Raw genomic sequence first — 55,948 nt, forward strand, 5'->3', positions numbered from 1 at the left:
GCCGGGGAAGCATATCCCACACAGGCTGGTCATTCGATTGGAATAATCCATCGATGAACTACCTGTATCATAGAACATTTTTGTGCCCTGTGCCGTATGTCCACAAAGTAGGAATTAGGGGTAAAAAGCGGAAATTTCCACGATTGCGGAAAGTGTGCTATAATCCAGATAAGCGGCAGCAATGCAACCGCCGGAAAGGAGCGTGCGCCCATGAAAGGAGCAACAAGCATACAGGAACGCCTTTGGGAACTCCGCAAGGACAAAGGCTTAAATCTGGAAGAATTATCAGAGTTGACGGGTATTTCCAAATCAGCTCTTGGAAGTTATGAGAAAGAGGATTATAAGGAAATCAATCCTTATCACGCTGGCAGACTTCTATAGAGTTTCCGTTGATTATCTGCTGTGCCGGACAGAGAACAGGGAGCAGATTAACACGCCACTAACAGAGCTGCATTTGAATGATGAGATGGTCGCACTTCTGAAAAGCGGTCGGATTAACAACCGTCTGCTCTGTGAGCTTGCCACACATAAAGATTTTATCAAGTTTCTTGCAGATATTGAGATTTATGTGGATGGGATTGCCACCATGCAGATTCAAAACCTCAACGCCCTTGTCGATACTGTCCAGCATGAAATCATTGAACGGTATCGCCCCGGTGAAGATGACCCCCATTTGAAAGTGCTGCAAGCCGCCCATATCAGCGATGATGAGTATTTCAGTCACATGGTTCTGGATGACCTCAACCTGATTATCCGGGATATTCGGGAAGCCCACAAAAAAGACAGTGAGAGTGCGCCCCAGACCACCGTTGCCGATGAACTGAAAGAAAATCTGGAAGCGGTCGAAAATTTCAAGGGCAGCCGGGATGAAAAGCTGGTTGTTCTTTACTGCAAGCAGCTCGGTATCAACTATAAAAATCTGTCAGACGAAGAATTTCGCTGGCTGATTCGGATTCTCAAAAAATCAAAGAAAATGGGAACACCTATCAGCCAGAGGAAAAAACGGTAACAAAAAACCGCTGTTGCATGGTTGTGTTGGCTTCCATGTAGCAGCGGTTTATGTTGTGGCTATTCAGTTGAATTTTCAGAACGACACTGGAAGTTGTTTATCCAAAATGAAATGGAATAACCATATCAAGTAAAACTGCAAGAACTATACCAATTGTTCCCATTAGCACAGAACTTTTCAATGTGTCCCTCCTCAAAACAGTAAGTCCGATGATAAAGACTATCAATTCTAAAACAGAGCGTGCCTCGAAATATCCCCATCCATATACGAAAGTCATGTTAAACAATACTGCTAAAATCAATACTGATAGCATAAATGCAGGTCTGCTTTTTCCTTTCGCATACCAACAGACAAATGCCAAGAACGGAGAAATCATGGTAAAGCCAAACCAAATCATAGCGTAGCTTCTTGGAAAAAATCCTGCGACATAGTTTGAATACAAATAGTAACTTGCAACCATGCCAGCAAAAAACGCAAAAACATTAACACTTGCTCTTGTTGCAGAATTACTATAAATAGAAATACACAGTGCAATCAATACCCAAATTGCAAAACGCCCAAGGAAATTATGAACATCTAATGCCCCATCTATTGCCATAAGCACACTTGGCAGTTCAGCTTGACGAAAATCCAAAAATTTTGAAAAAGTCCCCAAAGCTATTCCAAGGAACAATACAGCTATGGTATTTATAATTTTTCTATTACCAGATATAGGATTTTCCGCACTCCTTATATCATTCAAAAACTTGTTCATAGGCATCTCCCAATTCTAATTTAACAGTAATCATTCTATCATACCGTTATGAATAAATCATCTCATGCAAAACAATTTCTTCTGCCCGGTTGTGAATGTTATTGCAACGCTGCACCCATTCCATTTGAGAAGTGCGCTTTAATTCCTCTGTCACGCCCTCGACAGCTTTCATCTGCTCCATGATGGTGGCTAACCGTTCCTGTGCTTGTTCGTTCAGGTCTGCAAGGTATGTCCATAACTCCCCGGTCAGTGTCAATGTGTTCAATCTGGCTGGGTGGGCTTCTCTTAAATATTCCCGGTGTAGCCGTCCATACTTTCCAATGGGGCGGTGTTCCTCCGGCAGTTTCAAATCCGGGATGTAGTAATCTCCGACAAGGATATAATCAATTCCGTTTTCTGTTATTCTTGGTTTCAATTCGCTCATGTTCCTTACCTCCTGTGGAAGCAGGCTCGTCTGGTACTAACTCAATCACATCGGTAATCTCACAATTCAGCGTTTCGCAGATACGGGCTAATGTATCCATACTGATGTGCTTTCCCTCTTTGCTCATGTTGGCAATCATATTCGTTGTCATACCGGCGGCAAGCCTTAAATCTTCTTTTCTCATATCACGCTCTAACAATGTGTGCCAGAGTGGTTTATAGCTGATGTGCATATTGTTTTCCTGCCTTTCTATCCATACCACCGGGGCGTCTGCCCCGGCAGGAACTTTTCTCTTATTATAACACCAATCTTGTGTAATCACAATTTATTCTTGTAGCCTGCCGCTGATACCGTCTGGATTGGCTTTTCCTTTCTTTTTGTTCCCTTTAATTAGCCATGAACTGCTTCATGCCCTGGCTCTTGGCGCCGGGGTTGTCGTTGCCGTAACCTTCCAGCAGGTTGATAACGCCCCAGATACCGAGACCGGCACCGAGCGCGATAACGAGGGTCTGAAGAACGGTGATTGCCTGTTCAAAAAATGCCATATAGTTTGTTAGCCGGAATCTGATTAAAAAATAGGTTTGTCATGTTTCATAGGCATACAAAAGCCGGAACAATCTGCCGCCCGGTTTCCGGGGGCATGATTCCGGCTGTCCTCCTTTTTCATTATTTTTTCTCGCGATTGTCCGCTTTGTACGCCAATGGCCCATAGAGGGCAGGTGCGGCGAATAGATAAGATCACTCCCTTCTAAAGCGGAACGAAATTAAGCGCCCTTTGTGTCTACTTCATATACATCGCAGACCTCATTGGGCTTGAGTTTCAGCCTTGCAGACAAGAATGCTTCAATGTCAAAAGCGTTCTTGTCATCCGCGTCGGCAGTGTACTTGAAATTGGGGTGCTTGGTGATGTCGTACTTATCCGAAAGGAAAGGACGCACACCGCGCAGCTGGAGGATACACTTGCCGCCATCCATAACAGCAAGCTCATCCTGGCTCATCAGCTCTTTCCCCAATTTTTGATAGTTGAGTGAATGGGATGTTTCCCTCCCACGGCTCTCTCCGGTGTTGTAGGTGTCGATGGTTTCCTTACCCAGCACGGCGGCCAGCTCCTTGAGAGTGGTCGGCTCCTTACCGCCCAGAAAGATGGAAGTATCCATGTTTCCGATAATGGTATCTGCGTTATCCTTATAAATCGCCTTGAGCTGACTCTGCGCCTGCAACACCAGACAGGCGGAGATCTCACGGCTTCGGATGGTGGCCACCAGCTTTTCCAACTTGGGTATCTGGCCAATGTTGGCGCACTCGTCGATCAGACAGCGCACATGAACCGGCAGTCTGCCGTCGTACACATCGTCGGCCTTTTCGCAGAGCAGGTTAAACAGCTGGGTATAACACATGGATATAAGGAAATTAAAGCTGTCATCAGTGTCACTCATGATGAGGAACAGGGCAGTTTTCCTGTCTCCCAGAGTATCCAGCTCCAGCTCATCATAAGCCGTGACCTCACGCAACTCTGCAATGTCGAACACGGCAAGGCGAGCGCCGCAGGAAATCAAAATCGACTTGGCTGTTTTTCCAGAGACGAAAAGTCAAGGACTTTTTCATCAAATTCACAAAGAAGTCACATTTTGCGGACTTCCTCACGGAGCATACGCTTGATTTTGTCCTCCATCGTCTCCTTGGCGGTCTCGCTGAAATGGACACGGACGATATAGGTTGTCTTGCCAATCTGCTTTCTGACAGTAGGGCAAGTGGCGGTGTTGGTTGCGGTATTGTTCATTCAAAATCCTCCTGTAAATGAAAAATGCCCGGTGACTGTTCATCATCGGGCGGTGTCGGTATGAGGGAACAAGGCAAGGCGGCAACATTAAGGTATCTATAAAAACCTTGCCGTCTTTGCCACGCTTGCCGTGTTCCTGTTGTCAGTCTCGGAGATAGCAGACCCATGCTGTGCCGTCTTTCTCGGTCACAAGTCTGTCCCCGATACGGCTCTTTGCCGTTCTCATGGTGCGTGAGGAAATCCCACGCTCATTGACTGCCTTTTCCAGCTCTGCGCTCGGCATACGCTTTCCGTCCGCAAGCAGTTCCAGAATGAGCATTTGCGCTTGTGCGGTCTTGCTCTCGGTCTTGGTGTTGTCTGCCCCGGCAAGAAGCTCGTCAGCGGTAATGTCATAAGCTCCTATCCATTCAAAGCCTTTCTCGTCTCCCAGAGAAAAGGCAAGGGACTGTCCGGGCGGCGCAAGGGAGCTTTTCTCATGGATAAGCACCCTCGTTGTCGGACTGTCCTTCAGCTTGCCAATAAACAGCAGACTGCGGACTGCCGCCGTAATGTCGATAGACCCCAATCCCCGGTAGGTGCTTTGCGTTCCTGCGGCTTTGTTGAGGTGTCCGATCAGCACGATAGCGCACCCGGTAGCCTGTGCAATGTCTCCCAGACTGCGGAATATCGGGCGCACCTCGTTTGCCCGGTTCATGTCCACATCTGCGCCCAGAAACGCCTGTACCGGGTCAATGATAACCAGCCTTGCGTTGTTTTCCCGGATTGCCCTTGCGATGCGTTCATCGGCAAGGGTCAGTGGTGTGTCTCTATCGTCAATGACAAGCACTTTTTCAAGGTCTGCGTCTGCTTCCATCAGTCGGGGCTTGACCGTATCACCCAGACCGTCCTCGGCAGTCTGGTAAATGATATTGAACGGTTCAAGGGTTTCCATACCGGGCAAGGGCTTTCGGTTGGTGCAAGCCGCCGCAAGACGCATGGCAAAGTAGGTCTTGCCCTCGCCTGGGTTGCCCTGTATGATCGTCAGCTTTCCAAAGGGGATATACGGAAACCATAGCCAATCCACGCTCGTCAGCTCCACATCTGCCATACGGAGCATGGGGACAGGCTGGGCGGTGGGCAGCTCTCGCAGCGTGATTGTCTCGGCTATGAATTTGCGGCTGGGAATGTCCCCTTGCTGACGGAGAACATCGTTCCAGTCTTTCCTTGCCGGGACAAGGCGAATGACGGCGATCTCGCCGGGAATGGACTGTGCCAGTCGGGTACAGGCTTCGCTTCCTGCGGTGTCGCTGTCAAGGCAGAGGAACACTTTTCGGGTGTCCTTGCGTTCAGAAAGGAAACGGTCAAGGGCTTTGCCCGAAACACCGCCCAGCGCAAGATAGCTTCGGCTTTGCCAGTCCTGCGGATAAAGGCAGATGAACGATAACAGGTCTATCGGTGCTTCAAAGACAAAGAGCTGGTTGCCGTTTCCCTCATAGCGGAACGGATAGGACTTGTCAGACCCGGCAATGTCCTGTCTGAATGGGTCTGCCGTTCCTCGCACATGGGCGTATCTCGGCGTACCGCTTCGGTCTCTGCCGACAAACACAACATTGTGCCGCTTTGCGTCCTCGTAAATATCCCCGGAAAGAAGAAAATCCTCAACAAGCGTTTTGTTGAGACCTCGGCTTTCGCAAAGATATTGAATTGCTCTGTCTGCTGTTCTGTTGTGCAAGGGCAAGTGAAACGCTGTGGGCGGTGCTGTGCTGGCTTCGCTCTGCCCCTCGCCGCTTTCGCCGGTTAAGAGCTGGACAGCTTCGGGAAAGGATTTTCCGTAAAACTCCATGACAAAATCAATGGGATAGCCGCCCTTGCTCTGGCTGTGGCGAAACCATTTGTTTCCCCGGACGGTCAGGCTGTCATGTTCTTTCCAGCGGTATTCCCGTCCGCTTTTGATAAGTGTCTCTCCCTGTGTGCGGAGAAAATCTTCCAGACTGACGGCGTTCGCCCGGTCAATCTGTGCTTGGGTGTAATTCATCGGGATAGTTCCTCCTTTTTCTGTCGTGTTTGGGGTCGATTTTGGTGCATTTGTTCCTCTGTACGCTCGTTAAATCGGGCGGCAGTATCTACACATGACTTGACCTTCCAAAGACGGTGTAAATCGTCTCTGACGGTCTTAAACTCGCCATAGGTGGTGTTGTGCGCCTGTTCCAGCTCGTCATACTCTTCGGTCAGCTTTTTCATATCCACCTTGCCATCCGGGAACTCCCCGGTCAGCTTGCGTCTGGCGGCGTAGAACTGTTTCAGTTCCGCTTCATGCTCTGCCTTGTACTTGGCTCTGGGCTTCTCAAACTTGATTTTCTGCAAGCCGTCATAGACAGGCTTCAAGCTCTGGAAAGCATCAGAGCTGTCATAGAGCTGCTTAATTGCTTTCATTCGGGCGGTCTGTTCGTCCAGCGTTTTCTTCAAGCTCTCTGTGGCAGCACTGTGTTCGCTGACACGGCTTTCCAAATCTTCAAGGGAGTAAATGCCGTTTGCCCGGAGATAATTGAAAGTCTCGTTCATCTCCTTTAGATTGCTGACCTTGCCTTTCTGCGAATACGCCCCGGCTCTGCGCTGGGTGTAATAGGCGTTCAGCAGAGAAACAAGGTCGGGTGCCTGCGGCTTGGCAATCTCCGCTTTTGCTTCGGCAATCCAATCAAACAGGAGAGCGATTTTCTTCTTAATGTCCCGGATAACGGCATTGGTTGCCTTGATCCAGCGGTTGAACTCGCCCTTTTCGGTGCGTATGCCCTTCTTCTCCATTGCCCGGACGGTTGCGCCCTCATGGACGGTGGGAAGAAGCTCCACGCCCTGACGCTCATAGCTTCGGTGGTCGATACGAACATCAATACCTTTTTCCGCAAACTTGGCATTGCATAGCTCCGCCCATGCTTCACGCCAATGTTCCAGCGTTTCGGGACTGCCCCAGTCGGTAGTGGGAACGGCGTTGAACACAAACTTTCCGTCTGCGTCTCGGATGCGGTTGCCGTCCTCGTCCAGCTCATACACCCGGCGTTGCTTTAGTCCCCATTTGCCGTTCTGCTCGATGGGGCGGATAGGGCAAAGCACATGAAAATGCGGGTTTGGTATGCCGCCGTCCTCCCGGTCTGGCTGGTGTACGGCGAAGTCAACCACCATGCCACGGCCCACAAAGTTCTCCAACAAAAATTGCCTTGCAAGAGCGATGTTTTCCTCAAGGGAAAATTCATTCTGCAAGGCAATGTCAAAACTGTATGCAAGCTGGGCGTTCTTTCCACGCTCGGCTTTTTCCACGGCGTTCCATAGCGTCTGGCGGTCTGCGTATTCGGGCGGTGCATGGGACGGCAGGAGAATGTCGGAGCAGATCACGCCGCCCTTTCTGGTGTAGTCGCTGTACTCGCCGTAATACTCGCTATACAATCGCTCCCCGGCTCGGTAGGCGGCAGAAGCGATAGCGGACTGTCCTGCGCTTCGCTTAGTCTGCGTGACGCTCAGATGAAATAGTGCCATCGGCTTTCCACTCCTTTTCTCTGTTTGCTTGGCTGATATGGGTAATCGCCATGTGACGGACGGCTCGCTGGACTTCGGACAGGGAAAAGATGTGTTCCATCAGCTCTGTCATTTCGGTGCGTGTGAGATCTTTGACCTCCGGGGCAAGGCTCTCAATCGTGCCGCCCAGATTGCAAAGGCGGTGGGTGCGCTTGGTGCGTTCGCCTTTCTCCAGATACTTCTTTCTGTTCTCAAGACGGTTGAGCTTGTGCTTCTCCTGTGCAAGCTGCGTCTCAGCTCGTTCCTTTTCGGTTCGGAGCTGTTCAAGAGTTTTCGGTTTTGTCATTGTGATTGACCTCCTTTTTTTGATTTTGGGGATAAAAAAAGACCGTCAACTTTTCGCACATTGCGACCAGTCAACGGTCAGTTTTTCGGTATTCAGTTTTTTCAAACTTGCTGGCGGCGAACAGCATTTCATGCTGTTTGCGGACGGCAAGTCCACAAGGGATAGACGCACAAGCGTCGCAAGGGAGTGTAGCTCCCTTGACGGAACGAAGTGACGAAACATTCTCGGTCGTGCAGTTTTCTTCTGCTGACCGGGAATGAAGCTCCGCAGGACGCACATACTCCCGATAGGAGAGTATAGAAGTGCGCCCTTTAGTTCCTAAAGGGATTTGCTCCGGCTTAACTTCTCGACAAACTTGAAGTTATTTTACTTGCGTTCCATAAATCCTATGATTGAAAAAATCAATCCTACAATCCCAATTCCGATAACGAGCAGCCCCATTCCTGATGAGCAAAGAGAAATTATAATGGCAAAGAGTAGTATTGCAATACCTAATCCAATTTTCTTCATTGTAAATCCTCCTTTACAAATTCCGATTTGTTTCTCAATTTCGTATTCAAATTATACCATAAAACTTGTGAACAATTCTACCGTCATTTTGGAATATATGAGAAAAGTCCGAACAGTTTTCTGCCCGGACTTTCTCGCTCAATCATAAATCAATTCCGCTTTCACAATCTCCTCTGCCTGTGCCTTGCAAGCGTTCATCTGCCGCACCCATTCCATTTGGTTTTCGGCTTTCAGTTGCTCGGTCACGCCGTTTTGCTCTACCAGTGACCGCACGATCAGCTCTATGCGGTTTCGTGCCGCTTCGTCAATCTCGGCGCAATGCTCAAAGAGCTTGTCGGATAGTACCAGTTCATTGAACAGTATCGGACGGTGCATTTTCAGATACGCCTTGCGAAGTCTGCCGTAGTGTCCGAGGGGCTTGGTCTTGCGGATAACGATGTTCGGGATAAGATAATCTCCGTTCTGTGTGTAAGTGATATTCATGCTGTTTGTACTCCTTTCATCGGCTCTCTCTGCGGTAAACTGCTGACAGGGACGAACACGCCCTTTGCAATGTCCTCCGCACGAATGGCGGCTTTCTTAGCTTCAATTTCTGCCTTTTTCCGCTTCTTGATTTTGTCCTCGTATCGCTTCTGCGCTCCGCTGGCTTTCCGCTTCAAGTAGTTCTGATGAAGCCTGTCCTTGCGTTCCTCACGCTTGCGGATTTCCTCTAATTCCTCCGGGGTAAGCTCCGCTTCTCCAAACGCCGGGGGAACGAATCGCCCAACAAAATTGAAGTAAATCTCGACCTCCTGTGTGGTCTGTATACTGCCTTTACGGTCACGCTCATGCACAAGGATTTTCTCGATAAACTCGTTGAGCATAGCAATGGTCAGCTTGTCGAAGTTCTCATACTTGTCAATTAGAGCGATAAAACGATCAGCGTCCTTTTCGTGCTTCTCATAGCTCTTGACAGCCTTTTCCAGAACAGAGATTTCAGCGGTAAGCTCGGACTGTTCCTTTTCGTATTGAGCGTCCAGAGTGGCGTATCTGCTGTCGGACAGCTTGCCTAAAATGTTGTCCTCATAGATTTTACAGAGCAGGACTTCCAGCTCGGAAACTCTCTGCTTTGCGGTGGCAAGGCGTGTCCGCTGTTTCCTGACCTCTGCCGTCTGCTGGCTGGACTGCGCTTCCTGCACCACACGGACAAACTCGGCTCTGTCATGCTTGGCATACTCTGCAATGGCTTTCAGCATTTCGGAAACAAGTGACAGTACCACATCTTCATTGATACGGTGCTGTGTCGTGCAGAGCTTTCCAACTGGGACTTTGCTGTATTGGGAACAGGTATATTGAGAAATACGCTTGCCGTTGTTGGTACGGTGGACATACATCTTGCCGCCGCAATCGGCGCAATAGAGCAAACCCGTGAGGGGAGCTGCTTCGCCCCAGCCGTCCGGGTAGCGTCTGACATTCCCACGGATTTTCTGCACAAGGTCAAAGGTCTGCTGGTCAATAATGGCTTCGTGCGTATTCTCAAAAATCGTCCATTCGTCCTCCGGGACATAATGGCTTTTCTTGTCCTTGAAGTGCTTTCGGGTCTTGAAATTGATGGTGTGTCCCAGATATTCACGCTTTTCAAGAAGGTTGCAGATGGTGGAAGAACCCCAGCCGTACACATCTTTGAAAGTCTTATTCTTGTTCACGCCCTCGCCGTGCTGGGCAAGGTAAGCGGACGGAATGAGGATTTTTTCTTCTTTCAGCTTGCTGGCGATCTGATACGGACCGTAGCCCTCAATCGTCATGGCAAAGATACGCTTGACCACCTCTGCGGCTTCGGGGTCAACCAACCATTGGTCTCTGGCTTCGTTCCAGAGATAGCCGTAAATGACTGTGCCTGTGAGGTGCTTGCCGGACTTGCCTTTGGACTGGAAAGTGGAACGGATTTTACGGCTGGTGTCTCTGGCGTAATACTCGTTCATAATGTTGCGGAAAGGGGTAAAATCATCGTCACCTCTGGCGCTGTCCACGCCGTCATTGATGGCGATAAGGCGAACGCCACGCTGACGCAGAATTTCCATAATCTGACCGACTTTCAGATAGTCACGACCCATGCGGCTCATGTCCTTGATACACAGGTACTCCACATTCCCGGCTTCCACTTCTTTCATCATTGCCAAAAATCCGGGACGGTCAAAGCAAGTACCACTAATGCCATCGTCCGTGAAATGGACAATGTTCGTAAACCCCTGCCGTGCGGCGAACTCCTCCAACATAGCTTTTTGATTGGAAATGGAATTGCTCTCACGCTGTTGGTCATCATCTTTGCCGAAGTCATCACGGCTCAGTCGTTCGTACAGAGCTGTGATTTTCTCGTTTTTTCTCATAACTTGTGCTCCTTTCTTCGGTTTTAGGTTGTGTGTTCTAAGAGACTTCCCAACCGCTTGATTAAGAAGTCTTTTAGAGCATACAACACCGGCGGCCAGCTTATATTTCTTATACTGGCGCACCGCAAAGTGGTTTGGCTTCTCGGCTTCCAGTGCATCAAACATCAGGTCTACGGGGTTTTTGAACTCCTCGTCATCCTCACGGACTTCCATGGCGTTGATGAACTCAATGAGGGTGGAGAAGTTTTGTTCCTCCACCGGAGCCTCATAATGGATATAGCCAATAAGCGCGCAGTACAACAAGGTTTCTGCTTTTACCCAGAAATCGTCTCCGGCCTTGCCTTCGCCTTTGGTATTGGCGATCAGCGTTGTTACCAGCTTCAAGATGTCCTTTTCGCTATGGATATAGGCGAAAGGGTTATAGTGCATGGACTTCTTGAAGTTAATGGTATTTAGGACCTTGATTCGGTACGGCTCATAAATGACCTTGCCGTGCTTATCCTTCATAGGCTTTCCGTCTTTCCCCAGCTTGGGTGCGCCCCTTTGGAGCATTTTTCCGCACTCCACCAAAATGGTTCCCTTCGGGTCTGTGACCACATAGGAACTGTGCATCTGCATCAGATTCGGTTTGAGCCAGAAGCGGGTCTTACCGGAACCGGAGCCGCCAATCACCAGCACATTTTTGTTTCTGGCGGTCTTTGGGTCCTTGGGGCGGCTGTTCATTGTCAGGCTCTCCGTTTTCGTCAGAATCACATTGTTCTGGAATACCGGGTCGATGTAGGGTGTAATGTCCTCATGGGTTCCCCATGAAGCGTTTTGTCAAGTGCTTTTTTGAGTTATTGACGCAAATTATCGTGAAAGTGCGAAAGTGCAAAGTGCAAAGGGTCTGCGTTTTGCACTTTCAGCTTGCGGGTTCGGGTGGCTGCTTCTTCTTGATGAAGTTGTACCATTGACCGCCGACACGCCTTGCGCCTAAAATGCCGCCCATGTTGCGCTTGGCGGTCTGTACCGTCCTCTCGGATATTCCGGCTTCGGCTGCGGCTTTTACAATCTCCTCACTGGCAAGCTCTTTCCCGTCTGCAAGCAGGTCAAGTATCAGCCTTTCGGCTTGCTCGGTTTTGGTGGCGTTGTTGCCGCCCGCGCCGGACAGCAGTTCGTCGGCGGTGATGTCGTATTCGCCTATCCACGAAAAGCCCGTTTCCGGGTCAAGGCAAAAGGCTACGGGCTTTCCCTCCGGCGCAAGGGAAGATTTGTCGTGAATGATAACGCGCACATTCGGCTCACGCTTTACGCGCCCAATAAGAAGCACGCTCCGGGCGGCTGCGCGGAAGTCAATAGAACCTAAACCCCGGTATGCGCTCTGTCCTCCGGCGGCTTTGTTCAGGTGTCCGATAAGGATAACGGCGCACCCGGTACGCTCCGCAACTTCGGCAAGGCGGCGAAAAATGGGGCGTACCTCGTTTGCCTTGTTCATATCGGCTTTGTCGCCCATATACGCCTGTATGGGGTCAAGGATAATCAGACGCGCCCCGTTCTGTACGATTGCTTTCTCTATGCGCTCGTCGGACAGGGTAAGCTCCCGCTTGGCTTCATCAATCACAAGTACACGGTCAAGGTCGGCTTCTGCTTCCATCAAGCGGGGCTTGACGGTATCGCCCAGCCCGTCCTCGGCGGTCTGGTAAATCACTTGGAATGGCGGCAAGGGCTTCATTCCCGGCAGCGTTCCCCCTGTGGTGCAGGCGGCGGCAAGGCGTAGGGCAAAGGTGGTCTTGCCCTCGCCGGGATTGCCTTGCACAATGGTTACTTTCCCAAAGGGGATATACGGCTCCCATAGCCATTCAACGGTCTGTGTGTCCACCTCGCTCATACGGATAATCTCAACGGTTTCTTCCTGCGGCGGCTCTTTCAAGCCGTAAATCGCTTCCCGGATATACTTCCCGTCCGCGATTTCTCCCCGGCGCGTCTGCACCTCGTTCCAATCTTTGAAAAGGGGAATAAGACGGTGGACGGTCAAGCCCTCCGGCATAAGCTCCACAAGGCGGCTGCAAGCGTCGTTTCCGGCTTGGTCGCTGTCAAGGCAGAGGTAAACGGTCTTGATGTTCGGACGGTCAGAGAGGAAACGCAGCAGGGCTTTTTCTCCCACGCCGCCCAGTGCAAGGTAGCTTTGTTTCTGCCATTCCTTTTTGAACAGGCAGAGGAAAGATAAAAGGTCAATCGGTGCTTCAAAGACAAACAGCCTTTCGCCCTCGCCCCGGTAGCAGAAGTTAAAGGCTTTGTCGCTGCCTTTCACATCAAGCCGGAAGCTCCCGGCTGTGCCGCGCTGGTGGGCGTATCTCGGTATGCCGCTTTCATCTCTGCCGACGAATACGGCGTTGTGATGGGCGGCTTCCTCGTAAATATCGCCGCTGGAAATGAAAAAGCCCGTCACATCTTCATCAATGCGGCGGGCTTCGGTAAGATACCTTTTCACTTGTTCGGCGGTGGGGCTGCGGGGCGGCAATCGGAAGTCGGAGAGGGGCGCGGGGCTGTCCGGCGGTGGGGCTGCGCCTTTCTCTCCTGTGAGAAGTTCAACGGCTTCGGTAAAGCTCTTTCCGAAAAACTCCATGAGGAAGTCAACGGGGCCGCCGCCCTTGCTCTGGCTGTGCCTGTACCATTTGTTTCCCCGGACGGTCAAGCTGTCGTGCCGTTTCCAGCGGTACTCGTTCCCGGCGCGGGTAAGCTGCTCGCCCTGTGATTGCAGGAAAGAAACAAGGTCGGCTTGGTTGGCGTGGCCTATCTGTTCTTGGGTGTAATACATGGCTGATACCTCTCTTTCTGTGGTTGAATTGTTCATAGTTTTGATGTAGAATGAAACCGAAAAATCGGAAGTTAGTGAGGTGCTGGATTGTGAATGAAAGAGAAAAAAATATTCACTTATGGTTTGAAATGTGGCTTACAAAACAGGATTTAGGTATTGATAATATTTTTGCAGAAGATGTAATTTATACTGAAAGTTGGGGTCCAAAATATAATAACCGTCAAATCGTAAAACACTGGTTTCAGGAATGGAATACTCGTGGCAAAGTCGTTGCTTGGGAAATCAAACAATTTTTCCACAAAGGAAATCAGACGATTGTGGAGTGGTATTTCAAAAATGAAATGAACAATGGGAGCATAGAGGAATTTGATGGAATTTCCCTGGTTGAATGGACAAAGGATAATAAAATAAAATCATTGAAAGAGTTTGGCTGCAATTTGAATAATTATAATCCTTATGAGCATAGTGACCTGCCCGAATTTAGGGACGAAAGAGCAAGTTGGTTTTAATATTAGGAATCAATAGCGTCCATTTTATCGGAAAACATTTAGGACGGACAGGCAAAACCGCTTGCCCGTCCTTTCCTTTATCGCTCCTGTTCATGCCGCTTGGCGCGGTTCTGTGTCTGTTCCGGCTGGTCGGCGCGGAGTGCAATATCCACGCATTTGCGGATTTTTTGAAGCTCGGTAACTTCGGCGCGGGCAGCTTTCAGTTTGGTGTAGTCGGTATCTCTCTGCCCTTTGAGGTCGGCGTATTCCTGTTTCCATTTGGAGATAGGCAGCGTCTTTGTATCTGTCAGATTTGCATGGAGATAGCGGCTTGCTGCGTTCCATAAGGTCAGCTCGGCGCGGTGGGCTTCCTCATACTTATCCCGTTTGTTCGTCCAGCCGTTTTTCAGCTTTTTCAGTTCGGCATGAATGGGCTTGTACTGCAAATAATTCTCTCCGTTCTCTATCAGCTTTTGCAGCTCTTTCATGCGCTGCTCGGCGGCTTTCATTCCCTCCCGGATAGAAAAGGCTTCATCACTGACAGAGGAAAGGGAAGCGTCCAGCTCGTCAAGATTAGAGATGCCATGCTCGGAGAGATAGTTGACCGCTGCCGCTATGGTTTTCAGTTCATCGGCTGTGTGCTGTTGTTGCCAACGCTGCGAATACTTCCGGCTCTTTTCTCTCTGAACGCTCAAATACTTCATCAACAGATTTGCAAGGTTGGGAGATTGCGGCGGCTGCTTCGGGGCGGTTTCCCACACTTTGAACAGGTCGGCAATCCATTCTTTGAGCTTGCTAACCTGCGCCCGGATTTCCCGGATAAGGCGGTTTGTCTTTTGAATACTGCGGTTCAGTGCGCCTTTCTCGGTGGCGATACCTTTCTTCTCCATCTGGCAAGCCGCCACGCCCATGTGGACGGTGGGTATTTCGTCTATGCCGCGCTCGGCGTTGCTGCGGTGGTCGATACGCTCCGGGCTTCCGTTTCTCTCCAAAAAGTCGTTGGTAAAGTCAGCCCACGCCTTGCGCCACAAGAGGGTGTTGTCCTTGTCGTTCCAGCCTGTAAGGTCAATTTTGTGCGTCTTGTATCTGCCGCTTGGCAAGCGGATACGCTCACCGTTTTCATCAAGGTCATATTCCTTTTTGGATTTCGCCGCCCATGCTCCGCGCTCGTCAAGTGGTCGCATAGTCAGCATGATATGACAATGGGGGTTGCCGCTGTTGGTGTCGTGAATGGCAAAATCCACACACATTCCTCTGGAAACAAATTGAGAGGAACAGTATTCCCGGACAAGCCGGATCTGTTCCTCTCTGGATAATTCTATGGGGAGCGCTGCGTCAATCTCACGCGCAAGCTGGGCGTTCCCGGCTTTCTCGTAAAGTTCCACGCTGTTCCACAAGGTTGAACGGTCAGAGAAAGAGGGCGGTGCGTGGGGCGGCAGCATGATTTCTGTATGGACAACGCCGCCTTTACGGGTGTAGTCATGGGTCATTCCGTCCCATTCGTTTGTCAGCTTTTCACCGCTTCGGTAGGCGGCTGCGGCAACGGCTGATTTGCCTTTTCCTCGGCTCACAATGCCGATGTTCCAATGGTAAATGGCTATGGGTATCACCTCCCGGATAGGATAATAAAACCCGCAAAAATGGTACAGACGCCAACGGCGGGTGTACTGTTTTTGTGGGTGTGCAGGGATAGCCGCGAAGCGGCGCAAGGGGTGCAGCCCCTTGTTGCGGCAAAGCCGCCATATCGGAGCGCGGGGAAAGCTCCCTGTGCGGAGATAAGCCCTCGGCAGAGCGCACACGCCCGCAAGGGTGTATAAGTGCGCCCTTAGTTCCTAAGGGATTTTCAGCTTGTCGCTCCCTCGGCTCGTTTTTTCAGATATTCCCGCGCTGGCTCACTCGTCAAGGCAAGCCGGAGAAGTGCTGTGGCTTCCTCGTCGGTCATGTTCTTTGCTTCCGGCACAACGCTTTCAAAGACCGCGCCCCGGACAATAAGGCGGTGGCTGCGCGTTCTGCGTTCCTCTTTGGATAGCTTCTGACGCAACATTTTTTCCCGGTTCTCAAACTGCTGGATTTTCTTCTTTCCGTCCTCAATCTCGGCTTGCAACTCCTCGCGGGTTTTCTCTCTTGGCTTTGTCATGGTTGGGCGCTCCTTTCTGCTCATGGGCAAAAGAAAAGAGCAGCCGTTTTCTTGTGGAAAAATAGCTGCTCTCGGTTGATGTATTCTATTATTGAGTGGGCGTTATCTGCCCGATAAACTGGAAGTTGGATTATAAAGGTCTTTGCAAATACACCATATCTACCAACTGTATTCCACTTTCATAGATTGGGTGGTCGTAATTATCTGTAAAAAAATTGGGTATGCTGTGTGAGCGAACAAAACCACACTTTTCATAAAACGGGATTGAAAGCGGACTATCTCCTGTTCCCACTTGCAGAATTGAGTACTTTCCCCTGTAATTATTAATAACAAACTCAATTAAGGCTCTTGCATAGCCTTTGCCTTGATATTCTGGAACTGTAGCAATATTCTTGATTTCAAGTATGCCATTTCCTTCATCGGTTATGACACACTCGCACTTTGCCCCAATGTCATCAAGTACATACATCTTGCCTTTATCAAGATAACGGTCAACCATATCTTCCTGCTCATCTGCTAATAGGAGCAAATCCAGATATTGTTTTTTATTCTCTTTAACTTCAACAATTTTCATTAATCACACCTTCAACTTCCGATTTGTCGCTCCATTGCTTGGCTAAAGTATAGCACAAACCTGTGAACAAATCTACATCATTTTAACCTATCGACAGCATTGTTCTCTCTGGCATATCTCCGCGCAGCTTCCCGCCGTTCCTCGCTGTATGGGGCGGTCAGACGGAAAGAGAAACGCCCCTTTGCAATATCAAACTCCATGCAGCCCGTTTCGAGGTCTGCGTCGGTCTGGCGGCACTGGTCGGGGTGCTGTCCGGCGTAGGCGGCAAGCCGCTTCTTTAAGTCGGTGTTGTGGGTGCGGATATGGATAAGGGGGTCTTTCTCGTCAAACCAAATATCGGTGGTCTTTTCCTGCTTCGTAAGCCCTGTTCTCATAAACTCTCCTTTCTGCGCCCCTGTTACGCAATAGGGGCATTTTTCGGGTGTTTTTCCCGGCTCTTGACTTGGGGAAAATGAGGATTTTCAAATAGAAACCGCCCGGACAGGGAATGGTTCGTCGGGGCGGCTGTTATCGCAAGATTTCTGTTTTTTCCGGCTCTTGACCGTCAGACGCGGATAAACGCGAGCTGTCGGCAAGCACCAGTTTGAGCAGCTTGTCGCGGAATGTTTCTGTGCTGCTGTGATTGAAAAATAACTCCGCAACAATGGTCTGCCCGTTCCTCTGGGTCGTGATGATACTGTCGGGGGTCTGTTCTGCCATAGGCGGCTCCTTTCTTTGGGCGCAAAAGAGGGATTTCCCGTAGTTCGGAAAATCCCTCTTGGTTGATGGTTATTCTGTTTTACTGTGTGGGCTGTGCGGCGGCTGCCTGCGCCTTTCTCCTTGCCCGGTATTCCCGCGCCTTGATACGGTCATACTCCCGCTGCTTTTCAAGGTTTCTCGCCCGGTACTCCCTTGAATACTGCCGGTGGTAGGCGCGGCTCTTTTCCTTTTTGGCTTCTTCGATTTCCTCCCGCATTTGCCGGATTTCCTGCTCGGTCGGCTCCGCAAGCTGTGTCACTTCATTCTCAAACTTGCCGATATAATTGAAATATATGCTGATGTGCTGGATTGCGTATCTCGCCCTTTTCTGGTCGCGCTCATACACTTCAATCCTGCTGATAAACTCGTTGAGAATGGCGGGTGTAAGGTCGGTAAAGGCAGCATGGCGTTCCGTCAGCTTCAAAAACTTCTGCGCCCGTCCTCCCGCGTTCTCATAAGCGGATAGCTGCTCTTGGAGCGTGGCAAGCTCCGCTTTCAGCGCATAGTATTCTTCCGAATACTTCTGCGACATCTGCTCATAACGGTCTTGCGGGATCGTGCCGAGGGCGTTGTCCTCATAGAGCTTATTCAGCACCTTGTCAATCTGTTCAAGGCGCGTCGTGATTTGCGGAATACGCTTCTGCTGCTTCTTGGTCTGGTCGGTCTGCTGCATGGCAAGGTTCTTTTTCACTAAGGCTTCAAACTCCGCCCGGTTGCTGATAGAATAGTCCTCGATTTTCTTCAGCACTTCCGCGATGGTCTGCATGAGCAAGTCCGCGTCCATGATGTGCGGGGAATTGCATTTCGGATTTCTGGATTTTCCCTTGTGGTACTCGCTGCAAAAAGCAACGTGCCGCTTGCCGCCGTTCCGGTAATCTATACGAATGTGCATTTTTGCGCCGCAGTCCTTACAGAAAAGTAAGCCGGACAGAGGGTGGATTTCCCCGTCCCCGTTGGGGCGTCTGACGGGTGCGTTTTCCAAAATCCGCTGTACGGTTTCAAAATCGCTGCGGCTGATAATCGGCTCATGCACATTTTCTGTGATGTGCCACTGGCTCCGGTCTACATAGTGGTTATGTTTATCCCGGAAATGCTTTGTAGTCTTGAAGTTGACTACATCTCCGCAATACTCCTGCCGTGTGAGGATATTGGTCAAGGTGACTTTGTTCCACTTGCAGCGGTTATCCTCGTTGAGCGTCTTATTTTTACAGGTTCCCCGCCCTCGGTCTTTCATATAGAAAGTGGGGGTAGGGATTTGCTCGTTTTTCAGATGCACGGCGATTTGGTTGCGGTTTTTCCCGCCGATAAACAGACGGAAAATCAAACGGACAACCTCGGCGGCTTCTTCGTCGATTATCCAAAAATCCTTGTTGTCCGGGTCTTTGATATAGCCGTAAGGGGCTTCGGTGACAATCGGCTTTCCACTCATGCCTTTGGTCTTAATGCCCGTTTTCACTTTCTTGCTGATGTCCTTTGCATACCACTCCGACATGATATTGATAAAGGGCGCAAACTCCAATGTGTCGGGCTTCTCGCTGTCAATGCCGTTGTTGACCGCGATAAAGCGCACATTGTTCCGTCTGAATATCTCCATCGCGTTGCCGACTTGGAGATAGTCACGCCCCCAGCGGGTAAGGTCTTTCATAATGCAGACACCGATTTTCCCGTTTTCCACATCGTCCATCATGCGGGAGTAGGCGGAACGGTCAAAAAACCTGCCGCTTTCGTCATCGTCGATGTAGTGCCGGATATTGGTCAGGTGCTGCCCTCTGGCATAGTTCTCCAAAAATATTTTTTGGTTCTGTATGCTGTTGCTCTCGCCGCCGTCCCTGTCCTCGTCGCCCACGGAAAGGCGGGAGTAAAGGGCTGTAATTTTGCTATAATCAGTCATGTGCATAACCTCCTGTGCGTCCATGTATGTGTCATTTACACTTAAAATTATGCACTCCACCGGGCGGAACCGTATTCCATGCCGTGCCTGTACTTCTTGGCGTTCTTGCTTTTCAGGTACACAGCCAGCCGCAGGCCGCCGCAGCAGCACAGGCCCACCAGCAGGTCCAGCGGGTGCAGGCTGGGCCACCAGCTGGCCAGCGCCACCGGCAGCGTGGAGAAGAACGAGAGCATTTTTGCCGAAGCGTCCGCACCCACGGCCATCCGCCACGCTTCACCGAAGTTGGTGGAGAAAAGCCCCATCAGGATATACGGCAGATTCAGCAAAATGAGCTTTTTGATGTTCAGCTGCTTTTTCATCGTTCCAGCTCCTTCCGCTTGTTCCGGTCCACGACGGCGTGTTTTACCAGTTCTTTGAACTGGCTCAGCTTTGCCAGCACGGACGGGCGCTCGGATTTCTCCGCCTTTCTGACCTTTTTCCCGGTGTACTCGGTAAAAGCAGCGGTCAGGGCATCCGCGTCCCGACCCTTGAAAAAGATCAGGTACTTGGGTGGGGAGCTGCTGCGGTCCTTCTTCACCGCATAGTCCACGCCGTATTTCCGGGCGATCTTCTCAAACTCCTTGATGGAGGGGTCGGTGATCTCGATGTTGGAAACCCCTTGGTTTTGACCAATCAGCTGTTTCACCGTCTGCTTGCCCTGGGGCTTCACAGGCGCGTCACGGCTTCTCTGCTTTTGCAGCTTCTTTTCCTTGCGGTGGGCAAGGTACTTGCTGATGGCGGCTTTGAGCAGCCTGCCGGTGAACTTTGTTCCGCTGACAACCAGCGTTAAAGTCCTGTTTTCCACTTCTTCCTGCATTTTCATCGCCTCCTTTCCACAAAATGTGCAGGGGTGGTGCATTTATTTCTAAGGCGGGACCACCAGCCGCCGGAGAAGGTATTTCTTCATCGAACCGCCCTCAACGAATTTGCTCAGAACGGTCATAGAGCAAATCTCCATTTCTGACCTTTGCATGACTGAGAATCTTGATCTGTCCCTTTGCCTGACTGTCCAGAGCTTTTTCATAGCCCTTATCTGACAAAAACAGGCGGGTTCGTTCACCTTTCCAGCCTACCGGGGAGTCATGCGTCAGCACATCAAAAATAATCATGTGCCGGGTGTTCTCAGCAAATCGCTGGAGATCCATGTAGTCATGGCCGTGATAGTTCTGCGCTCCAGCTTTCTGGCGCATTTCTTCCATCAGCTGACCGATTGTTTTGCCTTCTGGCATAAAACTCACTTCCTTTCCCACTCTCATACAACCATCAAAATCATGTCTCTCAGCTGAGCAAAGTAGAGTTTGCCTTGCGGGGTTATCAGCGTATAGGAGCCGATATGCCCGTGATTGCAGTAGTCTTTGACACAAAACAGTCCTTCATTGGCTGGCTTTGCATAGGGCAGTACATTACCGGATGCGGTGCGGTACACAAAACGCTTTTCCAGAAGGAAACGGACAAACCGACGCTCCGGGACAAGCAACTCTTTGGCGGTGGTGCGGAGGTTGGTACTGTGATTGAGGTCGATGAACAAATCATAAAAGGCTGCCTTACTCTCCAGCAGGGCATTTTCCTCTCGTAGCGACGCATTTTCTTCCCGCTCAGCAAGCAGCTCGGAGCAGAGCTTTATCAGAGCTTCCGGAGAAGTGGCTATCTCCCACAACTTCTCTTTTGTGAGATAGGCTCCGTGCTTGCGAATGGCAGGTAGAACTTCATCAAACACCCATTGTTCAAACCGTTCCGCTGACGGCAGTTTACTATGGGCGATCAGACGATATAGATCACCTTCGGGGATAAAGAGCATTTCGACCATTTGTACCGCGGGGCTTCCATCTGCCTTTTTCCCAGTCTGGACCCCTATGGAACATTTCGTTCCACCCCTGGTATGGTCGCGGACGGCTTTGCGTGGATTGGTATATCCCAGCGCTGTTGCCACATCTGTACCGCAAAATAATACTTTGCCATTCTGTTCCAAAGTGCGAATGCTTCCGAACTCTGGACTATTGAAAATTTCAATCTGATTCATGCTGTGCCTCCTTTGGTGTAATACAAAAGCGGCTGATTACCAGCCGCCTGCGTGCATATCGTGATTTACCAGTGAAGTGTAGTGGTTATTCATGGTGGTAGGAGCGTTGAACAGCACTGCAAGCAGGTACTGCTTGATGTTGTGTACCTGGGTGGTGTTCTTTTGCAGACAGTCCATGACAAACTCGATGTGAGAGCTGTCCAGCTTCAAAAAGCGGGAGCGTACAATTTCATGAGGAAAGTCCGCACCAGAGATCCGGGTGGTCTTTCGTTTGGCACAGACCGTTTCTACCAACAGCTCTACGATCTCATTCAGGTCATCCAGGTAGAGAGGATAACGCTGCTTCAGACAATCATACTCGATATTCTCCAAAATCAATTCCCGATAATTTTCTATCTCTGTGACAGACATCGCATCCCTTCCTTTCCGTTCCGGCGGTATTACCGCCGCTGTTTCCCGGAAGGGAATGGAATCGGTATTTGATCCATGAGTATTTTGTTTTTGGGTATTTGATTTCTTAGTATTTAATTGTGTTGGATTTTCCGGTAACGGATTTACCGCTGACGGGTTTACCGTTATCGGGTTTTCCGACAACGGCTTATCCAACATCGGTTCTCCCTCGATGGGACGCTCAAAAATGGTATACTCATTGGCTGCGAATTTACCAGAAGCATCAGTTGTCTGTCTGCGCCGAATGTATCCGGCTGTTTCAAGCTCATTGACAGCAGAGCGGATTGCATCTTTGCTTTCTCGATTGATATAGCTGAGTCCTGACAGCGTATAATCCCAGTCATCAGGCAGAGATAACATTTGCGACAAGAGACCCTTTGCCTTCAAAGAAAGTCGTTTGTCTTTTAGATGAAAATTGCTCATAACCGTGTAATCGCCAGTGCGTTCTACACGAAAAACAGCCATTTACTTCACTCCTTTCATTTCTCAGGTATGAAAAAAGCCGCAATTCATAAAAGAATTGTGGCAGCGGTTAGGGTCTGTCTGTATCTTTTTTCTTGCGTCGGTAGGGGCGTTTTGGCATTGGTGGTTTATCAAACAGATCCCTTTCCTGAGAAAATGGTAAGGTTTGAAAAACACGGTCAATCTCGGTGGATTCCATATCACGCTGTGAGCGGCAATCTTCTTGAATAGCTTCTCGGATTTCTCTTACAGTACACATATTCATTCCTTTCCTTTCGTTGTATCGGTTATGAACGACGGTGTTTTTTAGGCTTGAAGTCGAGGATATGCCCCTCAATAACATGGGCATATCTCTTAATTTTGATTTCTCGACGCTGCTGGCTTTGCAGAGCTGACTGATACCCGTCCTCTGTGAGAAAAAGCCTCATTTCGTCACCAGGTTCTCCATAAGCAGTAGGGCGCAAGACAGTAAACTCAATCATCCAGAAAGTGCTGTCCCAAAATCGCTCCACTGCAAGAATGTTGTGGCCTTTCAGTTCCCTTGCTGCAATATCTTTCATAGGCTCTCCCTTCATCGTTCCTGATCTCGTTGGCGTTTTTTCTGCCATTGTTCCAGCAGTTTAATAATGGTTTCCTGCATTTTGGCCGGTGTATAGCTTTTGGGGAAATACTTTCGCAAGGTATCGCTGCTCAAGGTCACTTTATCCAGATCACCCTTTTTTTCCTCTGACATGATGGCAAGCATCACATCTTCTGACAATTTCCCTTCCTGGCTGAACTTTTTCATTCGCTGAGCCTGAGAGAGAGAAGGGGTAGCCTGCTCATAGTCCATTGTTTCCACCAGCATTTGCTGTTCGTCCGGTTTCAAAAAAGAGAGTTCATAGGCTGGGTTAAATGCGATTTTCTTTTCATCCACCATATCCAAAAGCTCTGGAATCAGTTCAGTCAAACGAACATATCGCATTACCTGGATACCGCTTCGTTCACCGGCTTCTTTTGCCACCTGGTCTCTGGCGCTCAACTTCTGTTCAACTTGAACAGAAGTCAGGTCTGTTCTTGCTCCTTGATGTTTAATGGCTTCCAGCTTCATTTTGTAGGCAAAAGCCCTTTCACTGGGGAGCAGATTTTCTCGCTGCAAATTGCTGTCAACCATAATAATTGTGGCAGCATCGTCATCCAAGTCGCGCACAATGACAGGCATGGTTTCTTTTCCGGCCAATTCGCTGGCTCTGCGGCGTCTGTGACCGGCTACCAGCTCATAACCGCCATCAGGCAGTGGTCTGGCAATCGCAGGAACCAACACACCATACTTTTTGATGCTGTCTGCGGTTTCTATCATTGCATCATCATCCTTGACCTTGAAGGGGTGATCCTTGAACGGATGCAGTTCAGATAGGGGAATTTCCTGAATTTTTTCCAGTTGCTCGTCTTGCCGACTTTCTTCTGTAGAAAACAGGTCATCTACTGAGGCCAGCTCTATTTTTTTCGCGCTGCTTTTCAAGTTTCAATACCTCCTTCGTCAGATTTTTGTAGCCCTCAGCCACTTTGCCATTAGGATCATGGGCATAAATGCTTTTTCCTTCAGCACTGATTTCTTTAGCCCTGACAGAATGAGGAATTTCTGATGTAAACACCTTGATCTTACTGCCATAGGTTTCGCGCAGAAGAGCGGAGATTTCTTTGGCAAAATTGGTTCGGCTGTCTACCATCGTCAGCAGAATCCCATCAATTTGCAGCTTGGGATTGATTTGTCTGCGAACCTTATTGATAGTTTGCAAAAGCTGCTCCAAACCTTTAGCTGGAAGATACTCTGCCTGGACGGGGATTATAACCCTATTAGCGGCAGCCAGTGCATTGACCGTAAGCATACCCAGGGAGGGCTGGCAATCAATAAGGATATGGGAGTATTGCCCCTTCAGCGTGTCCAGATATTGTCGCAGAATGGTTTCTCGGCTCATAGCGTTTACCAGAGATACCTCCATACCAGATAGCTGGATGTCCGCAGGCATCAGGTCTACGCCCTCAGGGTGGTGCAGGATACCCTCGCCGGGACGAATTGGTTCATCCATCAAAATACGGCCCATAGCGTCTGACAGTGTAAAGGGCAGCTTATCAGGCTGAGGATTGCCCAAGCTGATGGTCAGGCTTCCCTGTGGGTCTCCGTCAATCAGAAGGACTTTCTTCCCGGACTGCGCCAGACCAATTCCAAGATTGGCACAAGTGGTTGTTTTGCCGACACCACCTTTTTGGTTGGCTATGGCAATAATCTGTGTATTCATGATTTCACCTCATTTCTTTCTAAGTTTAGATATGAAAAAAAGTGCCTGCTTTACCTTTCCTGAGAAAGATAAAACAGGCACTTTCACTGGCTCAATACCTCTTGTAATGAACCTCTATGTATGGTAAACTATGTCCACGATACCATGAATATAATTAAGTCTCGACGGGAATTGAACTTTTGGCTAACGCCAAATTTCGCGCCTTTGCAAACAGAGTGCAAACAATAGGGGGCTAAAATCCTTTGTTTTTGCTTGATTTTACTTGTACGAGGTTTACAGTGAATGTGGAGAAATGCCTTGATATAACTGCATTTTCTTTATCTCCGTTGATAGGGAATATATGCACTGGGTCCATCTCCTAAGCGTGGGGTCGGAGGTTCAAATCCTCTTATGGACGCCAGTGAACAACGCCGAAAGCCTTTGTTTTCAAGGGTTTTCGGCTTTTCTTATATGAAAAGGCACGAAAAAGCTCTTTCACTGTATGAGATAAAATTCTACTCCAAAATTTGATTTTTGACAAGCACTCCAGAATCGAACGGTTGTTATAAGACAAAATCGCCAGCTAATTTTTAGCAGAAAACGGGCTGTTCTTGCTAATGAAAATGCCCTTCCTGCTAATCAGCCCCAAAATCGTGCCAAAAATCCAGCTAATCAAAAAAGGCGGATGTTTTGAGTACCATGCTGTTATAGCAGATAAAATTGAATATCGTTATATACATAGAGCGTCTATTTGCCCCGCATCGGGGATGGATGATCTCTACATCAGAATTATCTCAGGAACTAAGTGTTCCATCCAGTTATATTCCAAAAATAACAAAAAAATTAAAACAAGCAGGAATCATAAAAGCCTGTGAAGGGATAAAGGGTGGATATCAGATTGCAAAACAGCCAGAGAATATATCTTTAAGGGATGTGATATCGTGTACAGAATCCACCATGGCAATTAGCAGGTGCCTGGAAAAAGAGGGAGGTTGCTCCAAAAATTATATAGCCTGGGAAACCCGGAGATGGCGGCGTTGCTGACGAGTCTGGCGAAGAGCTTGAAAGCTGAATAAAAATATAATAATGGAAATAGAACAGAGTCTACTGGCATTAGGAGAAATCCAGATGTGGGTGGACTTTTTGTAATGGAAAATAATGTACATAAGATATATTTAAAGTTATAATTAAGGTAAATACCTTTTGTATGTAGTGTTAGGTCAATTTTATATTAAAAATGCTGGAATATACCCAGAAAATAATGTAGTCCTTGAAAGTATGATTATATGTGAATTTGAAACAAAACAATAGAATTGTGTTATACTATTGTTCAACAAAAAACTTATTGATATAGTTTATATTATTTAGGAGGATAAACAATCATGTGTACAGCAGCAACCTATAAGACAAAAGATTTTTACTTTGGACGAACCCTCGATTATGAATTCTCTTACGGTGATCAGATAGTAATTACACCACGTAACTATTCATTTCATTTCCGTCATGTTGGCGATATGAAAAATCATTATGCAATTATTGGAATGGCTCATGTTGCGGAGGATTATCCTTTATATTATGATGCGATGAATGAAAAAGGAGTGGCAATGGCAGGTCTGAATTTTGTCGGAAATGCTGTTTATTCCGAGGTTCAACCAGATGTGGAAAATATTGCACAGTTTGAATTTATTCCATGGATTTTAAGTCAGTGTGCTTCTTTAGCAGAAGTTCGTAAGCTTCTTAATCGAATTAATATTGTTAATACTCCTTTCAGCGAGCAATTGCCATTAGCACAATTACATTGGATTATCGCTGATGAAAATGAATCAATTACTGTAGAGTCTATGTCAGATGGTCTACATATTTACGATAATCCTGTAGGAGTGCTTACGAATAATCCGCCATTTCCACAGCAGATGTTTCAATTAAATAATTATATGTATTTATCCCCAAAGCAACCAAAAAACACTTTTGGAGGAAATTTGGCTCTTGATGCATATAGTAGAGGTATGGGAGGTTTAGGTATTCCGGGAGATCTTTCATCTTCTTCTCGTTTTGTGCGTGTGGCTTTTACAAAGGTAAATGCAATTTCAGGTGAATCTGAGGAAGAAAGTGTTAGTCAGTTCTTTCACATTCTTGGATCTGTGGATCAGCAACGTGGATGTTGCGAAGTGACTGATGGAAAATATGAAATCACATTGTATACATCTTGTTGTAATGTTATTAAAGGTATCTATTATTATAATACTTATGAAAATCATCAGATCAGTGCGGTAGATATGCATGCAGAGGATCTGGAGAGTAATAAATTGATTTGTTATCCAGTAATTCAAGGGGAACGAATCAATTATCAAAATAAATAGTATTTTGAATATAGAGCTGACGTAGAAAGAAGAGGTGGAATACATATGAAGCAAGATACCTTAGAAGGAAAAGCAAAAACAAAAAATGGAATAAAACGATTGTGCTTTTCCATAATCTGCATTCTTTTGGAAGTGATTTTTATTATTACTATCGTAACACGCTTGAATGAATATGCAGAAATCATAAATTTATTTACCAGAATTTTAAGTGGAATCTTAGTTTTGAGATTGTATGCGTCAGATAAGACATCTTCTATGAAAATGCCTTGGGTCATTTTAATTCTGATTTTCCCAATTATGGGTGTAGGCCTGTATTTATTGATTGGCTTGAATGGTGGCACGCATAAAATGCGTGAGCGATATGCAGAAATTGATAGCAAATTGTTACCAATGCTTCCAGACAATCAGGAGTGTTTAAGCAGAATAAAAGAAAAGATTCCGAAAGCAGGAAATATTGCAAGTTACATACAAAGAAATTCGCGGTATCCAATCTATCAGAATACGGATATCAAGTATTTTGATGAAGCAGTGAAGGGATTAGAGGCACAGCTTGAAGAACTTGCGAAAGCACAAGAGTTTATCTTCATGGAATATCATGCGATAGAAGATGCTGAAGCTTGGCATAAGATTCAAGATGTTCTGGAAGAGAGAGTAAAAGCCGGTGTGGAAGTCAGGGTATTCTATGATGATATGGGGTCTATAGGTTTTATTAACACAGATTTTGTAAAAAAGATGGAGAGTATAGGAATTCATTGTCGTGTATTCAATCCATTTGTGCCAGGCTTAAATCTATTTTTGAACAATCGTGATCACAGAAAAATAACAGTAATTGATGGAAAAGTTGGATTTACAGGTGGATATAATCTTGCAAATGAATACTTTAATTATACGCATCCGTATGGGCAGTGGAAAGATACCGGTATTCGTTTAGAAGGAGATGCTGTTCAGTCACTTACAGTGACATTTTTAGAAATGTGGAATGCTGTTAGTGAAAAAGCTACGAATGATACTGATTTTAGTAAATACATTATTCATTACGATTATAAAGCACAGCAAACAGGTTTTGTTCAGCCTTATGCAGACAGTCCTATGGATAATGAGCAGGTCGGAGAAGAAGTTTATATCAGTATGATAAATAAGGCCGAAAATTACTGTTGGTTTATGACACCATATCTAATTATAACAGACGAAATGACACATGCGTTATGTCTGGCTGCTAAGCGAGGGGTAGACGTAAGAATTATCACACCAGGAATTCCTGATAAAAAATTCATTTATAATATAACTCGCTCTTTTTATCATGGATTGGTTAAACATGGAGTGCGAGTTTATGAATGGACACCAGGATTTTGCCATGCGAAAATGAGTATAGTGGATAACTGTATGGCAACCTGTGGAACAATCAATCTGGATTATAGAAGCTTATATCATCATTTTGAAAACGGCTGTTTCATGGCAGATTGTCAGGCAGTTGTGGAAATTAAAAATGATCTGATAAGAACGATGGGAGAATGTCGTGATGTAACAGATCAATATTGTACTGGGCGCAGTGCATATTTGCGACTGGGACAATTATTTATGAGATTATTTGCTGGATTGTTATAAGAATTTAGTGAAACGACCTTTCAAAAAATAGTTGATTTTGAGAGGTCGTTTTTGTTATGTCTGATTGCCGGTACAGGAAATTTACATGGATAAAATTAATTCTGTTGAGGTAAAATTGAGGTTGACTTTGTATTGTATAGACATAAGATGAAAAAAAGTCAGGTGATGTGCGATGGGAAAACGTAAGATATGTAAAATTGTTTTTGTTATACTGTCAATTTTTTTATGTGTGGCTTTTTATGAATTATTTGGAATCTGTATTGCATATAAAAAACAGCCGGAAGTGTCTAATACCATTAAAAAAGAAACACAAAATGATTCGTGGAACGAACGCAGCGAGAATATGGAACGAGCAGTGATCATAGAAAAAAATCCAGAAGCACTTTTACAAAGAGTGCGTTTGATCCGAAATGCAAAAGAAGACATTATTCTTTCTACTTTTGCATTTCAATCAGATGAAAGTGGAAAATTGATCTTAGGAGCACTGCATGATGCGGCAGACAGAGGTGTGCATGTTCGTCTGTTAGTAGATGGAATGGAGAGCTGGGTTGATATGGAAGGCAATCCGTATTTCTATGGATTATCTTCCCATGAGAATGTTGAAATTAAACTGTATAATAAGGCCAATCCGTTGAAACCATGGAAGATGATGGGGAGAATGCATGATAAATATTTGATTGCAGATGGTAAGACATATATTCTTGGTGGAAGAAATACATACAATTATTTCCTGGGTGATTTTCTGGGACATAAGAACTATGACAGAGATGTGTTAGTGGTTTGCGATGAACCTGAGAAAGAAAATTCAGTTAACCAGTTGTTAGAGTATTTTGAAACGATATGGGAACAAGAAGACAGTGGTTATTTTCATGACAATAAAAAACTGGCAAATAGAAAATCTGTAAAGAACGCAGTTTTAGAGCTGCAGAACGGCTATCAGAAATATTTTGAAGAGAATAAGGAAAGAATCTGCGATACCGATTACACGGACGAAACTTTTGAGACAGAAAAGATTGCATTAGTGTCAAATCCTATCCACACAGGTCCCAAGGAACCAGTAGTCTGGTATCAACTGGGAGAACTAATGAAAAATGCAAAAGAGCGCGTGAAAATTCATACACCATATATTATCTGCAATGATATGATGTATAATACATGGAAAGAGATTGCGGAGAGAGTTCCCGATTTTTCTATCATGACCAATTCGGTTGCCAACAATGGAAATCCGTTTGGTTCTGCTGATTATGCGAGAAACAGAAACAGAATTTTAAATACAGGAATTGATATCTGGGAGTATGAAGGCGGCTATTCTTACCACGGAAAAAGCATCCTGATTGATGATGATCTATCCGTAATCGGTTCCTTTAACATGGATATGAGAAGCACGTATCTGGATACGGAACTGATGCTTGTAATACGTAGCAAAGAGATTAATAAACAGTTGGAAGAAGGCATGATGGAATATGAAAGAGTGTCCCGACAGGTATTGGAAGATGGAACCTATCGTGATCCGTATCATGTAGAGCCAATTGAATTGACAAAGAAGCGTCAGAGAAACGTACTTTTGGTACAGCATCTGCTTGGATGGGCAAGATATCTGTTCTGATAAAGGAGGAAGAAGATCGTGTTTCAAATATTAATTGTAGAAGATGATAAAGAATTAAGCCAGCTATTCCAAAAAGTGCTTGAGAAGAATGGATATCAGGTCAAAAGTGCATCGGATGGAGCACTGGCATTAGAAATATTGGATAAAGAGTATATTGATCTGATCATTTCCGATATTATGATGCCGGTTATGGATGGTTATGAACTGGTGTCGGAACTCCGTTCAGCAGGATATCAGATACCGGTACTTATGATCACTGCGAAAGGTTCCTTTGATGATATGCGCCAGGGATTTCTTTCGGGAAGTGACGATTATATGGTAAAACCGGTAAATGTGAATGAAATGGTTTTAAGAGTCGGAGCACTGCTTCGCCGTGCACAGATACTGAATGAACACAAAATTGTGATCGGTTCAACAGAGTTTGATTATGATGCAATGACGGTTACAACTGATAAGGAAAGTCTTGTTTTGCCTAAAAAAGAATTCCTGCTTTTATATAAGCTTGCAGCTTCGCCAGGCAGAACATTTACAAAACAACAGTTGATGGATGAAGTATGGGGATACGAGACGGAGGCAGACCCACATACGATAGAGGTACATATAGGAAGAATCAGGGAACGTTTGAAAGATAACCCTGATTTTGAAATCGTAACAATGCGTGGAATTGGATACAAGGTGGTGAAAAAATAATGGAACAAAAGAAAGAAAAAGGATTGCGGATCCGATCCTGTCTGACTGGTGCAATCTGGCTGGCACTTGTATTTTCAACAGTCATATCTGCGTTATTATTTGCTTTTTTGAATCATTTTTTTAATCTGCCTGGTAGCATACCTGTGCTTGGCTGGCTTTTGATTTTTAATACATTGATTGCAGGGCTGATTACTTCCTTTATCAATGCAAGGTTGCTGGAACCAATTACCAGACTCAGTAAAGCAATGAAGGAAGTTTCGCAGGGAGATTTTGAACAGCACTTGGAAACGAACAGCCGTATCGCAGAAGTTGGAGAATCTTACCAGAGTTTTAATGTGATGACAAAAGAGCTTCGTGCAACAGAAGTACTGCAGATGGATTTTGTCTCCAATGTTTCTCATGAGTTTAAGACCCCGATCAATGCCATTGAAGGGTATACAATGCTTCTTCAGGGAGAAGAACTGTCTCAGGAGCAAGAGGAATATGTAGAAAAAATCCTGTTTAATACCCAAAGGCTTTCCGGATTGGTTGGAAATATTTTGCTGTTATCCAAGTTAGAGAATCAGAACATACCAATGAAAAAAACAGAATATCGTTTGGATGAACAGATCCGTCAGGCATTTCTTTCCCTGGAGACAAAATGGACAGAAAAAGAAATTGGTTTCCAGGTAGAGCTGGAGGAAGTTAAATATACTGGGAATGAAGGACTTTTTATGCATATATGGATGAATCTTTTAGATAATGCGATTAAGTTCAGTCCTGCAAAGGGGACAATTATGATGTTTCTGAAGCAGGAAAAGGATTCTGTAATGTTTATTCTGGAAGATGAAGGACCGGGAATAGAGGATGATGTGAAAACCAGAATATTTGATAAATTTTATCAGGCAGACGGTTCTCACAAAGCAGAAGGAAATGGTCTCGGCCTTGCACTTGTGAAACGGATCGTAGATAGTGCTGGCGGGACAATCAAGGCAGAAAACCGGGAATATGGTGGATGCAGATTTGTTGTAGAGCTTCCAATACAGAAAGATGAGGCCATAGAAGTTTAAGAAAAACAGATAGAGGAGGAATTACATGACATTTTATCAGGAATTGCAGTTAAATCAGGCAGGTTCTAAAAATCTGTTGAAAAAGAGTGAAACAGTGAAAGAAAAATCATATCATATACTGGTATATTTGGTAAAGATAGCTGTTACAATGGCATTTTGTTTTTTATTTGTTACTATTTTCAGTATCTTATTTGGAAATGAGAATAGTATTGTGGGTGTAGTAGTTTTATTATGCCTTATGGTATTTCGGAATGCGGATCTGGGGATCCACACCGGACAATCTACGATGCTTTTGGCTTTGTTCTTTGTAATTATGACTGTATGTCCGCATTTAGCAAACCAGCTTTCACCGGTACTTGGAATGCTGTTAAACATTGCTGCACTGGCAGTGCTGATTCTGTTCGGATGTCATAACCCATTCATGTTTAACCAATCCACATTGGTTCTTGGTTATCTGTTATTGTATGGATATGATGTAACAGGAAAAAGTTATCAGATGCGATTAACCGGAATGGCATTAGGTGCAGCACTTACCTGCTTCGTATTTTATCGAAATCATAAAAACAGAACGTATAAAAGAAATTTGAATGATTTGGTACAGGAATTTGATATATCTTCTTCCAGAACAAAGTGGCAGTTATGTCAGATCATATGCGTACCGGCAGTACTCTGCATTGCGGAACTCTGCAATATGCCACGAGCAATGTGGGCTGGAATTGCGGCAATGTCAGCAATCTTACCATTTATGGAGGATATGCAATACAGAGTCCGCAAAAGGATTGTCGGAAATATTGCAGGTGTAATATGCTTTACAGTACTATATTTTCTGCTTCCGTCATCCATCTATACATACATAGGAATCCTTGGCGGAATTGGTGTAGGACTTTCTGCAAAATATGGCTGGCAGGCAGTATTTAACACATTTGGTGCTTTGGCCATTGCTACAGAGAGTTATGGACTAAAAGGAGCAGTTGGTCTTAGAGTGATTCAGAATGTTTTTGGCGTTGTATTTGCATTAATATTTTGTTCTATGTTTTATTGGCTTATGTCGAAAAAAAAGGAAACAGTGGTAACCGTGGCTGCAAAATAACGTGGGTTAGAAAGAAAAAAGGTTAATCCGGAGATGGCAGCTTTGCTGACGAGTCTGGCAAAGAGTATAAAGATGTAAGGGAAAATGTAAGATCTGTTGGCTTTGGGAAGAATCCTAAGGGTGACAGATCTTTTTTAGGTTTTATTCTGCTTTGGATATACTAACCATAGTGCTAAAATTACATTGCCAGATCGTGAAAACAGGATATAGAATATAATTAACAAAAATAACCATATAGGTTATAAATATTTAGGAGAAAGGAATGAGGTTTATGTTATATGAATTTTTGAAAGACAATTATAAGGAAGCAGAGCCTATATTCTTTTCTGATATAGTGATTGAATATTAAGTAAAAACATAATCTAAGACAGGCGGCCATCCGCCTGCTCTTGACATGCCTAGCAGTAACTGTTATATATAAAACAAGGGTGAAAAGCCTGATTTGTAAGCTTCTCACCCTTCATTATCATAGAAGAATCTAATTTACAGAGATTTTCTCATAGTCTCGCATTTTCTGCTTAGTCTTCTACAGGAACAAAAACATCTTTTCCTAATCCACAGATCGGGCATACCCAGTCATCTGGAATATCCTCAAATGCAGTTCCTGGAGCGATACCTCCGTCTGGATCGCCTACTGCCGGATCATAAATATAGCCACATGGTTCACATTCATATTTTTTCATAGTTATTTTCTCCGTTTCATTGTTGATTCATTTTGTTAATAGATTTCTACTGAATTTTTCAGTATTTTGTTGCTTTTTTATGTATGTCTGTATTATACATGATACTTTCTATTTTGTCAATAACAGTAATTATTATTATTTTTATTTTGCGTATTTTAAATTCAGTAATATCTGACTAAAATGTTACGAAAAAGACTGGTTCTACACTATTTCTGAAAATCTGGCAGTGCATTGCTCTTTCTCATTCGCAAAGAAATATGGAGTGGATTTTGCAGTTGTCAGAGACAGAGAGAAAAGTCCTCCGGTCTATACGGTTTTCTTTAAGGCAAAAGATACAGACGCGGTTACAAGAATTTTACAGGATTATTCAGCAAAGCAGATCAAGAAGCCATCGTTAGAAGCAAAACGTCGTATGATGGATTTGGATAATCTGATAAAAGGTCTGTATGAGAATTTCACACTGGGGCGATTGCCGGAGAGACAGTTTAACCGCCTTATGACGGAATATGACACCGAACAAAGCAACCTAGAGCAGAGAAATTCAGAACTTGAAACTGCTACAGAACGTATATCCACTAAGGCAGTGCAGATTGATAAATTTGTGCGACTGGTTAAGAAATACCGAGATTTTGAGGAACTGACAACACCTATGCTTAATGATTTTATTGAAAAGGTTGTAATTTATGAAGCTGAGGGTGGCAGAACAAAAGACCGTACTCAGCAAGTGGATATTTATTTCAATTTCATTGGAAATTTTGTTCTTCCACTCAGTGAGGATGAAGTGGAAGCCTTGCAGTCAGAGGAAGCACGCAGAGCGGAAGAGATTGCTGAAAGAAAGAGAAAATCTTCTAAGAAATCTACGCAGAAAAGAAATCATAAGCGTGCAGAGATCAAGGCAAAAGCAGAAGCTGGAGATTCTGAAGCTATGGCAGAATATAAAGCAATCCTTGAAAAAGGCAGACAGAACAACCGTAAGAGAGCTGAAAAAATGCGAGAATTGAGAATGTCTGACCCTGAATATCGGGCGAAGATGGAAGAGAAAGAACGCTTGGCATTGGAAAGGGAAAAGAAACGTCAGGAGCGTGCTACAAAGAAGAAAAAGATTGCTTTGGCAGAATGAAAGGAGCAGGCAGAAAAAGGTAATCAGGAAGCCATCAGAGAGCTTGAGGAGCGTAGAGCCATTGCAAGGGAGCGTTCAAGGAAATCAGCAGAAAAGCGTAAACAGAGAGCAGAAAATGACCCTGAATATGCGAAATATTTGGAAGAAAGAAATACAGAATATAACAGACGGCATACCGCAAGGAGAAAGGAGCAGATGGAAGCCTTGAGAGCCAGGGCAGAAGCCGGAGATCAGAAAGCACAGAGTCATCAGCTTGCAGAGCGTAAACAGTATCAGGTTAGAGCCACAGTGAAGAGCTACAGAAAAATGCGTGAAGATGCATTGAATGGAGACCCTATTGCAAAAGAGAGATATGAAAAAACACTGGCTATGAGACGTGAAGCGTATCATGCAAAGAAAAGAGAACAGACAGCCTGACAATATGCATATGATCAAGATACATTAGTTGCAGAATTGATGAGAATAAGCGGGAGCGATGCAATTATTGTATTAGCTAAAGAGCTATGGTATTGTATAGATAGTTTAACAAATCGGAATTTTATAAGGAGTGAAAAGAAAAGTGTGTGAGGAATGTTACTCTGATGAAAATAGAATAACGCCTTTACTAAATCCGCTGGACTGTTTGGAAAACCACACTCAATATATTTGTGGAACTTGTGGACGGTGCATTTGTATCGAGCATGACCCAAATAGAGGATTGCAACGATGGAATTTTCCTTTTAAGTCATTGGAAATTGCAAAACTATATTTGCGAACAGCGGACTATACAACGAAAAGTGCGTGTGGTATTTATGAGATAGAGAACAATAAAGGAAGATTATCTTATAAAATATTTCCAGGGAATGATGAGTTAAATCTATTTTTGAAAAAGAATAAAGACAAGAAATGCAGGCAAATGATGCCTGTGTTTAGTGCTGGAAAGTATAAAGAATATCCACACACAGAAGTACGAAAATTGACGCCTGATGAAATAAAACAATATATGAGTGAACGCTAAATTCATATTTATCGGGGAGTAAATAGAACAAAAATCGGAATTTGGAGGAACTTATGATGAAAAAAATGATAATGGCATTATGTATATTTATTTGTGTGTTTACTTTAGTTGCGTGTTCTGGACAACAAACAAACGAACCACTTACTTTAGGTGTCAATGCGATAATAACAGAAATTGATAAAGAAAATAAAATCATAACCACAAAAGATAGCGGAGAAGAAGGTGTTTTAGGAGATGATTGTCTTATTGATTGTTCCCAAATTCCTATGATCTATTGTAATTATGATACACAAGATGTTGTAGGTATAACACTTGATGATTTACAGGTGGGGGACGAAATCATTTTGACTATTCGGAGCTCGGAAATAGAAAATCTTCAAAAGGAAGATGACAATAAAGCAAAAATAGCAGTTGAACAATTACAATTAGGTACACAGAGAATTAAATAATTTCCAGTTTTTGAAACTGAGAAATCGGAAGTTATGGAGGGAATAGAAATGAAAATAAATTTTCGACTGCAAATAATTGTTACTCTGATTTTAGTCATTGCGGGATTTATAAGTTCTTTATGGTTCAATAAGGATATATACTATAATCTTGCGTGGGCTTTTACGGGTCTTGCTTTTTTCATTAACCCAGTATATCCCCAAAATGCAATTCATTTAGAAGAAGAAAAAGCGAAAAAAGGAATACGAATAGCAGGAATGATTTTAGTTTTTATCGGACTAACAAATGGATTTGGTGTATAAATTCTAATTGATATAAAAAAGGAGGACACATAGATGAAAACAGTGGTTCTTTATAATATTATTTCTTTTATCATCATCGTTGCTTTGATTTTTGTCTTAAGGATTGTTAGTAAGAGTAATTTAAGACAAAATCAACAACTTGTTATTAAAGTCATTGCAACTATTTTAATTGTTTGTGTGATAGCGTTCGTGCTTTTTATTGATGTAATAGCATTTGGCATTATAGGACCAGTTCCAAATTAACAATTTCAGTTTGATGAAAAAAATTATTGGAGAAAAATATGGTTGGAAGAATTTATCACGTTGGATTAACCGTTTCTGATTTGGATCGTTCGATTGCTTTCTACAGAGATATTCTTAGGCTTGAATTTCAGGGCGAAATCTTTATGGAAGGCGAAGAAACAGATAAAATGTTCCGTAAGGAAAATTGTAAAGCAAGGGTTGCATATTTGAATGGTTCAAAGGCTCTTGAAGCACCACCGGTTGAATTGATTCAGTTTGTAGACAGCAAAATCCATAAAGAACAATCAGACTTGTTTACGACATCTATCTCAGAAGTATGCTTTTACACGGATGACATTGATTCTGTCTACAAAACTCTTATCGAAAATCATGTGGAGTGCTTGTCTGAACCGCAGTATTTCGATTTCAGGGCAGATGGATTTGGGGAAAGCAGAGCGTTTTATTTCAGAGACCCGGATGGAATCATTCTTGAGATGATGCAACCGTTATAAAAGGACACCAAATCGGAATTTTGTGGAGGCACATCAATGGAAACGATTTACGAAAAGTATATGGCACTTCCCATAGATAAGGGACTTTTATGTTTAGAATATGGAGATATTGCAGAGCCGTATTTTTGCTATCCCGTCAACGCAAAGCCAATCGGATTTGAAGGATGTATTCTGTATTGCTTTTTGCCGGAATATGGAGAAATGGTATTTGCCTGCAATCCAGAAAGTTGTGTAGACCAAAATGTATATCCATTAGCGGCAAATTTTGAAGATTTTATCCGTTTAATCTTGGCTTGTGGTACTGCTAACCCATTGGAGCAAATCGTTTGGATGGATAAAAATAAATTTGAAGAACACATGGCAAACGAAGAAAAAATACTGACCGATGAGCAGAGGACAGCGGCACAACAGCTACAGCGGGCATTAAGTTTGTTACCAATAGAAAATCCGTTTGAATATGTCAAATCCATTCAAAAAGATTTTGATGGTAGTAAAATACAATACAGTGATGAATACTATGAAGTTACCGGCATAGAGAACCCTAAAGGAACTAACACCCAAGATAAGCATTTAGTTGAATTTGAACCTGTCGTTTTTGAATTTAACCGCAAACAAGATAGCGACTAACAACTTCAAGTTTTTGAAACTGAGAAATCGCAATTTAAGGAGGCAAAGTACAATGAAAAAAGCTATTATTATGATGATTGTGGTATTTGCTTTAGTTGTTTGGCCGTTCAGCGGTGTGTGGCAGCTCTTGTCTGGCATCATTGGCGGTGGAGTCCGAGAATCCTTTATTTATCCGATTTATGGTGGAATTATTCTTCTTTCAGGTATTATAGTCGTTTGTACTGAACTCATTCTGGAAGAAATCAAATCGTTAAAAGACGATATAAAAGATAAAAACGAAGGATGCTGACAACTTCAAGTTTACAGAACTGAATCAAAAGAGCTCGAAGGAGCTCTTTTTCCTTTTTTATAATAGTATCATTATGGTATAATAGAGACATTAAAATCGAAATTTGGAAAGGGGTGCACTGCCATGCTGAGAAAATTGAATTGTTTTTTAAACATCGTTATTGGTTCATTCATAGGAGTTTTTATTGGGTACGGAATTTATAAGTTCTGGCACTTTAAAACTTATCCAAATTTATATGTCATGCAGTCTGCACCGTGGTACACAGAGTTACTGTGGGATGGTGCTATAGTGGCTGTTGTGGTGGTCGTATGTATTGTCCTAAAGCTGGTTATTTGGAGAAAATTAAAGCCATAACTTCCCATTTATTGGGAAGTCGCTGAGAACGAAAAATCGGAATTTTGGAGGTTATTATGGCTTTTGATTTTAAAAAAGAGTATAAAGAATTCTATATGCCGAAGAATAAACCAGAGATTGTAAATGTACCTAAGGCAAATTATATTGCAGTTAGAGGAAAAGGCAATCCAAATGAAGAAGGCGGAGCATATCAACAAGCAATCAGTGTTCTATATGCTGTTGCATACACATTAAAAATGAGTTACAAGACTGATTATAAAATTGAAGGATTTTTTGAATATGTTGTTCCGCCATTGGAAGGTTTTTGGTGGCAGGATGATGTCGAGAGTGTAGATTATACAAATAAGTCTGCTTTCAGCTGGATTTCTGTTATCCGTTTGCCTGATTTCATTTCTAAAGCTGATTTTGACTGGGCGGTAGAAACAGCAACGAAAAAGAAGAAACTTGATTGTTCGTCAGCAGAGTATCTTACGATTGATGAGGAATTATGCGTTCAAATTATGCATATAGGTTCTTTTGATAATGAGCCAGCAACTGTTGCGCTTATGGATACTTATTTAGAACAAAATGGATATGTTAATGATATTAACAAAGACAGGTTGCACCACGAGATTTATATGTCTGATGCAAGAAAGGTTGCCCCAGAAAAATGGAAAACTGTAATTAGACATCCAATTAAGAAAGCGTAAAATTCCTGTAGATAAGGAGACGGGAGTTAATTACCTTTGTTGGAAGTCCGGATATGGAGCTGGTGTTACACCTCTCCTGGACTCTGAAGGAAAAGTTATAGTTACAAAGTAAAATCCAGTTTGCCACTGCATTTGCAAATGCTGGACGGAGATAAGAGAATAACAAAGACTCAAGTGAGTAGGAGAAAATCAATGAGAAAAGATATTTATAAATCCAAGAGAACAAAAAGAACAGAAATCACTTCGTGGGCACTTATAGTGGTGGTGGTGTTGGCATTGCTGTCGCCTTTTATTTATCGCAAGGTTTTGGTACGGGATTCCGTAACAGAATACAAAGAACTGCTGGTCATAACGAAAGGTAAGGCTAAAAAAGTTGACAGGGGATACAATTGGAAGAAAAGACATTATAGTGGTGCGAGCAAAACTACAACAATGTACTATGTAAGAGTCAATGCTTCTGACCTGGATTGTGGTGAAGAAACTATGAATGTAGAAGTGTCATCAAGTATTTATGATAATGTCGTGGAAGGTGAGTATCATGAGTTTACAGTTGTTACGGACACACTGATCACGGGAAAGAAACGGGTGCGGATTTATTATTAAGTGCTTTTGAGATATTGATAAAATATGTGAAAAAAAATAAGCAGATAAATGGATTTAATATAAAAATTGAGATTTAAGGCGGCAAAAATAAATGGATAAAGAAAAGAAGAGAAAACGCAATTTGGTGTTAAATGGAATAGCTATTCCCATTGGGAATATGGTATTTCAGACATATTTAGTTGGTGCCGGAGCTTCATCCTTGCGTGAAGCCATCAAACTATTCTGGACCTTCCGTGTTCCGTGGGGATGGACATACCCCTGTGTGTTAGGATAGTTGTCAGTGAAAGATAATTACTTTTGTGGTAGTATAGAGCTATCGCAGGAAGGGAGCTTTCATTATGAACTATAGTCCAGAGTTAAAGGATGCACTCCTCAGGAGGATGCTTCCACCAAACAATGAATCCATTACAAAAATTTCCAGAGAAGAAGGTATTTCCGAACAGACATTGCGTAACTGGCAGGACAAAGCCAGAAAGGAAGGCTATGCCACTCCTGGTACAGATGCCATCCCAGACAATTGGAGCACACAGGATAAATTCTTAGTTGTTGTTGAAACAGCGAGCATGAATGAAACGGAACTTGCTGAATATGCCCGTAAAAAAGGACTTTATGTTGAGCAGATTAAGGCTTGGAAAGATGCCTGCATGAATGCAAATGGCGGCATCGCTAAAGAGGCCTCCCGACTAAACCGGGAACTCAAGGATTCTGAAAAAGAACGCAGAAAACTTGAAAAAGAATTACAACGCAAGGAAAAAGCTCTTGCCGAAGCTGCAGCTTTACTTGTATTGTCAAAAAAAGCAAATGCGATCTGGGGGGATCCCGAGGACGAATGATTAGCGCCTCAGACCGCGAAAATGCTGTACTGCTAATCAATGAAGCTATTGCATCTGGTGCATCCTGCAAAAAAGCCTGTTACCGTCTCGGAATTACAGAAAGGACTTTTTACCGCTGGAAAAAAAGAAAATCAGATATAAATTCCTATGAAGATGGACGTCCCACAGCGGATCATTCAGAGCCGGCAAATAAGATCCCGACAGAAACCCGAAAGGAAATCATAAATATCTGTAACAAGCCTGAATACGCCAGCATGGCGCCATGTGAGATCGTTCCAACACTAGCCGATGAAGGCATCTATATCGCCTCTGAATCAACCTTTTATCGTGTTTTACGGGAAGAAAAAATGTTGAACCATCGTGGACGCAGTGAAGCACCAAAGCATAACCGTCCGTCTACATACAGTGCAACAGCACCCAATCAGGTGTATATGTGGGATATTACGTATCAATATGGCTCAAAATGCTAGAAAAAGATACATAGACAATAAAAGATTATTTCTCAATGCAGAATATAGTGAAGAAATGATGATAGAGTTGTTTAATATGATTAATAAACATTATGAATAAATTGCAAATAGAATTTTTAAATAAGGACAATGTTGATGATTATCAGGCTATAATGGAATGCATTGATCCATGGTTTGGGACGGTTCCAATAGATTACAATAAGGATAGCTTTGGCGATGAATTAGCTGGGATTAGAGAACGGTTGTATAATTATCAAAGCATTTTTTTAAATTCTTTTATAGATCCCCAGAGCGTATATAGTCTTATGAAAGATGTAATAATTATTATTGCTTATAATAACAGCATAGCAAATTTTTTCTTAAAAAGGGAAATGCCAATTTTTGCATGTACATATCCTATGAATTCCCAAGTGATTTGCTTTTTAGCGTGTGTAGAAACTGATTTAATATATCAAGTATTTGTACATGAGTTAGTGCATGCATATAGACTATGCCAATTGAAGATAAAAACATTTAAGGATTATATAGTATACAATAATTTGTTATGCAATGTGATTTATGAAGAAATAGTTGCGTCATCTTTTGAGAAAAGTATATTTAGTGTATTATCTTGGAATGAGATTATGGGAGGTCAATTTAAGAAGATATATAAAGAGGACATAGACAGATGCATAACGGCTATTAAAAAATCCAAAGATATTGAGGAACTCAATAAGTTATTTTTAGAGGAACGCAAAAGGGATATTATATATTCATTTTGTAAAATGTATGCTCTTGACAAAAAGGTGGATCAATTATTGCCGTTATCTGCTAAAAATGGATTGATGAATATTGTGTACGATTCTGGAACATTTATTCGTAATCAAAATATAAAGGGGTGTGATTATGATTAAACGGGGTAAGAGGTATTCGATTTTGAGTGCGGTCGGACTGTGCGTTCGATGCAGCGCTGGTGTCTCGGTAGCAGTGATGTTACTGTATTTGTTCCAAGGGCTTACGCCAGCTCTGCTCACACTGGCGACAGGGGCCTTCATTGATGCGGCGATAGGGCTTTTGCGGTCCGGGGAGTATGCCGACGTTGGGAGAGCGCTGACTGCGGTGTCTCTACTAGTGAGCTTCGATTGGATTTCCAACCAACTTCTCGATCTTCTGGTGGGGCGGCTACGGATCGATGTGCGAGAGAGGTTCGGAACGGAGATGGTGGAGAAGGTCGCTGATCTTCGATATCGATATGTGGAGAATCCGGAGAGTTGGGATCTGATCACGAAGATTTCCACTGATACGGATGAGAGTATCTTGAATGCATTTCAGGCGTTGCTGGCGTTTTTGGCGCTGGTATGGAAAGCGCTGGGTTTATTTCTGGTGATGTTTCGATATGTGCCAGCAGCGGCTCTGGCTGTGACGGCCTGTGCGGTGCCTTTGGTAATGCTGTCTTTGGCCGGAGGGCGAGCCAGTTATGCCGGAATCAGCGAGACCCAGGGGCTAAAGCGGCGGTATGAGTATATTTCCAGGCTTTTGACCGGAAGGGATGCGGCGGAAGAGAGGACTTTGTTTGGCTGGGCCGGATATTTCAATGGTGAGTGGGAGAGTGCCTATAAGAAATGGCTCGGAGTAAACGCGAGGGTGAATCTGAAATCTTTTGCGAAGGCGAAACTTGGCAGCATCTCCTTGGTGTTGATCGCGATCGTGGTGATGACTGCGCTGATTCCTGGCGTCGTGGCAGGAGAGATTACGATTGGTATATTTATGGCTTTGGTTTCGAATATATTCTCACTGGTCCAACTCATGTCCTGGAGTCTGCTCCACAGCGTCAGCGAGATCGCGAAATATAACGAGTTTTTTCATGATGTTGAAACCTTTACCAAAATGGATTTTAGGGAGGCGGAGAGCGTGAGCTGTGAATTGCCGGAGTTCTCTTCGCTGGAGTTTCGCGATGTTACTTTTGCCTATCCGGGGACTAAGCGAAAGGTGCTTGACCATCTCTCGTTTCAGATTTCAGCCGGGAAAAGCTATTCATTTGTCGGCGCAAACGGGTGTGGGAAGACTACGATTACGAAGCTGATCGCTGGGCTATATGATGATTATGAGGGACAAATTCTGATTAACGGAACGGATATTCGGGAGTGGGGCCCCGGACGGATCGCAGGTTTTTTCTCTATTGTCTATCAGGATTTTGCCAGATATGGACTTTCGCTCTATGAGAATATTGCCATCGGGGATGTGGAAAAACTGTGCGGAGACGAAATCAATCTGGTTCGTTTTCAAGATGTTGTCGATATGATGGAGTTAGGCGAGATCGTGTCTGACTTAAAGCATGGGATGGAGACGAAACTGGGGAAGATCGTGAGGGACTCGGAAGACCTGTCCGGCGGGCAGTGGCAACGGGTGGCAATCGCCCGGTGTCTTGTGAGCGACCGCCCTGTGAAGATTTTAGATGAACCGACGGCGGCGTTGGATCCTGCTGCAGAGAGTGCGCTGTACGAAAAATTCCGTATCATTAACCAGAAATATACCTCTGTTACGATCAGTCATCGGCTGGCAAGCGCGAGACAGACAGACGTTATCTTTGTGATCGAGAACGGGAGAGTTTCCGGTTCAGGAAGCCATGAGACGCTGTACAGAGAAAACAGGTTGTACAGGGAGATGTACGACAGTCAAAGGAGCTGGTATCAGGGATGAAGAGACAAAAAGAATGTTTTATCGGGGTCTCCGCAGTAGTTCACTTATTTCTAAAGATCGCCGGAGCCATGCCTGTTGTGTTTCTGCTGTTTCTTGTCGTGAATGTTCTACACGGTACGGCGTGGGCGTTAGAAACACTGGCAAGACAGGTGTTTTTTGACGGATTACAGAGCGCTGTGGAGAGAAACTCACTCCAGGCCGCTTATTCTGGAGCTCTGTGGGTAGGAGCGGCCGCGGTCTATGTGCAGGTACTGAATGGAGCTGGCAATTTTATTGGGCAGCATATTTTCAATCCTAGGGCAGTGAACACGCTGACAAGAGAGTTTCACACACAGACGGCGCAGTTGCCGCTGTATGAGTTCGAGAAGGAGACGACTCTGGAAACGATTGAGAAAGCCCGGCAAGGAATCAACGGGACCGTGCAGCTTCTCAGAGCCGTGATTTCGATTGCCATGTTCAATCTGCCGTATGTGGCGTTCATGGGGGTGTATTTGTACCGCCTGGATCCGATCCTGGTTCTTTCGTTGCTGTTTATCTTTAGTCCTATGGTGTGTGCCCAGGTGATAAAAAGAAAGGCGTATCGGCGGCTGACCGATGAGACGGCAGCTCTCGAGAGGGAGTACCGGCATTATTCGGACTGCATGATTGATAAGAGGTATTGGAAGGAGACTCGGACGCTGGGAGCTGTCGGCTTTTTCATGGAACGATTTCGGGCGGTGCTTGCAAAGTATGATAAGAAGCTATGGGAGACAGATTCCAGGTTGTATCGAACAGAGCTTTTGATGCGTGTTTTGACTCTTCTGGGATATCTCGGAGTGCTCTTTCTTCTGGTGCGGTCGTTGCTTTCCGGGAACATCTCGGCTGGGGCGTTTGCGGCGGTGTTCACTTCCATTGATTCCATTTTCCGGTTCATGGAGAACATCGTGGCGAGAAGCGCCGGAAATATTTCACGACACATGGCGTCGGTAGGGAATTATCTTGAGTTTTGCCGGCAGAATGGGTTTGCGGCCGACGATGGCCAGGTCAGAGGAGCTTCTGACGGCTGCTGTATTGCAGAGGAAAGTGAAAGCGGCAGGGAAAGCTGTGCCGTCATTGTGGAAGACGTTTCTTTTGCCTATCCCAATGCCGACCGACCGTTTCTCGATAGAATATCGGTTCGGATTCGGAAGGGGGAGACGGTTGCGGTCGTTGGTGAAAACGGAGCTGGAAAAAACTACCTTCGTAAAGCTTGTTCTGGGACTGTATGAGCCTTCCTCTGGGTGGATTTTGCGGGAACGGGACAGTTTTGTCTCTCAGTCTGCAGTCTTCCAGAATTTCCAGAAATACCGGATGCGACTGGATGACAATATTTGTTTGAAGGAGCTAGAATGTCGGGATGCGGAGGAGATGGAACGGGCTGCGTCTCTTGCTGGAGTGGAGTACGGGAACTCCGATCTGTATCCGGAGAAATTCGGGACGCTTCTCGGCCGGGAGTTTGGTGGTGCCGAACTTTCGGGTGGCCAGTGGCAACGGATCGCCATTGCCAGGGGACTCTATAAGGAGCATGACATGATTGTGCTGGACGAGCCGACGGCCAGTATCGACCCGCTGGAGGAAACCCGTTTGTACCGCATGTTTGCAAGGATGGCGGAGGGGAAGACGGCGTTTATCGTAACCCACCGAATTGGCTCGGCCCAACTTGCCGATCGGATTCTTGTGTTTGACAAGGGAAAGATCGTCGAGCAGGGAACGCATGAAGAACTGATAAAGTCTGGTGGGAAGTATGCGTTTTTGTATCGTGAACAGGGAAAGTGGTATTAGATGAGGGCTGCGGATCGTTCTTTGCCAAAGTGGGACAACTGACTGGACATGTCAGTTGAAAACTTTATTTCATATGTAAAGATGATGGTTTTGAAAGTACGATTCAGATACCCTGCAGGAACAGTAGCTGATTTGAAAAAGGCATATGTCAAAAAGAGTTATTGACATATGCCTTTTATAGAGTTAATATATAAAAAAAGCGAAAAAGGAGCAGTTTATGCCGAGACCAGTAAAATGCAGGAAAGTCTGCCATTTCCCGAATGTTTTAGAATTCTTTCCGGCAGATGATACTGAGAAAAAAGTACCCATTGTTCTGACTGTAGATGAATACGAGACAATTCGTCTTTTGGACAAGAAAGGTTATAGTCAGGAGCAGTGTGCAGAATCTATGCAGATCGCAAGAACAACAGTTCAACGAATTTACGAGATTGCCAGGAAGAAAATAGCAGATGCTCTAATTGATGGACATCCGCTCAGAATAGAAGGTGGGGATTTTAGAATCTGTGATGGTCAGAGCAGTAACTGCAACCTTGGAGGATGTTATAAGCAGGAGATATATCAAAAATATGCAGTAGAAAAAGGAGAAGATATCATGAGAATAGCAGTAACATATGAAAATGGACAGATTTTTCAGCACTTTGGACACACAGAGACATTTAAGATCTACGATGTAGAGGAAGGAAAAGTGGTACATTCAGAAGTAGTAGATACGAATGGAAGCGGACATGGTGCATTGGCAGGAGTTCTTAATGCATTAAATGCAGATGTTTTGATCTGCGGCGGAATCGGAGGAGGTGCTCAGACCGCGTTAGCGGCAGCAGGCATTAAGCTTTTCGGAGGAGTTTCAGGAGATGCGGATAAAGCGGTAGAAGCTTTTATCAATGATACACTTGATTATAATCCGGATGTGAAGTGTTCTCATCATGAGCACAACCATGGGGAAGAACATGCATGTGGTGAGCATGGATGTGGAAGTCACAGCTGTCATTAGGAAGGATATAATTATGCTAGCACGAAAAGGTAATGGAAGAATTATCGTGATACATTCTTTTGTATTATTTGATAAAATGGCAGATTACATTTTCAATATGGCAGTTAAAGCCCGTGAATGCTGTATCAATCGCTACAGTGATTAAGTATTTTGCATGCAGCGCTCTTATATGTATGATTATGTCTATGTATACGGGACATAAAATGATTTCAGGTAATAAAAAAACAAGAAAACAGGTGGAAAATACAGAAGCGGAGGAATAGTAAATGTTAGAGTCAGGAATCAAAGCACCGGATTTTGAACTGCCGGATCAGAATGGGAAAATGCATAAATTAAGTGATTATGCAGGAAAAAAAGTAATTTTATATTTTTACCCAAAGGATAACACGGCAGGCTGTACAAAGCAGGCATGTGGTTTTTCCGAGCGTTATCCTCAATTCACTGAGAAAGGAGCAGTTGTTCTTGGGGTAAGTAAGGATTCCGTAGCTTCTCACAAGAAATTTGAGGAAAAATATGGATTGGCATTTACACTTTTGGCAGATCCAGAGCGCAAGGTGATCGAAGCATATGATGTATGGAAAGAAAAGAAAAATTATGGAAAGGTTTCTATGGGTGTGGTAAGAACGACATATCTTATCGATGAACAAGGGATTATCATCAAAGCCAATGATAAAGTCAAGGCGGCAGATGATCCTGAAAATATGCTTAAGGAATTGGTATAATGAAGATCATATTGTCACCTGCAAAAAAGATGATTGTAGATACTGATAACATAGCACCGGTTGAACTGCCTGTCTTTATTGATAAGACAGCAGAAGTATTGAGCTGGATGAAAAGCAAATCAAAAGAGGAACTGAAGACTATCTGGAAATGTAATGACAAGATTGCAGAGCAGAACTTTAACAGATTGGAAAAAATGGATCTTTACAGTAGACTTACTCCGGCTGTTTTAGCATATGAAGGGATTGCATTTCAATATATGGCACCAGCTGTGTTTGAAATCCAGCAGTTTGAGTATTTGCAAAATCATTTAAGAATCCTGTCTGCGTTTTATGGCATTTTAAAGCCGATGGATGGTGTGACTCCTTATCGTCTTGAAATGCAGGCAAAAGCTGAGATTGAAGAAAAAACAAATCTATATGATTACTGGGGGGACCGGTTATATCATTCAGTAATTGATGACAGCAGGACTATCATAAATCTGGCATCCAAAGAATATTCAAAATGCATAGAAAGGTATCTATCGGATAAAGATAACTACATCACGATTACATTCTGTGAATTGTCAGGTGATAAGCTGGTTACAAAAGGTACCTATGCGAAGATGGCCCGCGGTGAAATGGTTAGATTCATGGCAGAGAATAATATTGAAAATCCTGTAGATATACAAAAGTTTGATAGACTTGGATATACTTTCAGAGGAAATCTGTCATCGGAGACGGAGTATGTTTTTGAGCGAAAAATCATAAAGTAGAATCTGCGGACAAAATATAAAACGTCTGCTCATTGCCGGAATGGTGATGAGTATGGCGTTTTTTTGATGCCGAAAACCGGGTGACGACCTGAAAAGAAACACAAAATGATTCATATAATGTATAATACATGAGAGAATATTGCAGAGAGTGATTCAGAATGTTTTCGGCGTTGTATTTGCATTGGTATTTTGTGCTATGTTTTATTTGTTTACGTCGAACAAAAAGGAAACCGGGGTGACCGCAGATGCAGAGTGAGGTGGATTGGAAAGAAAGTAAGTGGTACACGATGTCCGGTGGTCAGAAATGTATTGACTGGAAAAAACATTGAAATCAAAATTTACGGAGAAGACTATGATACGAGAAATTGAGAACAGAAGAAGTATAAGAAAATATAGATCCGATGAGATTGACAGGAAGCTGATCGAAGAGATCATATATAGTGCTACTCTTGCGCCATCAGCCAAAAACCGGCAGCCATGGAAATTTATCGTATATCAGGGAGAAGAGAAAGATAAACTGGTTGAGGTTATGCACCATGGTATAAATTCAGAAAAAATCACACATGAACTTATGCCGGAATGGGCATTTGCAATCCCCGATGCTGAAAATACAGTCAGAATCATGCAGGAGGCGCCGTGCCTTATAGCAGTGCTTAATACAAATCAATATACACCATTTGCAAGCATCGAGAGAGAAAAACGGATCGTAGAAATTTGCGATTCGCTGTCGATCGGTGCGGCTGTTGAGAATATGATATTGACAGCGACCGGATATGGATTAGGTACATTATGGATTGCCAATACCTGCTTTGCCTATAATGAGCTGATAGAATTTATCGGAACAGACAACCAGCTGACAGGAATTGTTGCCGTTGGAGCTGCAAATGAAGCTCCGCCGAAAAGGCCACGAAAAGCATTAAGAGATGTTGTCGAGTATAGATAAAGAAATCTTAGAGAAATTTTAAACTGCCAAACAACGAAGAGATAAAATTCATATTGGAGATGATCAGCTTTGAAGAAAGCATATGAGCAGGAAATAGAAATGTGGAACCGGGTTTTTGAGGAATGTATACCGGTGGATCTGAGAAATCTGGATTTAAAGGTGGAACCCATGTTCGATGAAGCTTTGAAGTTATTTGCTGAAAAAACAACGAAAATTTTGGATTTTGGGTGTGGAACAGAACTCGTTTGATGGAGTGATCCTGTCCAATGTTCTGGATGTAATGCCGAAGGACATATCAACAACCGTGATCGATGATCTGGAACGGGTGCCAGAAGATTCGCAGCAAGAAGCCGGATACTGAAAGAGATTGTCCGGCTTCTTTTACGAGGTGCGCCAGACGGCGCACTTTGCAGATGGATATAAATTTCTGGGAGAACGTTTTATTTCTCACGGCAATATTCCCGGATCATTTCCAGAAAATCCCTCGCATGCTGCGGCAGATACCGGTTTTTCCGATAGGCGGCGATGGTAGTTGTGAGGGCCGGTTTATGGCCGACGGAAAAGCAGAGGGCGCGGTTTCCGGTGTACTGGTTTTCATGGTGGAAATAGCTCTCCGGGGCGAAGGCAGCGCCGACGCCGTCCATAGCCAGATGGATCGACATGGAGGAGTTTCTCGTGTGGAGAGAGACCGGTGGATTGATGTTGTACTCTTGAAAGAGATCCAGGGCGATGCCGCCGGTGTTCTGGTCCGGGTAGAGGAGAATGAAGTTTTCCTCTTTTAATAGGGAAAGATCCAGCCACGGGTAGCGGAAGCCGGGGCGGGTGATAGCTTTTGCGGCGAGAGGATGATTTTCATGCAGGACCAGAACGATCTCCTCAGAGCGCAGGATCTGGTAATCCATGGTCTCGGGAAATTCATGGATATTGTAAAGGGTCAGGTCGATGGATGAGGTCTCCAGACTGTTCTCCGCAATGAAATTTACAGCTTCCATGATATTTAAGGTCACATATGGGTATCGTTTATGAAATGGCGCCAACATTGGCTCGATCAGTGTGCTGCCCATCATGATCGGCACGGCGATGTTTAAGCGGCCGCGCTGGCGGTGAGCGATATCGTCGTATTCCTGCATCCACTCATCGCCGCAGGCAACGATCTGTTCGGCGTAGTGGAGGTAGCGTTCACCTATGTAGGTTGGGTAGTAGCGGTTTTCGTGGCGGCTGAACAGCGGAGCGCCGAGACGTTCTTCCAGGTTCTTTAAGTACTTGCTCAGGGACGGCTGGGAGATATAAAGGGATTCGGCGGCTTTGCCGATGCTCTGGTGGCGGGCGATCGCCAGGATATAGCGGGCTTCTTTTAATTCCATACAGGGCCTCCTCATAGCTTTACTGCATAAAAATTATAGATAATATGTATTTGACGTATAGTATATCACTTTTTATAATGAATGTAAAATATAAGTGTAATTGATGAAAAAACAAATATTTATAAGAAACACTAATTAAAATTTATTACGCACAGTTAAGAAAGGGGCAAACCAATGAAAAAGAGCAGTGCATGGTGCATGCTGGTTCCGGGACTGGTGATCTTATTTCTGTTCCTGATGATCCCGCTGCTTCGCGTTCTGGTTCCAAGCGTGTTTACGGGAGATTACCCGTTCAGCGCATACGTGGACTTTTTTAAGGACGAGTATTACAGAAAGATCTTTTTGAGAACCGTGAAGATCGCGGTCATCACCACCTTTGTCTGTATGGTGGGCGGTATCCCGACGGCGTATTTCATCAGCCGCTGTGATAAGAAGTGGAGAGGACTTCTCCTCTCTGCATCGATCTTCCCGATGATGACGAACTCTGTTATCCGAAGCTTTGCATGGATCAATATTCTCGGCAGCAACGGGATCATCAACAAGGCAATGATCGCTATGGGACTGATCGAGAAGCCGATGAAGCTTTTATACACCGACTTTTCTATCATCATTGGTTCTGTCTACCTGTTTCTTCCGCTGATGATCGTGACAGTTGCCGGTGTTATGGAAAATATCGATGATGACATGATGGAGGCGGCACAGAGCCTCGGAGCTTCAAGAAGCGAAGCATTCATGAAGGTCATCTTCCCGATGAGTCTTCCGGGAATCATCGTCGGCGGTATTCTGGTATTTACCGGAACCCTGACCGCTTACACGACGCCGCAGTTATTAGGCGGCAACTCCAACATGGTCATGGCGACCCTGATCTACCAGAGAGCGATGTCCGTCAGTGACTGGACCGGCGCGTCCGTGATCGCCCTCATCATGATCGTTGTAACCCTGGTTGTGATCAAAGGATTTAACGCTCTGGCCGCACGGCTGGACCGCAGAGGTGAAGATTATGCGTAAAAATAAAGTGCTGACCATATGGGCAGCGATCGTATTTGCATTTTTGATGATCCCGTTACTGATCATCACCGTAACAGCATTCGGCGGCGGAAGCGCCATCACATTCCCGATCGAGTCCTTCTCGACGAAATGGTTCGCGAATGTGTTCGCGCTAAAGTCTTTCCGCAGATCATTCCTGACCAGCCTTGAGGTTGCGCTCCTCGCGACATGCATCTCTCTTCTGGTCGGAATCCCGGCGGCTTATGCGCTGGCGAGATCCGGTTTAAAAGGAAAGCAGTTATTAAAGTCCATCTTCCTTTCCCCGACCATCGTTCCGGGAATTGTAATCGGCTTTATTATGTACCAGTGCCTGATCTTGACACTTAGGATCCCGGTGTTCGCGGGACTTCTCGCAGGCCATTTTATGGTGACACTTCCGTATGTGATCCGCGTAGTCGGTTCTTCGATGGAGCAGTTCGACTTTTCCATCGAGGAGGCGGCGTGGAGCCTCGGATGCCCGAAGGGAGCGGCGTTCTTCAAGGTCGTTCTTCCAAATGTGACCTCCGGAATTTCCTCAGCATTCATGCTGGCGTTCATCAATTCCTTCAACAACATTCCGGTGTCCATGTTCTTATCCGGACCGGGAGTTTCCACATTCCCGTCAACACTGATGAACTATATTGAATACAACTATGATCCGACCGTATCGGCGGTTTCCGTACTTTTAATGGCAGCTACCGTAGTCATCATGGTGATCGTAGACCGCACACTGGGTATCGCAGCCCTGGCGAAATAAGGAGAATATGACCATGGCTTTTATGAGTTTAAATGGAATCGACGTAAGTTACGATAAAAAGAAACAGATCTTAAAGGGGCTGAATCTGGAAGTCGAGGAGGGCGAGCTCGTATCCCTCTTAGGACCCAGCGGATGCGGTAAGTCCACGACACTCCGCGTCGTTGCAGGCTTTATCGACCCGCAGGGCGGAACCTTCACATTAGATGGTGAGGACATGACAAAGGTCCCGGTCCACAAGCGTCAGTTCGGTCTGGTATTCCAGAGCTACGCCCTGTTCCCGCACTTAAGCGTTTATGACAATGTAGCGTTCGGACTCAGAACAAGAAAGATGGACAAGGATGTGATCGACAAGAAGGTCAGGGAGATCCTTGAGGTCTGCGGTCTGACAGAGCTTGCCGATCGTTTCCCGAAGCAGATGTCCGGCGGACAGCGCCAGAGAGTTGCCCTCGCGAGAGCACTTGTCATCGAGCCAAAGTTACTGCTCCTGGATGAGCCGTTATCCAACCTTGATGCGAAATTAAGACTTTCCATGCGTGTGGAGATCAAGAGACTCCAGAAGCGCCTTGGAATCACCACATTGTTCGTTACACATGATCAGGAAGAATGCTTCTCCATCTCCGACAAGGTGGCCGTTATGAACGGCGGTGTCATCGAGCAGTTTGACACACCGGAGAACATTTACAGGAGACCGGCGACAGAGTTCGTCGCGAGATTCATCGGTTTCGAGAACTTCCTTGAGCTTGCGAAAAAGCAGGACGGCGTCTACACAGCACCGGATGGAAGCGAGTTCTTAACTTCCATGGATCTCGATTGCGAGAAATTCGCGGGAACGATCCGCCCGGACGATATCTGTCTGGCAGATGATGTTCAGACAGAGAATGTCTTAAGCGGTAAGATCGGTGTCCGCACATTCCTTGGGAAGAGCTACCAGTACGAGGTTGAGACTTCCGCCGGTGTCCTGAAGGTAAATATGGGAACTGACCATGTTTATAAAGAGGGCGAGGAGATCCGGCTGTATCTGCCGAAGGATAAACTGATCCTCGTGAGAAGATAAAAATTAACTTAGTGATCCATCGCGGGGGCAGAGATTCTGTCAACGCGAAGAAATATTATCTCAAAAGAGAGAAAGAGGAGAAAAACCATGAAAAAAACAGCAGCAGTTGTACTTTGCGCAGCAATGATGCTTACCGCCTGCGGCGGCGCATCCACAACAGAGACCACAGCAACAGGAAGCCAGGCAGCAGGCTCTGAGGCAGCTTCTTCCGCAGAAGAGACAAAGGCAGCTTCCGGAGACGCACAGAAACTCGTATTATCCACATACGGCCTCAGCGAAGATATCTCCGAAGAAGAGGTTTACACACCGTTTGAGAACGAGTTCAGCTGTGAGATCGTTACTGAGACAGGCGGCACAAACGACCGTTATACAAAGTTAGCAGCAGACCCGAACTCCACCATCGATGTGATTGAGCTCTCCCAGGCTATGACAGCGAAGGGCACTGACGAGGGACTTTTCGATACGATCGACTTAAGCAAGATCCCGAATGCTGAGAAGCTGATCCCGGCTGCAAAGGAGATTGCAGAGGCAGGACAGGGTGTTCCGTACACCATCAACAGCATCGGCATTATCTACAACCCGGAGCTTACAGGATTTGAGATCACAAGCTTTGATGACCTTTGGGACGAGCGCCTTGCAGGCATGGTTTCCATCCCGGAGATCACAACAACATTCGGACCGGCTATGGTTTACGTTGCAAGCGACCACGCAGGCGTTGACGTAACAACAGACAACGGCGAGGCTGCTTTCAAGGCACTTGCTGACTTAAAGCCGAACCTTGTTAAGACTTATACAAAGTCTTCCGACCTGATCAACATGTTCACATCCGGTGAGGTTGCAGCAGCAGTTGTCGGTGACTTCGGCGTTCCGACGATCGTAGCCGCTAACCCGACACTTGTTTACGTTACACCGGACGGAGCTTACGCTAACTTCAACACCATCAACGTAACAAAGAACTGTGCGAACAAGGAGCTTGCTTACGAGTACATCAACTACCGTATCAGCGAGGAGCTTCAGACAAAGACTGGTAAGGCATTAAACGAGGCACCGACAAACAAGGACGTTACATTCACTGAGGAAGAGTCCAAGGATATGACCTACGGCGACAAGGCTGCAAAAGTTAAGGTTGTTGACTATGCTTTTGTAAACCCGATCTTAAATAACTGGATCGACCAGTGGAACAGAACGATCAACAACTAATAACGAGGAATTTTATATGAGACCCGATTTCATTCTGAAAAATGTCATGGTCTATCAGACCTTCAGACAGTGTTTTGAAAAGCGGGATGTGGCAGTTGCAGGGGAAAAGTTTTATTGCGTTTCCCCTGCAATTTCATATCCGGGAGTGCGGGAGATCGACGGAAAAGGCAGATACATGCTGCCTGGTCTCGTGGATATCCATATGCACATCGAGAGCTCGATGACATATCCGGGCGAGTTTTCAAGGATCACGCTTCCATATGGAGTGACAACGGTGGTTGCCGATGCCCACGAGATGGCGAACGTGTTCGGTATGGACGGCATCCGGGCTTTTATGGCACAGAAGACGAAGCAGGACATTTTCTGGGCGATTCCGTCCAGTGTACCGGCGACAAATGAGAAGTTAGAGACAGCCGGGGCGTCACTTGGTGTAAAGGAAATTTCTGAGATGGCATCCTTAGATGGAGTTCTCTGCCTTGGAGAGATCATGAACTATAAGGATCTCTCAGCAGAAGGCGAGAGCCGGACGAGGGATCTCATCAATGTGTGCCGGAACGCGGGAAAGAATCTTAGGATCGAGGGGCACTGCCCGGGACTTACGGGGGCGGATCTTAACCGCTTTATCTATGAAGGTGTTGATGCGGACCACACCCAGCAGACTCCACAGTCAGTGATGGAGAAGACGGAGCTTGGGATGTTTCTGGAGCTGCAGTTCAAATCCCTGACGCCGGAGGTCGTGAAGACTGTCTGCGACAATGAACTCTATGAGAATGTGGCGCTGGTGACGGATGACACGATGGCAGATAAGCTTCTGACCGGACATCTCAATAAGATTATCGAGACGGCTGTGAGGGTGGGGATGCCGATGGAGAAGGCGATCTACTGCGCGACCTGGACACCGTCGCGGCGGATGCATCTGGATGACAGAGGGATGATCGCGCCGGGGAAGATCGCAGACTTTATGCTGTTGGACAGTCTGGATGGGATCGATCCGGTTGTGGTTTATAAGAAGGGCGAGTGTGTGTACTGCAAGGACGAGGAGGCTTACGGTGCGGCAGAAGCTGCGGCGTGCAGTTTCCCGGCTTCTTTCTACCACACGATCAACTGCCGTCCGGCGGAGATCTCCGACTTTGTGTTAAAGGCGGAAGATCCGGACGCGAAATGGGCGGAAGTCAATGTCATGAAGATCGGTACCTTCGGAACGGCGACCACGCCGGTGAAGCGCAGAGTCGAGGTGAAGGACGGTGTGCTTGACTGGAAGTCGGCGGGACTTTCCCTTGCAGTCGTTTTCGAGCGGTACGGAAAGAATGGAAATGTCGGATATGGATTTGTGGAGGGCGCGCTGACGAAACCGGGCGCTGTGGCCACTACGTGGTCCCACGACAGCCATAACCTGTTTGTCTTGGGAACAGATGAGAACGATATGAAACTGGCCCAGAGACGCGTCCTGGAGCTCCAGGGGGCATATGTGGTGTTCTCAGAAGGAAGATCCCTGGCGGAGGCGAGACTTACAATCGGCGGCATCGTTTCGGATCAGCCGATCGAGGTCCTCGGACAGGAACTGAAAGAAGTCCGGGCGGCGA

65 protein-coding genes and 6 pseudogenes (1 of these 71 cut by a window edge) are annotated in these 55,948 nt (G+C 45.2%); 40 read left to right on the forward strand and 31 right to left on the reverse strand.

Features of this window, described 5'->3' with window-relative positions; translation table 11 throughout:
* Positions 1 to 210 precede the first annotated feature (210 nt).
* Positions 211 to 1,009: pseudogene (locus V2546_RS06510) on the forward strand (helix-turn-helix domain-containing protein).
* Between the two features lie 97 nt (positions 1,010 to 1,106).
* Here V2546_RS06510 and V2546_RS06515 read toward each other — a convergent pair.
* From V2546_RS06515 to V2546_RS06575, 14 genes and pseudogenes are all read right to left on the reverse strand, one after another.
* Entirely contained in the window at positions 1,107 to 1,763 is a 657-nt protein-coding gene (locus V2546_RS06515; protein ID WP_329751881.1) for a hypothetical protein, read from the reverse strand.
* A gap of 46 nt (positions 1,764 to 1,809) precedes the next feature.
* Positions 1,810 to 2,187, reverse strand: coding sequence for a TnpV protein (locus V2546_RS06520; RefSeq protein ID WP_329751882.1), 378 nt, complete (start codon positions 2,185 to 2,187; stop codon positions 1,810 to 1,812).
* Positions 2,147 to 2,509, reverse strand: coding sequence for a helix-turn-helix domain-containing protein (locus V2546_RS06525; RefSeq protein WP_486463570.1), 363 nt, complete (start codon positions 2,507 to 2,509; stop codon positions 2,147 to 2,149). The genes V2546_RS06520 and V2546_RS06525 overlap by 41 nt, the downstream gene beginning before the upstream one ends.
* A 70-nt stretch (positions 2,510 to 2,579) precedes the next feature.
* Positions 2,580 to 2,732 (reverse strand): annotated as a pseudogene (locus tag V2546_RS06530) (Maff2 family mobile element protein); the annotation flags it as partial.
* A gap of 219 nt (positions 2,733 to 2,951) precedes the next feature.
* Positions 2,952 to 3,767, reverse strand: a pseudogene (locus tag V2546_RS06535) (VirD4-like conjugal transfer protein, CD1115 family); the annotation flags it as partial.
* Positions 3,768 to 3,808: 41 nt separating this feature from the next.
* Positions 3,809 to 3,967: a transposon-encoded TnpW family protein gene (locus V2546_RS06540; RefSeq protein WP_002596227.1), complete on the reverse strand. Its 159-nt coding sequence runs from the start codon at positions 3,965 to 3,967 to the stop codon at positions 3,809 to 3,811.
* A 142-nt stretch (positions 3,968 to 4,109) separates the two neighbouring features.
* Positions 4,110 to 5,981 carry an AAA family ATPase gene (locus tag V2546_RS06545; RefSeq protein ID WP_329751884.1) on the reverse strand — a complete coding sequence of 624 codons (1,872 nt, stop codon included), beginning with the start codon at positions 5,979 to 5,981 and terminating at the stop codon, positions 4,110 to 4,112.
* Positions 5,978 to 7,474: a MobQ family relaxase gene (gene mobQ / locus V2546_RS06550; protein WP_329751885.1), complete on the reverse strand. Its 1,497-nt coding sequence runs from the start codon at positions 7,472 to 7,474 to the stop codon at positions 5,978 to 5,980. Before mobQ (V2546_RS06550) ends, V2546_RS06545 begins: the two co-directional genes overlap by 4 nt.
* Positions 7,440 to 7,799 (reverse strand): DUF3847 domain-containing protein, encoded by a 360-nt coding sequence (locus V2546_RS06555; RefSeq protein ID WP_015553292.1) that lies wholly within the window; start codon positions 7,797 to 7,799, stop codon positions 7,440 to 7,442. Before V2546_RS06555 ends, mobQ (V2546_RS06550) begins: the two co-directional genes overlap by 35 nt.
* A gap of 366 nt (positions 7,800 to 8,165) precedes the next feature.
* Positions 8,166 to 8,309, reverse strand: coding sequence for a hypothetical protein (locus V2546_RS06560; protein ID WP_164979630.1), 144 nt, complete (start codon positions 8,307 to 8,309; stop codon positions 8,166 to 8,168).
* 138 nt (positions 8,310 to 8,447) lie between these two features.
* Positions 8,448 to 8,792 carry a TnpV protein gene (locus tag V2546_RS06565; protein ID WP_257383734.1) on the reverse strand — a complete coding sequence of 115 codons (345 nt, stop codon included), beginning with the start codon at positions 8,790 to 8,792 and terminating at the stop codon, positions 8,448 to 8,450.
* Positions 8,789 to 10,675, reverse strand: a complete 1,887-nt coding sequence (locus V2546_RS06570; protein ID WP_486463574.1) for a DUF4368 domain-containing protein — start codon at positions 10,673 to 10,675, stop codon at positions 8,789 to 8,791. Before V2546_RS06570 ends, V2546_RS06565 begins: the two co-directional genes overlap by 4 nt.
* Positions 10,676 to 10,735: 60 nt before the next feature.
* Positions 10,736 to 11,491 (reverse strand): annotated as a pseudogene (locus V2546_RS15690) (type IV secretory system conjugative DNA transfer family protein); the annotation flags it as partial.
* Between the two features lie 85 nt (positions 11,492 to 11,576).
* Positions 11,577 to 13,472 carry an AAA family ATPase gene (locus V2546_RS06575; protein ID WP_329751886.1) on the reverse strand — a complete coding sequence of 632 codons (1,896 nt, stop codon included), beginning with the start codon at positions 13,470 to 13,472 and terminating at the stop codon, positions 11,577 to 11,579.
* Between the two features lie 89 nt (positions 13,473 to 13,561).
* Here V2546_RS06575 and V2546_RS06580 point away from each other — a divergent pair, with 89 nt between their 5' ends.
* Positions 13,562 to 13,981, forward strand: coding sequence for a nuclear transport factor 2 family protein (locus V2546_RS06580; protein WP_055059684.1), 420 nt, complete (start codon positions 13,562 to 13,564; stop codon positions 13,979 to 13,981).
* A 77-nt stretch (positions 13,982 to 14,058) separates the two neighbouring features.
* On the opposite strand, the gene mobQ (V2546_RS06585) is transcribed toward V2546_RS06580, so the two are convergent.
* The 15 genes and pseudogenes from mobQ (V2546_RS06585) to V2546_RS06655 form a co-directional block, all read right to left on the reverse strand.
* Positions 14,059 to 15,570, reverse strand: a complete 1,512-nt coding sequence (mobQ, locus tag V2546_RS06585; protein ID WP_329751988.1) for a MobQ family relaxase — start codon at positions 15,568 to 15,570, stop codon at positions 14,059 to 14,061.
* 233 nt (positions 15,571 to 15,803) lie between these two features.
* Positions 15,804 to 16,097: a DUF3847 domain-containing protein gene (locus V2546_RS06590; protein WP_015516242.1), complete on the reverse strand. Its 294-nt coding sequence runs from the start codon at positions 16,095 to 16,097 to the stop codon at positions 15,804 to 15,806.
* Positions 16,098 to 16,227: 130 nt separating this feature from the next.
* Positions 16,228 to 16,671, reverse strand: a complete 444-nt coding sequence (locus V2546_RS06595) for a GNAT family N-acetyltransferase (RefSeq protein ID WP_154252874.1) — start codon at positions 16,669 to 16,671, stop codon at positions 16,228 to 16,230.
* A 77-nt stretch (positions 16,672 to 16,748) separates the two neighbouring features.
* Complete coding sequence (locus V2546_RS06600) at positions 16,749 to 17,045, reverse strand: hypothetical protein (protein ID WP_329751887.1); 297 nt, start codon at positions 17,043 to 17,045, stop codon at positions 16,749 to 16,751.
* Positions 17,046 to 17,178: 133 nt separating this feature from the next.
* Positions 17,179 to 17,370: a transposon-encoded TnpW family protein gene (locus tag V2546_RS06605; RefSeq protein ID WP_006060444.1), complete on the reverse strand. Its 192-nt coding sequence runs from the start codon at positions 17,368 to 17,370 to the stop codon at positions 17,179 to 17,181.
* Between the two features lie 79 nt (positions 17,371 to 17,449).
* Complete coding sequence (locus V2546_RS06610; RefSeq protein ID WP_329751888.1) at positions 17,450 to 19,324, reverse strand: recombinase family protein; 1,875 nt, start codon at positions 19,322 to 19,324, stop codon at positions 17,450 to 17,452.
* 32 nt (positions 19,325 to 19,356) lie between these two features.
* Positions 19,357 to 19,659, reverse strand: a pseudogene (locus V2546_RS06615) (VirD4-like conjugal transfer protein, CD1115 family); the annotation flags it as partial.
* Positions 19,656 to 20,156 carry a PcfB family protein gene (locus V2546_RS06620; RefSeq protein WP_008723309.1) on the reverse strand — a complete coding sequence of 167 codons (501 nt, stop codon included), beginning with the start codon at positions 20,154 to 20,156 and terminating at the stop codon, positions 19,656 to 19,658. The pseudogene V2546_RS06615 and the gene V2546_RS06620, both read right to left, overlap by 4 nt.
* A gap of 100 nt (positions 20,157 to 20,256) precedes the next feature.
* Positions 20,257 to 20,568, reverse strand: a complete 312-nt coding sequence (locus V2546_RS06625) for a DUF5720 family protein (RefSeq protein ID WP_008723307.1) — start codon at positions 20,566 to 20,568, stop codon at positions 20,257 to 20,259.
* A 23-nt stretch (positions 20,569 to 20,591) separates the two neighbouring features.
* Complete coding sequence (locus tag V2546_RS06630) at positions 20,592 to 21,359, reverse strand: BRO family protein (protein ID WP_002589066.1); 768 nt, start codon at positions 21,357 to 21,359, stop codon at positions 20,592 to 20,594.
* A 36-nt stretch (positions 21,360 to 21,395) separates the two neighbouring features.
* Complete coding sequence (locus tag V2546_RS06635) at positions 21,396 to 22,274, reverse strand: DUF6017 domain-containing protein (RefSeq protein WP_006059572.1); 879 nt, start codon at positions 22,272 to 22,274, stop codon at positions 21,396 to 21,398.
* A gap of 67 nt (positions 22,275 to 22,341) precedes the next feature.
* Positions 22,342 to 22,530, reverse strand: coding sequence for a hypothetical protein (locus V2546_RS06640; RefSeq protein WP_006059571.1), 189 nt, complete (start codon positions 22,528 to 22,530; stop codon positions 22,342 to 22,344).
* A 28-nt stretch (positions 22,531 to 22,558) separates the two neighbouring features.
* Positions 22,559 to 22,831, reverse strand: coding sequence for a DUF5720 family protein (locus V2546_RS06645; protein WP_007862445.1), 273 nt, complete (start codon positions 22,829 to 22,831; stop codon positions 22,559 to 22,561).
* Between the two features lie 11 nt (positions 22,832 to 22,842).
* Positions 22,843 to 23,772, reverse strand: a complete 930-nt coding sequence (locus V2546_RS06650) for a ParB/RepB/Spo0J family partition protein (protein ID WP_006059569.1) — start codon at positions 23,770 to 23,772, stop codon at positions 22,843 to 22,845.
* Positions 23,729 to 24,550 (reverse strand): ParA family protein, encoded by an 822-nt coding sequence (locus V2546_RS06655; protein ID WP_002569249.1) that lies wholly within the window; start codon positions 24,548 to 24,550, stop codon positions 23,729 to 23,731. Before V2546_RS06655 ends, V2546_RS06650 begins: the two co-directional genes overlap by 44 nt.
* Positions 24,551 to 25,249: 699 nt before the next feature.
* Between V2546_RS06655 and V2546_RS06660 the strand changes: the two genes are divergently transcribed.
* From V2546_RS06660 to V2546_RS06690, 7 genes are all read left to right on the forward strand, one after another.
* Positions 25,250 to 25,573 (forward strand): RrF2 family transcriptional regulator, encoded by a 324-nt coding sequence (locus V2546_RS06660; RefSeq protein ID WP_243035665.1) that lies wholly within the window; start codon positions 25,250 to 25,252, stop codon positions 25,571 to 25,573.
* Between the two features lie 338 nt (positions 25,574 to 25,911).
* Positions 25,912 to 26,889, forward strand: a complete 978-nt coding sequence (gene bsh, locus V2546_RS06665) for a choloylglycine hydrolase (protein WP_329751897.1) — start codon at positions 25,912 to 25,914, stop codon at positions 26,887 to 26,889.
* 45 nt (positions 26,890 to 26,934) lie between these two features.
* The gene (gene cls, locus V2546_RS06670; protein WP_329751898.1) at positions 26,935 to 28,494 is read left to right on the forward strand and encodes a cardiolipin synthase; all 1,560 of its coding nucleotides are present in this window, start codon (positions 26,935 to 26,937) and stop codon (positions 28,492 to 28,494) included.
* Positions 28,495 to 28,666: 172 nt separating this feature from the next.
* The gene (locus tag V2546_RS06675; protein ID WP_117515923.1) at positions 28,667 to 30,100 is read left to right on the forward strand and encodes a phospholipase D family protein; all 1,434 of its coding nucleotides are present in this window, start codon (positions 28,667 to 28,669) and stop codon (positions 30,098 to 30,100) included.
* 18 nt (positions 30,101 to 30,118) lie between these two features.
* Entirely contained in the window at positions 30,119 to 30,790 is a 672-nt protein-coding gene (locus V2546_RS06680; RefSeq protein WP_117504378.1) for a response regulator transcription factor, read from the forward strand.
* Positions 30,790 to 31,839, forward strand: a complete 1,050-nt coding sequence (locus tag V2546_RS06685) for a HAMP domain-containing sensor histidine kinase (protein WP_329751899.1) — start codon at positions 30,790 to 30,792, stop codon at positions 31,837 to 31,839. Before V2546_RS06680 ends, V2546_RS06685 begins: the two co-directional genes overlap by 1 nt.
* Positions 31,840 to 31,864: 25 nt before the next feature.
* On the forward strand, positions 31,865 to 32,929 hold the full coding sequence (locus V2546_RS06690) for an FUSC family protein (protein WP_117471136.1): 1,065 nt from the start codon (positions 31,865 to 31,867) through the stop codon (positions 32,927 to 32,929).
* Between the two features lie 518 nt (positions 32,930 to 33,447).
* Here V2546_RS06690 and rd read toward each other — a convergent pair.
* Positions 33,448 to 33,612, reverse strand: coding sequence for a rubredoxin (gene rd / locus V2546_RS06695; protein ID WP_005608410.1), 165 nt, complete (start codon positions 33,610 to 33,612; stop codon positions 33,448 to 33,450).
* 226 nt (positions 33,613 to 33,838) lie between these two features.
* Here rd and V2546_RS06700 point away from each other — a divergent pair, with 226 nt between their 5' ends.
* The 26 genes and pseudogenes from V2546_RS06700 (at position 33,839) to V2546_RS06825 (ending at position 49,213) form a co-directional block, all read left to right on the forward strand.
* Entirely contained in the window at positions 33,839 to 34,732 is an 894-nt protein-coding gene (locus tag V2546_RS06700; RefSeq protein ID WP_329751900.1) for a DUF4368 domain-containing protein, read from the forward strand.
* 138 nt (positions 34,733 to 34,870) lie between these two features.
* The gene (locus V2546_RS06705) at positions 34,871 to 35,149 is read left to right on the forward strand and encodes a hypothetical protein (protein ID WP_329751901.1); all 279 of its coding nucleotides are present in this window, start codon (positions 34,871 to 34,873) and stop codon (positions 35,147 to 35,149) included.
* A 130-nt stretch (positions 35,150 to 35,279) separates the two neighbouring features.
* Positions 35,280 to 35,729: a hypothetical protein gene (locus tag V2546_RS06710; protein WP_330363074.1), complete on the forward strand. Its 450-nt coding sequence runs from the start codon at positions 35,280 to 35,282 to the stop codon at positions 35,727 to 35,729.
* A 53-nt stretch (positions 35,730 to 35,782) separates the two neighbouring features.
* Complete coding sequence (locus tag V2546_RS06715; protein ID WP_003500120.1) at positions 35,783 to 36,178, forward strand: hypothetical protein; 396 nt, start codon at positions 35,783 to 35,785, stop codon at positions 36,176 to 36,178.
* A gap of 48 nt (positions 36,179 to 36,226) precedes the next feature.
* On the forward strand, positions 36,227 to 36,478 hold the full coding sequence (locus V2546_RS06720) for a hypothetical protein (protein WP_329751902.1): 252 nt from the start codon (positions 36,227 to 36,229) through the stop codon (positions 36,476 to 36,478).
* A 33-nt stretch (positions 36,479 to 36,511) separates the two neighbouring features.
* A complete protein-coding gene (locus V2546_RS06725; protein ID WP_329751903.1) occupies positions 36,512 to 36,721 on the forward strand; it encodes a hypothetical protein in 210 nt (69 codons plus the stop codon).
* 38 nt (positions 36,722 to 36,759) lie between these two features.
* Positions 36,760 to 37,212 carry a VOC family protein gene (locus V2546_RS06730; RefSeq protein ID WP_154260674.1) on the forward strand — a complete coding sequence of 151 codons (453 nt, stop codon included), beginning with the start codon at positions 36,760 to 36,762 and terminating at the stop codon, positions 37,210 to 37,212.
* A 36-nt stretch (positions 37,213 to 37,248) separates the two neighbouring features.
* A complete protein-coding gene (locus tag V2546_RS06735) occupies positions 37,249 to 37,839 on the forward strand; it encodes a hypothetical protein (protein WP_020989788.1) in 591 nt (196 codons plus the stop codon).
* 52 nt (positions 37,840 to 37,891) lie between these two features.
* A complete protein-coding gene (locus V2546_RS06740) occupies positions 37,892 to 38,128 on the forward strand; it encodes a hypothetical protein (protein WP_291222436.1) in 237 nt (78 codons plus the stop codon).
* Positions 38,129 to 38,538: 410 nt separating this feature from the next.
* On the forward strand, positions 38,539 to 39,171 hold the full coding sequence (locus tag V2546_RS06745) for a GyrI-like domain-containing protein (protein WP_329751904.1): 633 nt from the start codon (positions 38,539 to 38,541) through the stop codon (positions 39,169 to 39,171).
* Positions 39,152 to 39,283: a DUF6440 family protein gene (locus V2546_RS06750; protein ID WP_329751989.1), complete on the forward strand. Its 132-nt coding sequence runs from the start codon at positions 39,152 to 39,154 to the stop codon at positions 39,281 to 39,283. The genes V2546_RS06745 and V2546_RS06750 overlap by 20 nt, the downstream gene beginning before the upstream one ends.
* 80 nt (positions 39,284 to 39,363) lie before the next feature.
* On the forward strand, positions 39,364 to 39,774 hold the full coding sequence (locus V2546_RS06755) for a hypothetical protein (protein WP_215701972.1): 411 nt from the start codon (positions 39,364 to 39,366) through the stop codon (positions 39,772 to 39,774).
* A gap of 91 nt (positions 39,775 to 39,865) precedes the next feature.
* Entirely contained in the window at positions 39,866 to 40,048 is a 183-nt protein-coding gene (locus tag V2546_RS15695; protein WP_486463571.1) for a hypothetical protein, read from the forward strand.
* 64 nt (positions 40,049 to 40,112) lie between these two features.
* Positions 40,113 to 40,607 carry a transposase gene (locus V2546_RS06765; RefSeq protein ID WP_329751905.1) on the forward strand — a complete coding sequence of 165 codons (495 nt, stop codon included), beginning with the start codon at positions 40,113 to 40,115 and terminating at the stop codon, positions 40,605 to 40,607.
* Positions 40,604 to 41,077, forward strand: coding sequence for a helix-turn-helix domain-containing protein (locus tag V2546_RS06770; protein ID WP_329751906.1), 474 nt, complete (start codon positions 40,604 to 40,606; stop codon positions 41,075 to 41,077). The genes V2546_RS06765 and V2546_RS06770 overlap by 4 nt, the downstream gene beginning before the upstream one ends.
* 92 nt (positions 41,078 to 41,169) lie before the next feature.
* Complete coding sequence (locus tag V2546_RS06775) at positions 41,170 to 41,970, forward strand: hypothetical protein (RefSeq protein WP_329751907.1); 801 nt, start codon at positions 41,170 to 41,172, stop codon at positions 41,968 to 41,970.
* Positions 41,963 to 43,756, forward strand: coding sequence for an ABC transporter ATP-binding protein (locus tag V2546_RS06780; protein WP_329751908.1), 1,794 nt, complete (start codon positions 41,963 to 41,965; stop codon positions 43,754 to 43,756). Before V2546_RS06775 ends, V2546_RS06780 begins: the two co-directional genes overlap by 8 nt.
* Positions 43,753 to 45,003, forward strand: a complete 1,251-nt coding sequence (locus V2546_RS06785) for an ABC transporter ATP-binding protein (protein WP_329751909.1) — start codon at positions 43,753 to 43,755, stop codon at positions 45,001 to 45,003. The genes V2546_RS06780 and V2546_RS06785 overlap by 4 nt, the downstream gene beginning before the upstream one ends.
* On the forward strand, positions 44,948 to 45,556 hold the full coding sequence (locus V2546_RS06790; RefSeq protein ID WP_329751990.1) for an ATP-binding cassette domain-containing protein: 609 nt from the start codon (positions 44,948 to 44,950) through the stop codon (positions 45,554 to 45,556). Before V2546_RS06785 ends, V2546_RS06790 begins: the two co-directional genes overlap by 56 nt.
* 217 nt (positions 45,557 to 45,773) lie before the next feature.
* On the forward strand, positions 45,774 to 46,547 hold the full coding sequence (locus V2546_RS06795) for a DUF134 domain-containing protein (protein ID WP_329751910.1): 774 nt from the start codon (positions 45,774 to 45,776) through the stop codon (positions 46,545 to 46,547).
* Positions 46,548 to 46,684: 137 nt separating this feature from the next.
* Complete coding sequence (locus V2546_RS06800) at positions 46,685 to 46,810, forward strand: DUF6219 family protein (protein ID WP_486463575.1); 126 nt, start codon at positions 46,685 to 46,687, stop codon at positions 46,808 to 46,810.
* A 3-nt stretch (positions 46,811 to 46,813) separates the two neighbouring features.
* On the forward strand, positions 46,814 to 47,269 hold the full coding sequence (gene bcp, locus V2546_RS06805; RefSeq protein ID WP_118531187.1) for a thioredoxin-dependent thiol peroxidase: 456 nt from the start codon (positions 46,814 to 46,816) through the stop codon (positions 47,267 to 47,269).
* Positions 47,269 to 48,021 carry a peroxide stress protein YaaA gene (yaaA, locus tag V2546_RS06810; RefSeq protein ID WP_329751911.1) on the forward strand — a complete coding sequence of 251 codons (753 nt, stop codon included), beginning with the start codon at positions 47,269 to 47,271 and terminating at the stop codon, positions 48,019 to 48,021. The genes bcp and yaaA overlap by 1 nt, the downstream gene beginning before the upstream one ends.
* Before the next feature lie 145 nt (positions 48,022 to 48,166).
* A pseudogene (locus V2546_RS06815) lies at positions 48,167 to 48,277 on the forward strand (FUSC family protein); the annotation flags it as partial.
* A 96-nt stretch (positions 48,278 to 48,373) separates the two neighbouring features.
* Entirely contained in the window at positions 48,374 to 48,964 is a 591-nt protein-coding gene (locus tag V2546_RS06820) for a nitroreductase family protein (protein ID WP_329751912.1), read from the forward strand.
* 69 nt (positions 48,965 to 49,033) lie between these two features.
* Positions 49,034 to 49,213, forward strand: a complete 180-nt coding sequence (locus tag V2546_RS06825) for a hypothetical protein (RefSeq protein WP_215701968.1) — start codon at positions 49,034 to 49,036, stop codon at positions 49,211 to 49,213.
* Between the two features lie 191 nt (positions 49,214 to 49,404).
* Here V2546_RS06825 and V2546_RS06830 read toward each other — a convergent pair whose 3' ends face one another.
* Positions 49,405 to 50,328: a LysR family transcriptional regulator gene (locus V2546_RS06830; protein ID WP_329751913.1), complete on the reverse strand. Its 924-nt coding sequence runs from the start codon at positions 50,326 to 50,328 to the stop codon at positions 49,405 to 49,407.
* Between the two features lie 174 nt (positions 50,329 to 50,502).
* Here V2546_RS06830 and V2546_RS06835 point away from each other — a divergent pair, with 174 nt between their 5' ends.
* From V2546_RS06835 to V2546_RS06855, 5 genes are all read left to right on the forward strand, one after another.
* Positions 50,503 to 51,336 carry an ABC transporter permease gene (locus tag V2546_RS06835; RefSeq protein ID WP_118531193.1) on the forward strand — a complete coding sequence of 278 codons (834 nt, stop codon included), beginning with the start codon at positions 50,503 to 50,505 and terminating at the stop codon, positions 51,334 to 51,336.
* Complete coding sequence (locus V2546_RS06840; protein WP_021904003.1) at positions 51,329 to 52,111, forward strand: ABC transporter permease; 783 nt, start codon at positions 51,329 to 51,331, stop codon at positions 52,109 to 52,111. Before V2546_RS06835 ends, V2546_RS06840 begins: the two co-directional genes overlap by 8 nt.
* 13 nt (positions 52,112 to 52,124) lie before the next feature.
* Positions 52,125 to 53,165 carry an ABC transporter ATP-binding protein gene (locus V2546_RS06845; RefSeq protein ID WP_021904004.1) on the forward strand — a complete coding sequence of 347 codons (1,041 nt, stop codon included), beginning with the start codon at positions 52,125 to 52,127 and terminating at the stop codon, positions 53,163 to 53,165.
* An 87-nt stretch (positions 53,166 to 53,252) separates the two neighbouring features.
* Positions 53,253 to 54,365 carry an ABC transporter substrate-binding protein gene (locus tag V2546_RS06850; RefSeq protein WP_329751914.1) on the forward strand — a complete coding sequence of 371 codons (1,113 nt, stop codon included), beginning with the start codon at positions 53,253 to 53,255 and terminating at the stop codon, positions 54,363 to 54,365.
* Between the two features lie 16 nt (positions 54,366 to 54,381).
* Positions 54,382 to 55,948, forward strand: partial view of an adenine deaminase C-terminal domain-containing protein gene (locus tag V2546_RS06855; protein ID WP_329751915.1) — the 5' portion only. It continues 152 nt past the right edge of the window; the window shows 1,567 of its 1,719 coding nt (coding positions 1–1,567); its start codon is at positions 54,382 to 54,384; its stop codon lies off the right edge, out of view.

The organism is Clostridium sp. CM74B_53 (assembly GCF_036318045.1).
In the GTDB taxonomy this organism is placed as follows: domain Bacteria; phylum Bacillota; class Clostridia; order Lachnospirales; family Lachnospiraceae; genus Pilosibacter.

Excerpts from the sequence above, each read along its gene's own strand:
- V2546_RS06570 (WP_486463574.1), bottom strand. The coding sequence starts at position 10,675 with ATGAGAAAAAACGAGAAAATCACAGCTCTGTACGAACGACTGAGCCGT.
- V2546_RS06630 (WP_002589066.1), bottom strand. The coding sequence starts at position 21,359 with ATGAATCAGATTGAAATTTTCAATAGTCCAGAGTTCGGAAGCATTCGC.
- V2546_RS06640 (WP_006059571.1), bottom strand. The coding sequence starts at position 22,530 with ATGTGTACTGTAAGAGAAATCCGAGAAGCTATTCAAGAAGATTGCCGC.
- V2546_RS06515 (WP_329751881.1), bottom strand. The coding sequence starts at position 1,763 with ATGAACAAGTTTTTGAATGATATAAGGAGTGCGGAAAATCCTATATCT.
- rd (WP_005608410.1), bottom strand. The coding sequence starts at position 33,612 with ATGAAAAAATATGAATGTGAACCATGTGGCTATATTTATGATCCGGCA.
- V2546_RS06590 (WP_015516242.1), bottom strand. The coding sequence starts at position 16,097 with ATGACAAAGCCAAGAGAGAAAACCCGCGAGGAGTTGCAAGCCGAGATT.
- V2546_RS06685 (WP_329751899.1), top strand. The coding sequence starts at position 30,790 with ATGGAACAAAAGAAAGAAAAAGGATTGCGGATCCGATCCTGTCTGACT.
- V2546_RS06555 (WP_015553292.1), bottom strand. The coding sequence starts at position 7,799 with ATGACAAAACCGAAAACTCTTGAACAGCTCCGAACCGAAAAGGAACGA.
- V2546_RS06690 (WP_117471136.1), top strand. The coding sequence starts at position 31,865 with ATGACATTTTATCAGGAATTGCAGTTAAATCAGGCAGGTTCTAAAAAT.
- yaaA (WP_329751911.1), top strand. The coding sequence starts at position 47,269 with ATGAAGATCATATTGTCACCTGCAAAAAAGATGATTGTAGATACTGAT.
- V2546_RS06675 (WP_117515923.1), top strand. The coding sequence starts at position 28,667 with ATGGGAAAACGTAAGATATGTAAAATTGTTTTTGTTATACTGTCAATT.
- V2546_RS06795 (WP_329751910.1), top strand. The coding sequence starts at position 45,774 with ATGCCGAGACCAGTAAAATGCAGGAAAGTCTGCCATTTCCCGAATGTT.
- V2546_RS06575 (WP_329751886.1), bottom strand. The coding sequence starts at position 13,472 with ATGTATTACACCCAAGAACAGATAGGCCACGCCAACCAAGCCGACCTT.
- V2546_RS06610 (WP_329751888.1), bottom strand. The coding sequence starts at position 19,324 with ATGGACGCACAGGAGGTTATGCACATGACTGATTATAGCAAAATTACA.
- V2546_RS06770 (WP_329751906.1), top strand. The coding sequence starts at position 40,604 with ATGATTAGCGCCTCAGACCGCGAAAATGCTGTACTGCTAATCAATGAA.
- V2546_RS06545 (WP_329751884.1), bottom strand. The coding sequence starts at position 5,981 with ATGAATTACACCCAAGCACAGATTGACCGGGCGAACGCCGTCAGTCTG.
- bcp (WP_118531187.1), top strand. The coding sequence starts at position 46,814 with ATGTTAGAGTCAGGAATCAAAGCACCGGATTTTGAACTGCCGGATCAG.
- bsh (WP_329751897.1), top strand. The coding sequence starts at position 25,912 with ATGTGTACAGCAGCAACCTATAAGACAAAAGATTTTTACTTTGGACGA.
- V2546_RS06625 (WP_008723307.1), bottom strand. The coding sequence starts at position 20,568 with ATGCCAGAAGGCAAAACAATCGGTCAGCTGATGGAAGAAATGCGCCAG.
- V2546_RS06730 (WP_154260674.1), top strand. The coding sequence starts at position 36,760 with ATGGTTGGAAGAATTTATCACGTTGGATTAACCGTTTCTGATTTGGAT.
- V2546_RS06735 (WP_020989788.1), top strand. The coding sequence starts at position 37,249 with ATGGAAACGATTTACGAAAAGTATATGGCACTTCCCATAGATAAGGGA.
- V2546_RS06830 (WP_329751913.1), bottom strand. The coding sequence starts at position 50,328 with ATGGAATTAAAAGAAGCCCGCTATATCCTGGCGATCGCCCGCCACCAG.
- mobQ (WP_329751885.1), bottom strand. The coding sequence starts at position 7,474 with ATGGCACTATTTCATCTGAGCGTCACGCAGACTAAGCGAAGCGCAGGA.
- V2546_RS06635 (WP_006059572.1), bottom strand. The coding sequence starts at position 22,274 with ATGGCTGTTTTTCGTGTAGAACGCACTGGCGATTACACGGTTATGAGC.
- V2546_RS06820 (WP_329751912.1), top strand. The coding sequence starts at position 48,374 with ATGATACGAGAAATTGAGAACAGAAGAAGTATAAGAAAATATAGATCC.
- V2546_RS06845 (WP_021904004.1), top strand. The coding sequence starts at position 52,125 with ATGGCTTTTATGAGTTTAAATGGAATCGACGTAAGTTACGATAAAAAG.
- V2546_RS06775 (WP_329751907.1), top strand. The coding sequence starts at position 41,170 with ATGAATAAATTGCAAATAGAATTTTTAAATAAGGACAATGTTGATGAT.
- V2546_RS06840 (WP_021904003.1), top strand. The coding sequence starts at position 51,329 with ATGCGTAAAAATAAAGTGCTGACCATATGGGCAGCGATCGTATTTGCA.
- V2546_RS06645 (WP_007862445.1), bottom strand. The coding sequence starts at position 22,831 with ATGAAAGATATTGCAGCAAGGGAACTGAAAGGCCACAACATTCTTGCA.
- V2546_RS06835 (WP_118531193.1), top strand. The coding sequence starts at position 50,503 with ATGAAAAAGAGCAGTGCATGGTGCATGCTGGTTCCGGGACTGGTGATC.
- V2546_RS06520 (WP_329751882.1), bottom strand. The coding sequence starts at position 2,187 with ATGAGCGAATTGAAACCAAGAATAACAGAAAACGGAATTGATTATATC.
- V2546_RS06765 (WP_329751905.1), top strand. The coding sequence starts at position 40,113 with ATGAACTATAGTCCAGAGTTAAAGGATGCACTCCTCAGGAGGATGCTT.
- V2546_RS06780 (WP_329751908.1), top strand. The coding sequence starts at position 41,963 with ATGATTAAACGGGGTAAGAGGTATTCGATTTTGAGTGCGGTCGGACTG.
- V2546_RS15695 (WP_486463571.1), top strand. The coding sequence starts at position 39,866 with ATGGATAAAGAAAAGAAGAGAAAACGCAATTTGGTGTTAAATGGAATA.
- V2546_RS06715 (WP_003500120.1), top strand. The coding sequence starts at position 35,783 with ATGATGAAAAAAATGATAATGGCATTATGTATATTTATTTGTGTGTTT.
- V2546_RS06600 (WP_329751887.1), bottom strand. The coding sequence starts at position 17,045 with ATGAGAACAGGGCTTACGAAGCAGGAAAAGACCACCGATATTTGGTTT.
- V2546_RS06540 (WP_002596227.1), bottom strand. The coding sequence starts at position 3,967 with ATGAACAATACCGCAACCAACACCGCCACTTGCCCTACTGTCAGAAAG.
- cls (WP_329751898.1), top strand. The coding sequence starts at position 26,935 with ATGAAGCAAGATACCTTAGAAGGAAAAGCAAAAACAAAAAATGGAATA.
- V2546_RS06595 (WP_154252874.1), bottom strand. The coding sequence starts at position 16,671 with ATGAAAATTGTTGAAGTTAAAGAGAATAAAAAACAATATCTGGATTTG.
- V2546_RS06745 (WP_329751904.1), top strand. The coding sequence starts at position 38,539 with ATGGCTTTTGATTTTAAAAAAGAGTATAAAGAATTCTATATGCCGAAG.
- V2546_RS06740 (WP_291222436.1), top strand. The coding sequence starts at position 37,892 with ATGAAAAAAGCTATTATTATGATGATTGTGGTATTTGCTTTAGTTGTT.
- V2546_RS06605 (WP_006060444.1), bottom strand. The coding sequence starts at position 17,370 with ATGGCAGAACAGACCCCCGACAGTATCATCACGACCCAGAGGAACGGG.
- V2546_RS06620 (WP_008723309.1), bottom strand. The coding sequence starts at position 20,156 with ATGCAGGAAGAAGTGGAAAACAGGACTTTAACGCTGGTTGTCAGCGGA.
- V2546_RS06565 (WP_257383734.1), bottom strand. The coding sequence starts at position 8,792 with ATGAATATCACTTACACACAGAACGGAGATTATCTTATCCCGAACATC.
- V2546_RS06850 (WP_329751914.1), top strand. The coding sequence starts at position 53,253 with ATGAAAAAAACAGCAGCAGTTGTACTTTGCGCAGCAATGATGCTTACC.
- V2546_RS06785 (WP_329751909.1), top strand. The coding sequence starts at position 43,753 with ATGAAGAGACAAAAAGAATGTTTTATCGGGGTCTCCGCAGTAGTTCAC.
- V2546_RS06725 (WP_329751903.1), top strand. The coding sequence starts at position 36,512 with ATGAAAACAGTGGTTCTTTATAATATTATTTCTTTTATCATCATCGTT.
- V2546_RS06755 (WP_215701972.1), top strand. The coding sequence starts at position 39,364 with ATGAGAAAAGATATTTATAAATCCAAGAGAACAAAAAGAACAGAAATC.
- V2546_RS06720 (WP_329751902.1), top strand. The coding sequence starts at position 36,227 with ATGAAAATAAATTTTCGACTGCAAATAATTGTTACTCTGATTTTAGTC.
- V2546_RS06655 (WP_002569249.1), bottom strand. The coding sequence starts at position 24,550 with ATGAATACACAGATTATTGCCATAGCCAACCAAAAAGGTGGTGTCGGC.
- V2546_RS06560 (WP_164979630.1), bottom strand. The coding sequence starts at position 8,309 with ATGAAGAAAATTGGATTAGGTATTGCAATACTACTCTTTGCCATTATA.